Below are 57,671 nucleotides of genomic sequence, written 5' to 3'. Positions count from 1 at the left end.
ACATGAAGTCCTCATAAAAGTGAAAGCTGCTTCAATATGCGGCACGGATGTGCACATTTATAATTGGGATCAATGGGCACGTCAGAGAATCAAAACACCCTATGTTTTCGGCCATGAGTTCAGCGGTATTGTTGAAGCTGTAGGAGAGAATGCCGGCAGTATAAAAGTGGGGGAGTATGTGTCTGCGGAAACGCACATTGTCTGCGGAGAATGTGTCCCTTGCGTAACCGGAAAATCTCATGTTTGTACCAATACTGCTATTATCGGGGTGGACACGGCAGGCTGTTTTGCGGAATATGTAAAAGTTCCTGCTGATAACGTTTGGAAAAACCCCGCCGATATGGATCCGGCGATTGCTTCCATTCAAGAGCCTTTAGGAAATGCGGTTCATACAGTGCTTGAGAGCCAGCCAGCAGGAGGAACAACTGCAGTCATTGGATGTGGACCGATTGGCCTTATGGCTGTTGCGGTTGCAAAAGCAGCAGGTGCTTCTCAAGTAATAGCGATTGATAAAAATGAGTATCGGTTGAAGCTTGCCAAACAAATGGGAGCTGCATGTACTGTTTCTATTGAAAAAGAAGACCCGCTCAAAATTGTAAGCGCTTTAACAAGTGGGGAAGGAGCGGATCTCGTTTGTGAGATGTCCGGCCATCCCGCAGCTATAGCGCAGGGTCTGGCGATGGCCGCAAATGGAGGAAGATTTCATATTCTCAGCTTGCCGGAACACCCAGTTACAATTGATTTGACGAATAAAGTGGTATTTAAAGGACTAACAATCCAAGGAATCACCGGAAGAAAAATGTTTTCGACTTGGCGGCAGGTGTCTCAATTGCTCAAATCAAATGTACTCGATCTTTCACCTGTTATTACCCATCAGTTTCCGTTAGAGGAGTTTGAGAAAGGATTCGAACTGATGAGAAGCGGCCAGTGCGGAAAAGTGATTTTAATTCCATAAAAGGGGGATAAACATGACGAAGGAATTTGAGTTTTTAAAAGCAGAGCTTGATAGAATGAAAGAAAATCATACGTGGCAAGAGATAAAACAGCTTGAATCAATGCAGGGCCCTTCTGTCACAGTAAATCATAAAAATGTTATTCAACTTTCTTCCAATAATTACCTCGGATTTACTTCACACCCAAGACTCATCAAAGCCGCACAGGAGGCCGTCCAGCAATTTGGAGCCGGCACCGGATCAGTAAGAACGATTGCCGGTACATTTACAATGCATCAAGAGCTCGAGAAAAAGCTGGCAGCCTTTAAAAAAACGGAGGAGGCACTTGTATTCCAATCAGGCTTTACAACAAACCAAGGCGTACTTTCAAGTATTCTTTCAAAAGATGATATTGTTATCTCAGATGAATTAAACCATGCCTCTATTATTGACGGTATCAGACTGACAAAGGCGGATAAAAAGGTGTATCAGCACGTTGATATGAGTGACTTAGAGAGGGTGCTGAGAAAGTCAATGAATTATCGGATGCGTCTGATTGTGACTGACGGTGTATTTTCTATGGACGGCAATATAGCCCCTTTGCCTGATATTGTAGAGCTAGCTGAGAAATATGACGCATTTGTGATGGTGGATGACGCCCATGCATCAGGAGTGCTTGGCGAAAACGGCAGGGGAACGGTGAATCACTTCGGTCTGGATGGCAGAGTCCATATTCAAGTCGGAACGCTAAGCAAGGCAATCGGAGTGCTCGGCGGCTACACTGCCGGTTCAAAGGTGCTGATCGATTATTTGCGCCATAAAGGCCGTCCGTTTTTATTCAGCACGTCCCATCCGCCGGCTGTCACTGCAGCCTGTATGGAAGCGATTGATGTCTTGCTGGAAGAGCCGGAGCATATGGAGCGCTTATGGGAGAATACGGCCTATTTTAAATCTATGCTTGTAAAGATGGGTCTGACTCTCACACAGAGTGAAACGCCGATTCTGCCTATTTTAATAGGTGATGAAGGTGTGGCAAAGCAATTTTCTGATCAGCTCCTTTCTCGCGGCGTTTTTGCCCAAAGCATCGTTTTCCCGACTGTTGCAAAGGGGAAAGCCAGAATTCGCACAATGATTACCGCTGAGCACACCAAAGAAGAACTGGATCAGGCGCTTGACGTCATCGAAAAGACGGCTAAGGAGCTCCAGCTATTGTAAGGGGAAGAGTATACTCTTCCTCTTTTGATTCCTTATTGATTATTATTCTCAATAAGTGTACAATGATAGGTTGCCAGTTGTGCAGAGCTTCAATAACCTTTATACTGAAGGGTGGAAGTTTGGTTTGAAAGGAGAAATCATGACATGAATGAAAAACAAAAATTAGAGAGCGGACAAGTTCATCCATCGGACAAAAAATCCGAGAAGGATTACAGCAAGTACTTTGAAGCTGTTTATATTCCGCCTTCCTTAAAAGATGCGAAAAAACGAGGCAAGGAAGCCGTTACCTATCATAATGACTTTAAAATTTCTGAACAATTTAAAGGATTAGGAGACGGAAGAAAGTTCTATATCCGTACGTACGGCTGCCAAATGAATGAACATGATACAGAGGTTATGGCAGGGATCTTTATGGCGCTCGGTTACGAAGCGACAAACTCTGTTGACGATGCCAATGTCATTTTGTTAAACACATGCGCCATCCGTGAAAATGCCGAGAACAAGGTGTTTGGTGAACTGGGGCACTTAAAAGCGCTGAAAAAGAACAATCCTGACCTTATTTTAGGTGTCTGCGGCTGTATGTCTCAAGAGGAATCAGTCGTGAACCGGATATTAAAAAAACATCCGTTTGTCGATATGATTTTCGGAACGCATAACATCCATCGCCTGCCGGAGCTTTTGTCAGAAGCATACCTTTCAAAAGAAATGGTCGTAGAAGTTTGGTCCAAGGAAGGGGACGTTATTGAAAACCTTCCGAAAGTCCGGAACGGAAAAATTAAGGGCTGGGTCAATATCATGTACGGCTGTGACAAATTCTGTACGTATTGCATTGTGCCTTACACACGCGGAAAAGAAAGAAGCCGCCGCCCTGAAGAGATTGTTCAGGAAGTGAGAAGGCTCGCAAGCGAAGGCTACAAAGAAATTACATTATTAGGCCAAAACGTAAACGCGTACGGAAAAGACTTTGAAGATATCATGTACGGCCTCGGTGATTTGATGGACGAATTGAGAAAAATCGATATCCCGAGAATCCGTTTTACAACGAGTCATCCGCGTGACTTTGACGACCGTCTCATTGACGTGTTGGCAAAAGGCGGCAACCTGCTCGACCACATTCATCTTCCGGTTCAATCAGGAAGCTCAGAGGTTCTGAAGCTGATGGCCCGAAAATATGACAGAGAGCGATACATGGAGCTCGTTAGAAAAATCAAAGAGGCAATGCCAAACGCTTCTTTAACAACGGACATTATCGTCGGATTCCCGAACGAAACGGACGAACAGTTTGAAGAAACGCTTTCTCTATACCGCGAAGTGGAATTTGACAGCGCCTATACGTTTATTTACTCTCCGCGTGAGGGCACTCCGGCTGCTAAAATGAAAGACAATGTACCGATGCGCGTGAAAAAAGAACGTCTTCAGCGCCTGAACGCACTGGTGAATGAAATTTCTGCTAAAAAAATGAAGGAATATGAAGGCAAGGTTGTCGAAGTATTAGTTGAGGGTGAAAGCAAAAATAACCCTGATATTCTTGCCGGCTACACTGAAAAAAGCAAGCTTGTCAATTTCAAAGGGCCGAAGGAAGCCATCGGCAAAATTGTCCGCGTCAAAATCCAGCAAGCGAAAACATGGTCGCTTGACGGAGAAATGGTAGGAGAAGCAATCGAGGTGAAATAAGATGACGCTCTACTCAAAAAAAGACATCGTGCAACAGGCACGAAACCTTGCAAAAATGATCTCTGAAACTGAAGAGGTTGATTTTTTCAAACGGGCTGAAGCGCAAATTAATGAGAATGACAAAGTGTCTGCAATCGTTAATCAGATTAAAGCCCTGCAAAAACAGGCTGTCAATCTGAAGCATTATGAAAAGCATGAAGCGCTCAAACAAGCAGAAGCAAAAATTGACGCGCTGCAAGAAGAGCTTGAACAGATCCCTGTCATCCAGGAATTCAGGGACTCGCAGACGGAGGTAAATGACCTTCTGCAGCTCGTTGCACACACTATTTCCAATCAAGTCACAAATGAAATCATCACGTCAACCGGAGGCAACCTGCTGAAAGGGGAAACCGGTTCGAAGGTGAAACATTCAAATAACAGCTGTTCTTTCTAAACACGGTGCCTTTACAGGCCCGTGTTTTTTATATTCAAGCGAAAAAATGAACTAAATAATCTATGTACCAAATGTTCAATTTGTTTTTCTGTGCTCAGCCGCGATGAACTTTATCGCACTTAAAAGTAAAGTTTCTAGGCACGCCTGCATACAATGGAACAGAAACTTTGTATTTTTATATTTTATTTATAAAAATGCACACTAGACAAATGCCCAGCATAAGATAACACGAAGAAGAACAAGGAGGCATGCCGGAATGTCTGAATACAGGGAAATTATTACGAAGGCGGTAGTAGCGAAAGGCAGAAAATTCACCCAATGCACCAATACCATCTCCCCTGAGAAAAAACCGAGCAGCATTTTGGGCGGTTGGATCATTAACCACAAGTATGACGCTGAAAAAATCGGGAAAACAGTAGAAATTGAAGGGTATTATGATATAAACGTATGGTACTCTTACGCGGACAACACAAAAACAGAGGTTGTCACAGAACGGGTAAAATACGTAGATGTCATTAAACTCAGATACAGAGACAACAATTACTTAGATGATGAGCATGAAGTGATTGCCAAAGTCCTTCAGCAGCCAAATTGCCTTGAAGTGACCATTTCACCGAATGGAAATAAAATTGTTGTGCAGGCAGAAAGGGAATTCTTAGCGGAAGTGGTAGGGGAAACAAAGGTTGTTATTGAGGTTAATCCTGACTGGGAAGAAGATGACGAAGAAGATTGGGAAGATGAGCTTGATGAAGAGCTCGAAGACATCAATCCTGAATTTTTAGTGGGAGATCCTGAAGAATAAAAAAGAGACTAGGGGAGACGGTACCCCAAGTCTCTTTTTTATATTGATATATCATTCTTTTATCACTTTTTGTTTATGTTATAATGAAGTCTGGAAAATAGAAACGTTGATACATAGTGAGGGATTAAACGATGGCCGGTTATACGCCTATGATACAGCAATATTTAAAAATAAAGGCAGAGCATCAGGATGCCTTTTTATTTTTTCGCCTTGGTGATTTTTATGAAATGTTTTTTGAGGACGCCAAAAAAGCGTCACAAGAGCTGGAAATTACATTAACGAGCAGAGACGGCGGTGCGGCTGAAAAAATACCGATGTGCGGTGTGCCGTATCATTCCGCTTCTGCGTATATCGAGCAGCTGATTAAAAAAGGGTACAAAGTGGCTATCTGTGAACAGACGGAAGACCCGAAAGCCGCAAAGGGTGTTGTAAGAAGAGAAGTGGTACAGCTGATTACGCCCGGAACTGTAATGGACGGCAAAGGCATCCATGAATCAGAAAACAACTTTATCGCATCTGTTTCTGACTGCTCGAACGGATACGGGTTGGCACTGTCTGATTTAACAACGGGAGAAAATTTGGCTGTCTTGATTGAGCGGATCGAAGATGTCATATCAGAAATTTATTCAGTCGGCGCACGGGAAATCGTCGTTTCAGGAAGCATGGATGCCGATACAGTCGCACAGCTGAAAGAGCGGTGCGGTGCAACGATCTCAATTGAAGATGGAGAAACAGACGAACACGTAACGATCATTGAGCACTTAAATAATGAAGATGTCACAAAAACATTTTTGCGTTTATACACGTATCTGAAAAGAACCCAAAAGCGCAGTCTCGATCATCTTCAGTCCGTACAGGTGTATGAGTTAGAGGAAGCAATGAAAATTGATTTGTATTCAAAGCGCAATCTGGAGCTGACTGAAACGATCCGTTCAAAAAATAAAAAAGGCTCTCTTTTGTGGCTGCTGGATGAAACAAAAACGGCAATGGGAGGCAGGCTGCTGAAACAGTGGATTGACCGGCCGCTTATCAGAGTCAATCAAATTGAAGAGCGCCAGGAAATAGTGGAAACATTGATGTCCCATTTCTTCGAACGGGAAGACCTGCGTGAACGTTTAAAAGAAGTATATGACTTAGAGCGCCTTGCAGGCCGCGTCGCCTTCGGAAATGTCAATGCCCGGGATTTAATTCAGCTGAAGGAATCGTTAAAGCAAGTGCCTGGCATCAAACAGCTGGTTGCTTCACTGGCTCATGACAAAGCCAAGAAACGCGCGGAGCGGATTGATCCTTGCGGGGATGTACTTGAATTGCTGGAAGAAGCGCTGTACGCAAACCCTCCTTTATCGTTAAAAGAAGGGAACCTGATTAAAGACGGATACAATCAAAAGCTTGATGAATACCGTGATGCAAGCAGAAACGGGAAAGACTGGATTGCCCGCCTGGAACAGCAGGAGCGGGAATACACGGGCATTCGCTCTTTAAAGGTCGGCTTCAATAAAGTTTTCGGTTATTACATTGAAGTGACAAGAGCGAATTTGCACTTGCTTGAGGAAGGGCGCTATGAGCGGAAGCAGACGTTAACGAATGCAGAACGCTACATTACACCTGAATTAAAAGAAAAAGAAGCGCTCATTTTAGAAGCGGAAAATAACATCTGTGAGCTGGAGTACGAGCTGTTCACCGAGCTGCGTGAAAAAGTGAAACTGTATATTCCGCGGCTGCAGCAGCTTGCCAAGCAGATGAGCGAGCTTGACGCACTGCAATGCTTTGCGACAATCAGTGAAAATCGTCACTATACGAAACCGGAATTCTCTGAAGATGAAGTCGAAGTGGTAGAAGGCAGACACCCGGTTGTGGAAAAAGTCATGGACAGCCAGGAATATGTCCCGAACAATTGTATGATGGGCGATAACAGACAAATGCTTCTCATTACCGGTCCAAACATGTCAGGGAAGAGCACGTATATGAGACAAATCGCGCTCATTTCCATCATGGCGCAAATCGGCTGCTTTGTCCCCGCGAAGAAAGCGGTGCTTCCGATTTTTGATCAGATTTTCACGCGAATCGGCGCTGCAGATGATTTGATTTCCGGACAAAGTACTTTTATGGTGGAAATGCTAGAAGCTAAAAATGCGATTGTCAATGCGACGAAAAACAGCCTTATTCTGTTTGACGAAATCGGGCGGGGAACGTCCACTTATGACGGGATGGCGCTGGCACAAGCGATTATCGAATATGTTCACGATCATATCGGCGCCAAGACGCTATTCAGTACACACTATCACGAGCTGACCGTTCTTGAGGACAAGCTGCCGCAGCTGAAAAACGTTCATGTTCGCGCTGAAGAATATAACGGAACGGTTGTCTTTCTTCATCAAATAAAAGAAGGAGCAGCCGACAAAAGCTACGGTATCCATGTAGCCCAGCTTGCCGAGCTGCCGGAAGATCTCATTGCGCGAGCTCAAGATATTTTAAAGGATCTTGAGCATTCAGGGAACAAACCGGAAGTGCCGATGCAGAAATCTGTGGTGAAAGAAGAGCCGGCACAGTTGTCCTTTTTTGACGAAGCGAAAAAGCCGGCTGAAGCACCGAAGCTTTCAAAAAAAGAAAAGCAAGTGCTCGATTCCTTCAAATCACTTAATATACTGGATATGACACCTCTTGAAGCGATGAATGAAATGTACAAGTTGCAAAAGAAATTACATTAAAACGGGGTGATGAATGTGGCTAAAGTCATCCAGCTGTCAGATGAGCTTTCAAATAAAATAGCGGCGGGCGAGGTTGTGGAGAGGCCCGCCTCAGTCGTCAAAGAATTGGTGGAAAATGCGATCGACGCTGACAGCACAGTCATTGAAATCGATATTGAGGAAGCAGGTCTTGCATCCATTCGGGTATTGGATAACGGCGAAGGAATGGAAAATGAAGATTGCAAGCGTGCTTTCAGCCGCCATGCAACGAGCAAAATAAAAGATGAAAATGATTTATTCAGGGTTAGAACGCTTGGTTTTAGGGGAGAAGCACTGCCGAGTATCGCGTCAGTCTCTCATCTGGAGATGACGACAAGCACCGGTGAAGGAGCAGGGACGAAGCTCGTACTTCAAGGAGGAAATATGATTTCCGAATCGCGTTCCTCAAGCAGGAAGGGAACTGAAATTGTCGTATCCAATCTGTTTTTTAACACACCGGCCCGCTTGAAATATATGAAAACTGTTCATACAGAGCTTGGGAACATTACAGATGTGGTCAACCGTATAGCGCTTGCACACCCAGAGGTATCGATCCGCCTGCGCCATCATGGGAAAAACCTGCTTCAAACGAACGGAAACGGAGATGTGCGCCATGTCCTGGCAGCGATTTACGGTACGGCTGTCGCCAAAAAAATGCTTCCGCTGCACGTGAGCTCATTGGATTTTGAAGTCAAGGGATATATCGCCCTCCCAGAGATTACACGGGCGTCGAGAAACTATATGTCGTCTGTCATCAATGGCCGTTATATTAAAAATTTCCCGCTCGTCAAAGCGGTGCATGAAGGATATCATACGCTTCTGCCAATCGGGCGTCATCCAATTACCTTTATAGAAATTACGATGGACCCGATTTTAGTCGATGTCAACGTGCATCCATCGAAGCTTGAGGTTCGTCTCAGCAAGGAAACAGAGCTTCATGACTTAATTCGTGACGGAATTAAAGACGTATTTAAACAGGAGCAGCTGATTCCGAGTGCCCAGCTCCCGAAAAAATCGGCACCTGTTATCAAAAATGAGCAGCAGTTCATCACCTTTGATGAAAAGCCTGCGGAAAGAAAAGTTCCGGAAAAAGCGCCTGCGCCGTCTTATTCACCAATGAAGCTCAGTTCAGTCGTGAAAGACCCGGTTGATGCGGAGGAAGAATTGCCTTCTGTTCAATTTGATGATCCTCCTATCGTTGAACAGGAACAAAGCATTGAGGCGCCTAATGTTTCAGAAGGGCAGCCTGAAGCATTTGAGCAGGAACATCATCATGAAGAGAAGCCGCAGCGAGCGTCTGAGCGGGTTCCGATTATGTACCCGATCGGCCAGATGCATGGGACTTATATATTGGCACAAAACGAGAACGGCCTGTATATTATCGACCAGCACGCCGCCCAAGAGCGTATTAAGTACGAATATTTCCGTGATAAGGTGGGGGAGGTTGAGCCTGAGGTGCAGGATATGATCGTGCCGTTGACGTTCCACTATGCCACGAACGAGGCGCTGATTATTGAACAGCACAAACAAGAGCTCGAAAGCGTAGGTGTCTTTTTAGAGTCATTCGGCTCAAACAGCTACATCGTCCGCTGTCACCCGGCCTGGTTTCCAAAAGGTGAAGAAGCCGAGCTGATAGAAGAAATCATTCAGCAGGTGCTTGATTCCAAACAGATTGATATTAAAAAACTGCGCGAGGAAGCGGCGATTATGATGAGCTGCAAGGGCTCCATCAAAGCAAACCGCCACCTCAGAAATGACGAAATCAAAGTGCTTCTGGACGACCTCCGAAGCACATCAGACCCATTTACATGCCCGCACGGCCGTCCGATCATCATTCACCATTCCACTTATGAAATGGAAAAGATGTTCAAACGCGTGATGTAGCGGGGGTTGGCGAAGGAGAATATACCCTTTGCATATTTTGCCCATGCATTTTTTAAGCATTGAGACATTCTTTGAATGGATCAATGCTTTTTTATTGTGTTTTTTGGTGATATGAATATAAACATCTGCAGTCATATTGACTGAGTATGACCAAGGCGTTCACTTACATATTTAAGATCTGTATTACTTTCTAACAGCATGATTGCTTGAGTATGCCTTAGACCATGCGGAGTACTATGGTGTAAATCGGTTTTTTCTAGAACCGCGTCTATTACTTTATTAATGGCATAAGGCCAAAAATCTTTCCTTTTTGGGGTTGTAATAAAGAAAGGGAAGTCATTATATCTTTCCCCGTACATTTTTATTTTTTTCTTGCCAGTCTTTATGTTTTGTTAATTCGTTAACTAAAGTGTTATCAATAGCAATTGTTCTGACGCTTGCCTTAGTTTTAGTATGAGACGTCGGAACATTTAAAAGATAATGTGGAGGAAGTGCCTATAATTGTTTCTCAAGCCGATGATCTAAGAATGATAGGGAATGACGCAATTATAACAAAAACCAATAATTGCAGTTCTACCGGGGATAGGGGAGACAGCATGAAAAGCATAGAGTTATTCGAAGGAATAGGGGGACTTTTTTGAAAAAAGAGAGAGGGGAGTCCCCCTCATAATTGTTTACTCAACAGTAACGTAAACTGCACCTAATACAGAACCATCACTTTTAAAGAGAGTAATCTTAGCATTGCCCCTATGGTTAGCATAAATTATCCCTCTAGAACTTACAGATGCAACATACGAATTATCACTTGCAAAACTTGTGGCTAGCGGTTCTCTAATTTGATGTGGATCTCCCCCTAAATAGAGGGTAATAGAATAGTTTTGAATAGAAATTTTATCAGAGACAGAAACATGCTTGGCTTCTTGAATTTGTGTTGGAGAGCTATTTACTTCTTTAGCAGATGCTACGCCACCAACTGACAAAGCTAAAGCAGAAACCGATAAAGCAGAAACAACAGTTTTCTTAAAATTCATTTTTAAACACTCCTTTTTAAATTTTGTGTTGCAAAATAAGATTTCAACAAAAGTGATTATTTACCTTGTAAATAAATGTTAATTGTTTGTGAACGAATAATTATGATTTGAAAACTTCTAAACTTAATTGGATTATATTGGAAATGTAGTGAGTTTGTCCAAAAAAAGAGATAAGAGAAAAATCACATATCTCTGAAATAAATTTATAACCAACCTTGGTATTCGCCACTCTATTTGCCATCACTGTTCTGCTTGGCGTCTTTCAAATAGTATTTAATACCGCCAAATACTGTTACATTTAGAAGTTCTCCACCTGTATTAGCATTGATGTATATAGTTTTTAATACAGCCTGAGAAGTTGCAGTTTTATGACTTGTGCCATCTACAGTAGGACTTGCAGAAAAGCAGGAGCTGCGGAAACGAGTAAAGCAAGGGACAATGCGGAACCAGTTAACACTTTTTTCAATTCCATTTTAAACACTCCCTTTGGTTTTTAGTGCAACTGCATTACCGATATTAATAAAAAATACCAAGGTTATTTTTGTTAATATTTTGTGAACTTAATTTGAATATAGATATCAGCCCGAATGTCTGTTGCCCGAAATGAGGGTGCAACATGGGCGCTGAGGAGGAAATAGCATGATGGAAAAGGAGACTTTTCATTAATTATTTACACCACTGAAATATGGAATAAAATACAAGTGGTGAATTAACATGAGTTTCAAAGGCATAAAAACGTGTCGGATAAAAAATGAAAAAGAAAACTAAAATTATACTTTCCCTTTTAACAGCAATGATAATTATATTGATAGCAGTTCTCTCTCCTGTTGACTTTACAACTGCTTCTGAAAATGGAGCGATCAGACATGAAATTTTTAAACGAGGATAGCCCTACCGAAGCTTCTTTGCATTTCTCCAAAAACTTCTCTTCATACAAGTGCACGGCTTCCATCTTAAATTCTTTCGTATAGTGCTGAAAGTGCTGCCCTTTTCTCGCCATAAAAAATCCCCTCCAAGTATAGTGTAACAGCCACTTCTGCAAAGAGGGCTTTTAAAAAATTCTACTTAGAGGGGATAGTACTAAAGATAGGGCCTTTATTTTTGGTTCAAAACTTTATCAGATGGTTGGTACTTTAATTTTTTTATTAATTTATCATTCATTGATACTTCATTTCCGTCTACAACACCCGAAAAAGTTATTTTTTTGTTGGAAGGATCATAATGAAAAATGTAATAGTTGTCTTTATTATTTTCATTTTTTACATAAATTGTTTTAGTAAAACCTTTAGGTGCACTTAAAGAATGAAACATAGGGTATTCTTCAGACTCAATCTCTTTTGAGGAATACCGTAATCAGAAATATAATGATCAATTTGATCTTCGGCTGCTTTTCTGCTGTTAAAATGCACAAGTAAAGAAACTCCAGCAACAATAATAGCTAAAGCGATAAAAGAAAGTAAGATTTTTTTAACCATTTTATAAACTCCTATTTAATATTGATGTACTAACGAAAAAAGGTACTTAGTAGTGAACACCCCGTGTAAATTACATGAACGAAACAACAATACCATAATTTTGCTGATAAGCACTTTAAATTTTCTTTTATAAACTAAAAAGATAACAAAAGTAACTTTTTAAAGGTCATATAATAACCTGAACAAAATAATAAGCAGGCTTTTTAATGACGAAATGGGCAAGATCAGATAACCCATGTTTTTATAAAAAATCATGTTAATTCACTACCATTATCGTAAATGTTTAGTCTTAGAAAACATTGAAATATCAAGGTTTTTAGGGTTGTGTGTTTATTTTAAAATCTAAAATAACACCACTTATGAGATGGAAAAGATGTTCAAACGGCTTTTTTGTACTGATTTGGGGTAATAAATTATAAGAAACTGTTATAAACGTGTGAACAGTGTTAAAGCCTAATACTTAGACATAGCCTTCAGTACAACAAGTTTATTTACAAATAATTTAAATTAAAGTATATTTTTGGGTAAGGGGGGTGGAAACATGGCATGTGGTCCAAATATGATTATCGTTTTGGATGAACTTGAGGATCCGAATGTAAAAATAATTTTAGAATGCAGAATTTAAATTAACTCATTGTGTTTTGCTTCTTGTTCGTGTGAACAGGAAGTTTTTGAATGATGAAAGGAAAATACTTGTTTTTGTCCGCTTTTATAACTGGTAATGTCAAAATATAAGGAGTTATGGAATTCTATCATCTATCATCGATTCTATTATTCCACTCATCATTTTACATTTTCTTATGGACTATCTGCCAAATTAGATGATAAGAATGATATAAAAGCAAAAAACGCTTAAATTATCCTTTCACCTGCTTACTCATACAAACGGTTACCCTTGAAATTAGGCCAGAATATGAATCTCCTAATCTGCTCTTAATGAAAACAACAAACATTCAAGGATCCACAGATAGATCAGTCGGAAAACAGTATAACATATTTTTACATAAACTAAAAAAGCCCTTTTCCAGCGGAAAGGACCTTCTTTTTCATCAAGTTAACTCCTGAGATTCGCCGAAGCTTTCTCTTTTTTCGGCCAGATAAAATAGCTGGCGGTAAAGAGAAAATCAATGCCTATGACGACTGTCCATATTTTAAGTATGCCGCTTAATGCCTCGGTTCGGGCAGTATCATTGATGAAATAGATCATCCCCGCTAGTAATCCCGCCCCAATAAGATATGCCAGCACGTGTCTTATCCAGCCTTTAGCATAGTGTTTGGCGTGATTCATTCCATAGCGTTTCAGCGGCTTGGATCCTTGTTTTGCCACATAATATTGAAATCTTTCATCCGCCCATTGAATCATTTGTTTTCCAAAAGCGATCGATATACCGATATAAACAGCCGCAATCCCATGGGCTGCAGTCGCTGAGGCTCCTCTGTAAAGGTCTACAGCAGTTGCCGCTAATAAAATCAAATCAATAATTGGGGTTAAAGCAAAGAATAGCAGTCCTAATCTATGTTGTTTGAATAGGTAACGTACAGCAAGCCCTAAAACAATCACAACCCAAAACGCAATTTCACAGAAGACAATCATCCATGCGATAACGTTCAATTCATTCCCCTCTTTTCAATACAGTTGTATTATTTAAATCATATGTTATCATCTTTATTTTTATAATACAACTGTATTATAAAAATTGCTCTCTTCTTTTTTTCTTGTTACAATAAAGCTATGCCAAAACAAATTGACCATGAGAAAAGAAGAAAACAAATTGCAGAAGCGACGTGGCGGGTCATTTTAGAACGGGGGATGGAGGGAGCCTCAGCCAGAAACATTGCAAAGGAAGCAGGATTGTCATTAGGTGCACTTCGCCATTATTTCTCTACACAGGATGAACTGCTTGTTTTCGCAATGAAACTTGTTCAAGAAAAGGTGATGGCCCGTATTGAGCACATTGCAATGAAGGATGTGCCCCCTAAGGAAAAAGTGTTACATATTTTGCTTGAAATTGTCCCAACGAATGAAGAAACGATTAGAGAGATGGAGGTGTGGTTTGCTTTTACGGTTTACGCCAGACATAAAAAGGATAGGTTTGATGCGAATCATGACGGGATTTACAGGGGAATGCGGAATGTGATTGCCTATTTAGCTGAATTCGATTTACTGAAGCAGGATGCTGATAAAGACATTGAAGCTGAGAGACTTTACGCGCTGATTGACGGCTTGGCTTTACATGCGATGCTTGACCATGTGCGAGTAAATAAAGACCGGATCGAACGTGTCATTATGCAGCATATCGAATCAATTTGCGTGGAAGAAACTTATGAGACAGAAGAAAGAAATCCCTAAGACGCGTGCGAAAAAGCTATTTTCAAAAGAATAGCTTTTTTATATGCGGAAAGAACAAGAATCTCTGAAAAAAATGGAAAATAAGCATGCCGTTTGGTAAAGTGGAATGAAAGACGGACTCGGGCTGAACAGTTTACCGATCTTTCATTTAAGAACTTTACTTGATAGGGAATGATGTAAATGAATCTTACTTATAAAGTACATCCGATTAAAACAAGATATCAAGGCTGGACGAATTATTGCTATATCATTGAAGATATTGTAAGCAGATCTGCAATTGTTGTTGACCCCTCATGGGAACTGAGTAAAATAACAACTAAACTTTCCGAGCTTGAGACTGAATTAACAGCAATCATATTGACACATTCTCATTATGATCATGTAAACCTGGTCGAGCCGCTGACGAAGATGTTTAACGCTCAAGTTTATATGTCAAAAAAAGAAATTGATTATTATCAATTCCGGTGCAGCAATTTAATTGGCTTGCATGATCAACAGACGATCAGCATAGGAAACATGAGAGTGCAATGCCTTCTCACTCCGGGGCACACAGCCGGAGGAATGTGTTATTTGTTTTCCGAGAGTATTTTTACCGGAGATACGGTTTTTACAGAAGGATGCGGCATATGCGAGGGTGATGGCAGTTCTGCGGAAGAGATGTTCAGAAGCATTCAAAGGATTAAGTCGGAGGTTTCGACCTATGTACGAGTGTTTCCTGGCCACTCATTTGGCAAAACGCCCGGCCATACGATAGAGGATCTTTACCAGTATAATATTTACTTTCAAATTGATAATAAAGAACATTTTGTGAAATTTCGCACCCGTAAAAACCAAAAAGGTATTTTTGATTTTAAATAAGTCTTTTGAATCTATTGTCCTGTTTTCCTTCGAATATCTAAATGATCAGTAATGTTTAAAATGATTATATAGAAGGATTTGATTTGTTTTGAATAAGGCTCTGGAGAAAAGATAAAGCGCATTCTCCTCATATCCACGCCCTATAAGTGATACGGGTCATTTTTCTTATGTTCTGCTATAGCCTCTGATCCTTTATGCCCTAATTGAAAAAAATAGGAAAACAATCAAGTGAACTGTAGGAAAAATTAACTTGACGTTAATATTTACAGAGGTTACCATCAACATGAACATGCTACTATTTATCCGGTCATCACTATTTTTTATAAAATCATACAGAAGTGCATCATATTTACTAATCGGAAGGGTGGCTTTGAGAGAATGATCACATATGTTTTTCCGGGTCAGGGTTCGCAGAAACAGGGAATGGGCAGCGAACTATTCGATGAATTTAAAGAACTGATGGCTCAGGCAGATGAGATCCTAGGATATTCAATTAAACGTCTTTGCATAGAAAATCCTTATTCTAATTTAAACAAAACGCAATTTACACAGCCGGCTTTATATGTGGTAAACGCATTAAGCTACCTGAAAAAAATCCGTGAAGCGGGTGCTAAGCCCGACTTTGTCGCCGGGCACAGCTTGGGTGAGTACAATGCGTTATTTGCAGCGGAAGCCTTTGATTTTGAGACAGGTTTAAAGCTTGTCAGAAAAAGAGGCGAGCTGATGAGCATGGTGAGCAACGGCGGCATGGCAGCTGTTATGGGATTAAATGAAGAGCAGGTTGCAAGTGCTCTGAATCAATATGATTTACACAATGTTGATATCGCTAATGTGAACGCCCCATATCAAATTGTGATTTCAGGCAGAAAAGATGATATTGAAAAAGCCGCATCTCTTTTTGAAACGATGACTGAAGTTACAATGGTACTCCCCTTAAACGTAAGCGGCGCGTTTCATTCCAAATACATGAATAAAGCGAAAGAAGAATTCGAGCAATTTCTTCATACCTTTCATTTTTCGCCTCCGTCTATCCCGGTTATTTCTAATGTGTATGCCAAACCGTATACATATGAATTAATGAAGCAGACGCTGGCCGATCAAATCAACCATTCAGTGAAATGGACGGAGAGCATAAACTACTTAATGAAAAAAGGCCAACTAGAGTTTGAGGAAATAGGGCCTGGAAATATTTTAACAGGGTTAATTCACCGTATAAAGAAAGATGCGGAAGCAATGTCCCGCTGAAAATGATGATCCCTAAGATCATGCACCGCTAAAGGCAGGCTAGAAATAGATTTCCTTTTAGTCAAGGTATAAAGTTTTAGAGGTGCAATCGTTCGTTCGACACTGTTTCTAAATAAATAACTTTATATACTGTTACATAATGAGGCTGATATAACATGTCCTCACCATATTAGACATTTGAACTATGTCAGTCAGCCGGCAAATGGATGCCAAACCATCGTTCTCACATCTAGATGGTCTCTTTTTCACCGCACCCAATCATTCATAGAGCCGATGTTTTTTGCTGATCCTGTCAGCATGTTATACCAATTTAGAAATATCAACATACATCTACGACCACTTCATAATAGATCCGCATCCAGAGCACCAAAACAATCTTCCTAAAATTCCATTATGTCATTTCATTAAATAATCGGATTTCACTCGCTGCTGTGTATCTTTTACAGCATACATGGAAATGAGAAATCAAAATAGCCGTCATAAATATAAAAAAAAGTAGGTTATGCATATGAATGAACCGCTCGTTTTTATGTTTTCCGGACAAGGTTCCCAGTACTATCATATGGGGAAGGAATTATTTAAGGAAAATACCGTGTTTCGCCAGTCGATGCTTGAAATGGATGCCATTGCAGCACGGCGAATCGGCACATCCATTGTTGAAGAAATCTATCATCCCGCTAAACGTGTGTCAGATCCGTTTGACAGCATTCTTTTGTCCCACCCTGCAATCTTTATAATTGAATACTCCTTATACAAGGTTTTGGCAGATAGGGGAATCTACCCTGATTACGTATTGGGATCAAGTCTGGGAGAATTCGCAGCAGCAGCTGTTTCTGGTGTGTCAGACGCAGAGAATATACTGAATTGCATACTTGAACAGGCCATTTTAATCCAGAAATCCTGCGATAAAGGAAAAATGCTGGCCATTCTTGATCATCCGCAATTACTGAAAGACCATCCGCAGCTGTTTAGAGATAGTGAACTCATCTCTATTAATTATGATTCGCATTTCGTCATTTCTGGTGAAGAAGAAAACATAAAGCAGATCATGGAGGTTTTAAAAGAGAAGCAAATTCTTTGCCAGCAGCTGCCTGTGTCCTATGCCTTTCATTCTTCGCTTATTGATCCGGCAGAAAGTGTCTATGCAGAATTTTTAAGTTCAATCTCTTTTAAAAACCCGTCAATACCAATGGTTTCGAGTCTAACGGGGGGCTGTCTTCGCGAAATAGACAAGCATTTCTTTTGGGATGCGGTTAGAAAGCCAATGAGATTTCGCGAAGCGATTGGATATTTAGAAAGCCAGCATACATGCCGGTTTATCGATTTAGGGCCATCCGGCACCTTAGCTGCTTTTGTGAAACAGCTGATTCCGGGTGATTCAGCTGACCGCTGCTGCTCGATCATCACACCATTTCATCAGGAGCTGAAAAATCTGAATACGGTTGAGTGTTTCCGTACACCAGAAAGGAAGTTTACAAGATGATTACATATGTTTTTCCAGGACAAGGATCCCAGAAAAAGGGAATGGGACAAGGACTATTTGAACAATATCGGCATTTGACTGATCAAGCAGATCAAATTTTGGGCTATTCAATAGAAAAGCTCTGTACCGAAAAATCCTATTTTGATGTAAACCATACTGAATACACGCAGCCGGCTTTGTACGTCGTCAATGCACTCAGTTATTTGAAGAGACTGGAGGAAACCGGCAGAAAACCTGATTTTGCGACAGGACATAGCTTAGGAGAATACAATGCGTTGTTTGCAGCGGGGGCATTCGATTTTGGAACCGGATTAAAACTTGTCAAAAAAAGAGGCGAACTGATGGGACGAATTACAGGAGGCGGAATGGCTGCTGTGATCGGGCTGAATAAGGAACAAGTTACAGCCGTTTTAGAAGAGCACCGTCTCTATGACATTGATGTGGCAAATGAAAATACGCCTCGGCAGATTGTGATCTCCGGCCAAAAAAAAGAGATTGAAAAAGCCGGAACGGTTTTTGAAAACACCAAGGATGTAAAGCTATTTCACCCTTTAAACGTAAGCGGAGCTTTTCATTCCAGATATATGAATGAAGCAAAACAGGAATTTAAGCAATTTATTGACTCATTCCTTTTTGCGCCTTTATCTGTCCCTGTTATCTCCAATGTCTATGCAGAGCCCTATCAACAGGACAGGATAAAAGAGACCTTATCTGAACAAATGGTCAGCACAGTGAAATGGACGGACAGCATACGTTTTCTGATGGGAAGAGGAGAAATGGAGTTTGAAGAGATCGGGCCTGGAACTGTTTTAACCGGCCTCATCCAGCGGATTAAAAATGAAGCAGAACCGTTAACACATGCACCCGAAAAGAACCTTGCTTCCCGTCATACGTTCAGTGCGCATTCAAAGGAACAAGCAGAAGCGGCTGGACATCGACCTCAAGTTCAAGCTGGAATTACGGCAGAATCTTTAGGAAGTGCTGAGTTTAAACAGGATTATCAACTTACATATGCTTATCTTGCAGGAGGAATGTACCGCGGCATTGCTTCGAAAGAAATGGTAGTAAAGCTGTCAAAAGCAGGAATGATGGGGTTCTTTGGTACAGGCGGCCTGAGTCTGAATGAGGTTGAAGAGGCGATCCTCACTATTCAAGAAGAATTAGGGGAAGGACAAGCCTACGGCATCAATCTCGTCCATAATATGAAACATACTGAATCAGAAGAAAAAATGATTAACCTTTTATTGAAGCATCAAGTGAGAAATGTGGAAGCTTCAGCATTTTTAAGTGTCACTCCCGCATTAGTAAGGTATCGCGCAAAAGGAGTAAAACGAAACTCTAATGGCGAAGTCATTTGCTCAAATCGTCTCATTGCGAAAATATCGCGGCCGGAAGTTGCAGAATCATTTCTGAGTCCTGCGCCTGAGAATATGCTGCAAAAGCTTTTAGGAGAAAATAAAATCACAATGAATGAAGCTGAGTTGTTGCGTAACATTCCGATGGCTGATGATATTTGTGTGGAAGCTGATTCAGGCGGCCATACAGATGGAGGTGTGGCATACAGCCTGATGCCGGCGATGACGTCATTAAGAGATGAAATGATGAAAAAATATCAATATCCGAAAAAAATTAGAGTTGGTGCAGCTGGAGGAATTGGAACGCCTGATGCAGCGGTGGCAGCTTTTATGCTTGGTGCTGATTTTATTGTAACAGGCTCAATCAATCAATGTACGGTTGAGGCGGCGACAAGTGATAAAGTAAAGGACTTGCTTCAACAGATGAATGTACAAGATACAGCCTACGCGCCTGCGGGTGATATGTTTGAATCGGGCAGCAAAGTGCAAGTGCTGAAAAAAGGCGTGTTCTTTCCGGCGCGGGCAAGCAAGTTATATGAACTGTACCAGCGATACGGGTCAATACGTGAGCTGGATGCAAAGACGTTGACTCAGCTGGAGGAGAAATACTTCAAACGCAGTATAGAAGACATCTATAAAGATATGACATTGCATTATCCCGAGGCAGAAATTGAGAAGGCTGAACAAAATCCGAAGTATAAAATGGCTCTGATTTTCCGATGGTACTTCAGATACAGCTCCAACTTGGCAATCAGCGGAAGCGAACATTCGAAGGTCGATTATCAAATTCACTGCGGTCCGGCGCTGGGAGCCTTTAATCAATGGGCCAAAGGTTCTGAATTAGAAAACTGGCGCAATCGCCATGTGGATGAGATCGGAAAAACATTAATAACAGAAACGGCAGCATTGCTTCATGAAAGAATGCAATCAATGTATCAATCTTCGTTTTAAAAGACAGTATAAGATTGATAGTTTGAATATTACGAAAATACACCTATAAAAAGTACTCAAATGAATCCTTGAAGGAGAGAGCGCGTTATGGATAAACAGAGAATCTTTGAAGTGTTAGTCACCAATATTTGCGAGGTGCTTCCTGAATTAGACGGACACAGATTCGAGCCTGAAGATCAGTTAGTTGAGTTAGGAGCTGATTCTGTAGACAGAGCTGAAATTATCACAATGGTGCTAGAGGATTTATCATTAAAAATTCCCCGCATTGAGCTGTCTGGGGTGAAAAACATCGGCGAGTTGGCTGAGGTGCTTTATGACAAAGTGCAAACTGTCTGAGGTGGTGGTGACCGGTGTAGGCGTAACGGCTGCTATCGGTCAAGGGAAAGAGGCCTTTGCTTCTTCGCTGCTGTCCGGCAGGCATGCCTTTGATGTTATGAAGCGTTCGGGCAGACAAAAAGACAGCCGGTTTATTGGAGCTGAAATTGCGACATTGTCTTATCCCGACCGGCTTTCTAAAAAATTATTAAGAAAAGCGTCATTTTCCAGCCGTGCTGCATTGGTGACTCTCTCAGAGGCTTGGGAGGAAGCTGCATTAAACGAAGTCGATTCCGCACGTATCGGACTGGTAGTCGGTGGGTCAAATTTTCAGCAGAGAGAAACCTTACAGCTTTATGAAAGTTATCAAAATCGCTCTGGTTTTATTTCGCCTGCGTATGGCTTGTCTTTCATGGATAGCGACCTTTGCGGATTATGCACAGATCAGTTTGGCATTACAGGCTTAGCTTATACCGCGGGAGGAGCCTCGGCCAGCGGCCAGTTAGCAGTGATTCATGCGATTCAGCAAGTCTTGTCAGGCGAGGTAGATATTTGCATAGCGCTTGGTGCATTAATGGACCTTTCTTATATGGAATGCGAGGCGCTTAGGGCTTTAGGCGCTATGGGAACGGACAAATTTGCGGAGGTGCCTGAAAAAGCGTGCCGGCCCTTCGATCAGAACAGAGACGGGTTTATTTATGGAGAATCGTGCGGCGCATTGGTGATAGAACGAAAGGAGACCGCTGTCCGCCGAGGTGTCAAGCCTTATGCAGCGTTGTCTGGATGGTCAATCAAACTAGACGGGAACCGGAATCCCGATCCTTCTTTAGAAGGGGAGATTCATGTCATCCAGGAGGCGCTGGAGCGTGCCGGCCTTTCACCAGAAGACATTGATTATATTAATCCCCATGGCACAGGTTCTTTTATTGGAGATGAAATTGAATTAAAGGCGTTGCATGCGTGCGGGCTTTCCCACGCTTATATTAACGCAACAAAATCGATAATCGGGCACGGCCTCAGCGCCGCAGGCATTGTAGAGGTGATTTCTGTTTTGCTGCAAATGAGAAAATCTGCCCTGCATCCGAGCCGGAATTTGGATCATCCAATTGATGATACTTTTCATTGGGTAAATGAGAAATCGATTTCATACCGCATCAAAAATGCGCTGAGCTTAAGCATGGGATTTGGCGGAATGAACACCGCGGTTTGTATACAAAACATTGAGAAATGTGGAGGCGAATCATAAATGGTTTCAGCCGGAATAGAAGCGATGAATGTCTTTGGCGGAACGGCATACCTTGATGTCATGGAACTTGCCAAATATAGACACTTAGATACTGCCAGATTTGAAAACTTATTAATGAAAGAAAAAGCGGTAGCGCTGCCTTATGAAGATCCTGTGACCTTTGGAGTCAATGCAGCTAAGCCGATTATTGATGCTTTATCCGAAGCCGAGAAGGACCGTATTGAATTGCTGATCACTTGTTCTGAATCCGGGATCGACTTTGGGAAATCGTTAAGTACATATATCCATGAATATTTAGGCCTGAACCGCAATTGCCGTTTGTTTGAGATTAAACAGGCATGTTATTCAGGAACTGCAGGATTTCAGATGGCGGTCAATTTTATATTATCCCAGACGTCTCCGGGTGCCAAAGCACTGGTTATCGCCAGTGATATTTCACGTTTCTTAATCGCCGAGGGCGGAGACGCTTTAAGTGAAGACTGGTCTTATGCTGAACCGAGCGCCGGAGCGGGAGCGGTGGCCATTTTAGTAGGCGAAAATCCCGAGGTGTTTCAAATAGATCCCGGAGCAAATGGCTATTACGGCTATGAAGTGATGGATACGTGCCGTCCTATTCCCGATAGTGAAGCGGGAGATTCTGACCTGTCTTTAATGTCATATCTGGATTGCTGCGAACAAACCTTTCTGGAATACCAAAAACGTGTACCCGGTGCAAGTTATCAGGACACGTTTCAATACCTTTCTTACCATACACCTTTTGGCGGGATGGTGAAAGGTGCGCACCGAACAATGATGCGTAAGGTGGCGAAGGCGAAAACAGCTGATATTGAATCGGATTTTTCAAATCGTGTAAAGCCAGGTTTAAACTATTGCCAACGGGTTGGAAATATTATGGGAGCTGCCTTGTTTCTGGCGTTGGCCAGCACGATAGACCAAGGGCGGTTTGATTCGCCTAAACGAATCGGCTGTTTTTCCTACGGATCAGGCTGCTGTTCTGAATTTTACAGCGGTATTACAACTCCGCAAGGCCAGGAACGCCAGCGCTCATTTGGCATTGAGAAGCATTTAGATCGCCGATATCAGCTCTCAATGGAAGAGTATGAGCTGCTGTTTAAGGGGAACGGGATGGTGCGGTTCGGAACGCGCAATGTAAAGCTGGATGTTGAGATGATACCGGGCATCATGCAGTTTACTCAAGAGAAGCCGCGCTTATTTTTAGAAGAAATTTCTGAGTTTCATCGGAAGTACAGGTGGATCTCGTGACCTATCAAACGATAAAGGTCCGCATTCAAGAGTCGGTTTGCTATATCACCTTTCACCGTCCTGAAGCGAATAATACGATTAATGACACACTCATAGAAGAATGTTTACAAGTGTTAAACCAATGTGAAACATCATCGGTTACGGTTGTTGTGTTAGAAGGGCTTCCCGAAGTATTTTGCTTCGGGGCGGATTTTCAAGAAATGTATCAGGAAATGAAAAGCGGCAGGAAACAGGCAAGCTCCCAAGAGCCTCTCTATGATTTGTGGCTGAAATTGCAGACAGGCCCTTATGTCACGATTTCGCATGTCAGGGGAAAAGTGAATGCCGGCGGCCTTGGTTTCGTATCTGCCACAGATATTGCCATAGCTGATGAAACGGCGTCATTCAGTCTCTCTGAGCTGTTATTCGGTCTGTACCCGGCTTGTGTTTTACCGTTTCTGATCCGCCGGATCGGCTGGCAAAAAGCACATTATATGACGCTAATGACAAAGCCGATTTCCGTACAGGAAGCCAGTGAATGGGGGTTAATAGATGCCTTTGATGTCCAAAGTGAGGTGCTGCTGAGAAAGCACTTATTGCGTTTGCGGAGGCTGAATAAAAAGGGGATCACCCGCTATAAACAGTTTATCAGCTCACTTGATCATCAAGTCAGCCGTTCGAAATCCATCGCTTTAACTGCAAATCAAGACATGTTTTCTGATCCTCAAAACCAGATGGGAATCATCAGGTATGTTGAAACAGGGCAATTCCCATGGGAGGAACAGTAATCATTTGAAAAGATGACAATCAGAACCGTTAGGAGGACATCATGACGCATTCTGTTGTAGAGCTCATCGAAGTTGAGCCCGCTATTATTCAGGTAAAAATGCATGACCGCACTCATAAAAACGCGTTTTCACAAGAACTTACAGACGGTTTAATTCAAGCGTTTGAATTCATTCGGAAGAAACCCAATTATAAAGCAGTCATTTTGACAGGGTATGATAACTATTTTGCTTCAGGAGGAACGCAAGAAGGGCTGCTTCGAATTCAGGAGGGGTTGACCAAGTTCACGGATGACAATCTTTATTCGCTGGCGCTGGATTGCGAGATTCCAGTCATCGCGGCAATGCAGGGACACGGAATTGGAGGCGGCTTTGTCATGGGGCTTTTTGCTGACATTGTCATTCTGGCCAGAGAGAGTGTGTATACGGCTAATTTTATGAAATACGGATTTACGCCTGGAATGGGCGCTACCTTTATCGTTCCTAAAAAACTGGGGTTCAGCCTGGCTCAGGAAATACTAATGAATGCGGGCAGCTACCGCGGAGCTGATCTCGAAAAAAGAGGGGTTCCCTTTAAAGTCCTGCCTCGTGCGGAAGTATTAGATTATGCGGTGGAACTGGCGCATGATTTCGCGGAAAAGCCGAGAAACTCATTGATTACATTAAAAGACCATTTGGTTGCCCCGCTTCGTGAGCAGCTGCCTCACGTCATAGAACAGGAATTGATGATGCACGAGAAAACATTTCATCATGAGGAAGTCAAAATGAGAATCAAAGGTTTGTATGGAAATTAACCAGAAATCCACATGAAAATTTGCAGATTAAATGGAGGCAGCGCGATGAGAAATAATGATAATACACGCATTTTAGCTAATCCTTCTGTCAGCTACGGTGAGCCTTTACATCTATCTGAAGAGCAGCCGGCAACAATACCTGAAGTTTTATACAGAACTGCTGCTGAGCTCGGGGATACAAAGGGAATCATTTATTTGCAGCCGGATGGAAAAGAAGTGTATCAATCATATGGACGATTGTGGAATGATGCACTGCGTATCGTAAAGGGGCTCCGGCAATCAGGCCTGAAAGCAAAACAAAACGTGATTTTGCAGCTTGGCGACAATTCTCAGCTTCTCCCTGCGTTCTGGGGGTGTGTTTTAGCAGGAATTGTTCCGGCTCCGTTAGCCGTTCCGCCAACGTACGCTGAATCGAGCAGCGGGACTCAAAAGCTGAAAGACGCATGGACGCTTCTTGACAAGCCGGCGGTGATTACAGACCGGGACATGCACCAGGAAATGATCGATTGGGCAAGTGAACAAGGCCTTGAAGGATTCCGTGCAATTGCTGCGGAAGATCTGCTCAGTGCCGAGGCAGAGACGGACTGGCATCAATCCAGTCCTGAAGACTTAGCGCTTTTATTGCTGACTTCAGGCAGTACGGGAACGCCAAAAGCGGTTATGCTTAATCATCGAAATATTATGAGCATGGTAAAAGGGATTATTCAAATGCAAGGCTTCACCAGAGAAGATGTCACGTTTAACTGGATGCCGTTTGATCATGTCGGAGGCATCGGAATGCTGCATTTGCGGGATGTCTATCTAGGCTGCCAAGAAATTAACGTCTCAAGTGAAACGATCTTAATGGAGCCGCTGAAATGGCTGGATTGGATTGATCATTACCGTGCTTCTGTTACGTGGGCACCGAATTTTGCGTTCGGTCTTGTCACTGATTTTGCAGAAGAAATGAAAAACAGGAAATGGGATCTGTCCTCAATGCGTTACATGCTCAATGGCGGTGAAGCAATGGTCGCCAAGGTAGGGCGCAGAATGCTTGAGCTTTTAGAACCCCATGGACTGCCTGCTGATGCGATCCGGCCTGCATGGGGAATGTCCGAAACGTCATCCGGCGTTATTTTCTCTCATGAATTTACCCGGGCTGCAACAAGTGACGATGATCATTTTGTCGAAATCGGTTCTCCAATCCCTGGATTCTCTATGAGAATAGTGAATGACCATAATGATTTGGTTGAGGAAGGCGAGATTGGCCGTTTTCAAGTTTCGGGTCTTTCCGTTACAAGCGGTTATTACCGGCGCCCGGATTTAAATGAGAGTGTGTTTACGGAAGATGGATGGTTTGAAACCGGAGACCTTGGCTATTTGCGAAATGGGCGCTTAACCATTACAGGACGCACCAAAGATGCAATTATCATTAATGGCATTAATTATTACAGTCATGCGATTGAGTCTGCTGTTGAAGAATTAGCGGAAATCGAAACTTCTTATACTGCTGCCTGCGCAGTCCGCGTGAATCAGAATTCAACGGATCAGCTGGCTATCTTCTTTGTTACTTCCGCAAAAATGAATGATGAGCAGATGTCTCAGCTTCTTAGAAACATACAATCCCATGTCTTACAGGCGATCGGCGTCACCCCGGAATATTTGCTGCCGGTACAAAAAGAAGAGATTCCGAAAACGGCTATCGGAAAGATCCAGCGCACCCAGCTGAAAACGTCATTTGAAAATGGAGATTTCGATTACTTGCTTCATAACCCCAACCGGATGAACGGGGCGGTCCAAGACGAGGACATGCAGCAAGCAGATCATGTGAGAAGAATAAGGGAAGAGATACAGGAGCATCTGCTCAGCTGTTTGGCTGAGGAACTGCACGTTTCCCGCGATTGGGCGGAGCCAAATGCTAATATCCAGAGCCTTGGAGTGAATTCTATCAAGATGATGAAGCTCATTCGCTCGGTCGAGAAAAAATACCGTATCAAACTCACAGCCAGAGAGATACATCAGTATCCTACGATTGAACGCTTGGCTGGCTATCTATCTAAACAAGAAGATATCAGCAGCATCTCTGATGACACAGCGGGTACTGACACATCTAAAACGGAACCGGAAAAGAGTCAGGCAGCTTTTCAGCCTCTGTCTGAGGTGCAAAAAGGATTGTGGACATTGCAAAAAATGTCACCTGAAAAAAGTGCCTATCATGTACCTCTCTGTTTTCGATTTTCGTCAGGGCTTCACCTTGAAACATTACAAGAGGCTTTCGGCTTTGTATTCCAACAGCATCCGATCTTAAAGCATGTCATCCGAGAGAAAGACGGAGTGCCATTTCTTACACATGATCCAGCGCTTTCACTTGAAATCAAGACAGAAGACATCTCAGGAATGAAAGAGTCTGACATTCCTTCTTTTCTTAGAAAAAAAGGAAAGGAACCATATGTAAAGGAAAACAGCCCGTTAGTGCGTGTCATGAGTTTTTCCAGATCTGAACAAGAGCAGTTTTTACTAGTTGTCATTCACCATTTGATTTTTGACGGGGTTTCGTCTGTAACATTTATACGCAGTCTGTTTGACAGCTATAAGCTTCTTTTAGAAGGACAGCAGCCGGAAATAACTGTTTCTCCTGCCATTTATCACGATTTTGCGGCCTGGGAGCAGAACATGCTTGCCGGAAAAGACGGCGCGAAGCATCGTTCATACTGGCAGAAACAGCTATCGGGAACTTTGCCGAGCCTTCAGCTGCCTAAGGTCAGCACAAGTTCAGCCGATTCTGAGTTTGAAGAGGATACATATACCCGGCAGCTGTCCAGCGGTTTCATGAATCGGGTCAGGACGTTTGCGAAAGAGCATTCTGTGAATGTTTCGACGGTATTCTTAAGCTGCTATATGATGCTGTTGGGCCGCTATACCGGACAAAAGGAACAGATTGTCGGCATGCCGGCGATGGTGAGACCGGAAGAAAGATTTGATGCTTCCATTGGGCATTTTCTTAATATGCTCCCGATTCGCAGTGAGCTGAACCCGGCAGATATTTTTTCTGAATTTGTGGCTAAATTGCAATTTACCATGTTGGATGGGCTTGATCATGCAGATTATCCGTTTCCGAAAATGGTGAGGGATTTGAATATTCCTCGCAGCGAAGCGGGCTCACCGGTGTTTCAAACTGCTTTTTTCTATCAGAATTTTCTTCAATCCGGAAGCTATCAAAACTTGCTGAGCCGCTATGCTGACTTCTTTTCTGTCGATTTCGTTGAGCGTATTCATCAAGAGGGTGAATACGAATTAGTATTTGAACTTTGGGAAACTGAAGAAATAATGGAGCTGAACATTAAATACAATACTGGGCTATTTGATGCGGCATCTGTATCCGCGATGTTCGATCAATTTGTTTATGTAACAGAACAGGCAGTGTTGAATCCTTCTCAGCCTTTAAAAGAGTATTCTTTATTGCCTGAAGCAGAGGAGCAGATAATTCTTAAAACATGGAACGACACTGGAAAAACGTATCCATATACATGTTTTCATGAATTATTTGAGCAGCAGGCGAAAAAGACGCCTGATAGAGCGGCTGTCAGCTATGAAAATCAAACATTGACCTATCGGGAGCTTGATGAAAGAAGCACACAGCTGGCCATTTATTTGCAGGCGCATGGAGTGGGTCCGGACCGCTTGACAGGAATCTATGTGGATCGGTCGCTGGACATGTTGGTGGGATTATTGGCGATTCTGAAGGCTGGAGGAGCATATGTGCCGCTTGACCCGTCCTATCCGGCTGAGCGACTGGAGTACATGCTGGAGGACAGTGAAGTCTCCATCACGCTGACGACATCAGAATTAGTAAACACGTTGAGTTGGAGCGGTGTCAAGACTGCTCTGTTAGATCAAGACTGGGATGAGATCGCTCAAACAGCCTCTGATCGAAAAGTGCTTACACGCACTGTCACGCCCGAAAACTTGGCATATGTCATTTATACATCCGGCAGCACAGGAAAGCCAAAAGGTGTCATGATACCGCATAAAGCTATGACCAATTTTCTCGTTTCGATGGGAGAAACACCAGGTCTTTCACCAGAGGATAACATGCTCGCTGTCACAACCTACTGTTTTGATATCGCGGCTCTGGAGTTATATTTGCCTTTGATAAAGGGCGCACACTGCCATATTTGCCAAACGGAGCATACGAAAGACGTTGAAAAACTGAAACAGGACATCCAAACAATCAAACCGACAGTGATGCAGGCAACGCCGGCTACATGGAAGATGCTCTTTTATTCAGGCTGGGAAAACGAAGAGAGGGTGAAAATTCTATGCGGAGGCGAAGCTTTGCCTGAGACATTAAAACGATATTTCTTACATACGGGCAGTGAAGCTTGGAATATGTTCGGGCCAACCGAAACAACCATCTGGTCAGCGGTTCAGCGTATTAATGAAGAATGCTCTCATGCCACGATAGGAAGGCCAATCGCCAATACACAAATCTATATTACGGATTCTCAGCTTGCACCAGTACCGGCTGGCGTTCCCGGAGAGCTTTGCATTGCAGGGGATGGCGTGGCGAAAGGCTATTACAAAAAGCCAGAATTAACGAATACGAGATTCATTGACAGCCCTTTTGAATCTGGATCGAAGCTTTATAGAACGGGGGACATGGCGCGCTGGCTTCCGGGAGGACGAATTGAATATATAGGCCGTATCGATAATCAGGTGAAAATACGCGGATTCCGTATTGAACTTGGCGATATTGAAAGCAGGCTCAGTGAGCATCCCGGCATTCAGGAATGCGTCGTGGTCGCGACTGAAGAGAATGGAATGGATAAGCTTGCCGCCTATTATACAGCTAAACACGCAAATACTTCTCTTGCAGGAAGAGAGCTGCGTCATTATGTGAAAGACGCTTTGCCTGCCTATATGGTGCCTTCTTCTTTTATTCAGCTTGACCATATGCCGTTAACACCGAACGGAAAGATAGACAGAAACAGACTTAAGAATAGCGGACTAACCGCGAAGCATTCAAAAGAAAGAGAGATCTCTCCTAAGAACATTCAGGATGCTGTATTGGCCATTTGGCAGGATGTATTGAAAATGACTGACATTGAACGGGAAGACGGATTTTTCGATGTGGGCGGTGATTCGCTTCTCGCGGTTACTGTGGCTGACCGCATCAAACATGAATTATCCTGTGAATTTTCTGTCACAGACCTGTTTGAGTACTCAACAATCAAAAATATCAGCCAATACATCACTGAACAGCGAATGGCGGATACAAGTATCTCTGTGCCGACAGAACCGGCAGCTTATATAGATCAGTCCTTCAAGGGGAACGATCTGCCAGATTATTATGAGGATAGTGTAGCGGTTATTGGCATATCGTGTGAATTTCCAGGGGCGAAAAATCATGATGAGTTTTGGGAGAACCTCAGAGACGGCAAGGAAAGCATTACGTTTTTCAGTAAAGAAGAGCTTCAGCGCTTTGGCATTTCAGAGGAGATGGCGGAAAATGCCGACTATGTCCCAGCTAAATCTTCTATTGATGGCAAAGACAAGTTTGACCCAAGCTTCTTTCAAATCTCTCCTAAAGACGCTGAATTTATGGATCCACAGTTTCGAATGCTGCTGACTCACTCATGGAAAGCAATAGAAGATGCCGGTTATGCTGCGAAACAGATTCCGCAAACCAGTGTTTTTATGTCGGCAAGCAACAATTCTTATCGCGCGCTGCTACCGCCAGATACAACAGAGAGTCTGGAAACGCCGGACGGTTATGTCTCGTGGGTGCTTGCGCAGAGCGGGACGATTCCGACAATGATTTCTCATAAGCTCGGGCTGAAAGGGCCAAGCTATTTTGTCCATGCTAACTGCTCATCGTCCCTGATTGGATTGCATTCTGCCTATAAAAGCCTGCTGTCGGGTGAATCTGCTTATGCTTTAGTTGGCGGTGCTACGCTCCATACCGAGTCAAATATCGGATATATGCATCAGCCGGGACTGAACTTTTCGAGCGACGGACATATTAAAGCTTTTGACGCATCAGCTGACGGAATGATAGGCGGTGAGGGTGTTGCCGTAGTATTGCTGAAAAAAGCGGCTGATGCTGTAAAAGACGGAGATCATATCTATGCTTTGCTAAGAGGCATAGGTGTAAATAACGACGGCGCTGACAAAGTCGGTTTTTATGCTCCAAGCGTCAAAGGCCAGGCTGATGTGGTGCAAAAGGTCATGAATCAAACGAAGATACAGCCTGAAACCATCAGCTATGTGGAAGCGCACGGAACCGGAACGAAGCTTGGAGATCCAATCGAGCTGGCGGCTTTAACGAACGTTTACCGGAAGTATACAAATAAAACGCAATTTTGCGGCATTGGGTCGGTCAAAACCAATATCGGACATTTAGATACAGCTGCCGGTCTGGCGGGCTGCATTAAGGTCGTGATGAGTCTTTATCATCAGGAGCTGGCACCGAGCATCAATTATAAGGAGCCGAATCCAAATACAGATTTATCCAACTCTCCTTTTTACGTCGTCGATCAAAAGAAAACGTTAAGCCGTGATATCAAAACGCACAGGGCTGCACTTAGCTCGTTCGGGCTAGGCGGGACAAACACTCACGCCATTTTTGAACAATACAAAAAGAATTCTGATAAGAGAAAGATAGACGGGACCTGTATCATACCGATCTCGGCAAAAAATAAAGAGAGACTGCAGGAGTATGTACAAGATATTATGGCCTATTTGGATAGAAAAGGGCTTGAGAACGAACAGCTGCCTGATTTTGCGTATACCCTTCAGGTCGGGCGGGAAGCGATGGAGTATCGCGTTGCCTTTACTGCCGATCATGTGAATGAGTTAAAACAGAAGCTCACAGATTTTATCAGTGGAAAAACAGTGATTGAAGGCTGTTTTCAAGGAAGTCAGCAGAATTCCAGGGAAGTTTCATGGCTGACGGAGGACGAGGACAGCGCCGAACTGATCCGTAAGTGGATGGCCAAAGGAAAAGTGAACAAGCTTGCGGAAATTTGGAGCAAGGGAGCATATATGGATTGGATGCAGCTTTACAAAGATGAGCGTCCATACAGAATGAGTCTGCCGACATATCCATTTGCAAAGGAACGATACTGGCCGTCTCAGACTGACCGCAAGCCGCCGAGTCATATATCCGGAAATCAGACAGAGACCGGTTCCATTCATCCGATGCTCCATCAGAATACATCTGATTTTTCTGAACAGAAATTCAGTTCGGTTTTCACTGGTGAGGAATTCTTTCTGAGAGACCATGTGGTAAGAGGAAAGCCGGTGCTCCCTGGTGTTGCGTACCTAGAAATGGCCCTCGCGGCTATCAAGCAGGCGGCAGGAAGCGATAATGGCCAAGGGGTCAGAATCAGATTGAATCATACAGTCTGGGTTCAGCCTGTTGTGGTTGACAAACATTCGGCTCGAGTGGATATCGGTCTCTTTCCTGAAGCAGATGGGAAAATCACTTTTGACATTTACAGTACACAGGAAGACGGGGCCGACCCGGTTATTCATAGTCAAGGCAGTGCGGAGCTGGTATCTGCCGCCAAAACGCCGGTCGCAGATCTCGCTGAAATATCACGCCGCTGCGGCAAAGGAAAGATGTCAGCTGATCAATTTTACGAAGAAGGCAGAAGCAGGGGGATGTTCCATGGTCCGGCCTTCCAAGGGATTAAGAATGTGAATATAGGAAACAAAGAGGTTTTGGCGCAGCTGCAGCTTCCAGAAATCGTTTCTGGAACGAAGGAACAGTTTGTGTTGCATCCAAGTATCATGGACTCCGCCTTGCAGACGGCAACAATATGCATCATGCAGGAATTGACGGATCAGAAGCTGATTTTGCCATTTGCGCTTGAAGAGCTTGAGGTGATCAATGGATGTTCGTCTTCTATATGGGCTTATGCTCGTTTAAGTGACAGCCATCACTCCGGGGATATTGTTCAGAAAGCGGATATCGATGTCATTGACGAAAGCGGAGACGTATGTGTCAGGATCAAAGGGTTCTCCACGAGAGTATTGGAAGGGGAGGTTCACTCATCAAAGTCTTCACCGCGGCATGAACGCTTAATGCTCGAGCCGGTATGGAGAGAACAGAATGGCGGATTTGTGGACGAAGACCTTTCATTCGCAGAGCATATCGTTGTTCTCTTTGAAACTGAACGAAGTGTCATAGACAGCCTTACATCAAACATGAAGGATGCCCGTGTCATAACTCTGAATGAAGCTGAAGGGCATATTGCAGAACGTTATCAGTTATACGCGCAGAACGTGTTTGAGCTCGTGCAAAGAAAGATCCGTGAGCATTCTGCAGGCCGTGTCATCATTCAAGCCATCGTTCCGCTGAATAAAGAGAAACAATTGTTTGCTGGTGTTTCCGGTCTGCTTAAAACAGCTGAATTAGAATTCAGCAAACTTACAGCTCAGGTCATCGAGGTTGAGAAGCCTGAAGAGATGAATGATCTTCATTTCAAGCTGAAAGACGACTGTCGGAGGCCTGCTGATAAACAGATTCGATATGAGGCTGGAAACCGTTTTGTGAAAGGCTGGCGGGAAATGGCTCTGCCTTCCGCTGATGAGCATCATATGCCGTGGAGAGACGAGGGCGTTTATCTCATCACAGGCGGAGCAGGAAGCTTAGGCCTTCTGTTTGCAAAGGAAATTGCCGATCGAGCCGTTCGATGCACCATTGTGCTGACGGGACGCTCTGTTTTAAGTGAGCGTAAGAAAAATGAACTGGAGACTCTGCGAAGCATGGGGGCGGAGGTTGTCTATCGAGAGACTGATGTCAGTGATCAGAGAGCGGTTCGGCGTCTCATGAAGGAAATCAAAGAAAAGTATGGCACACTCAACGGAATCATTCACGGTGCAGGCAGCATTAAAGATCACTTCATCGTTCAAAAATCGAATGAAGAGTTTCAAGAAGTGTTGCAGCCAAAAGTAAGCGGTTTGTTCCATGTAGACGAATGCAGCAAGGACTTTCCATTGGACTTTTTCATTTTATTCTCATCTGTTTCCGGAAGTCTAGGAAACGCTGGACAAGCTGATTATGCGGCAGCCAATACGTTTATGGATGCATTTGCTGCATACCGGCGTTCCCTTGCGGTATCAAAGGAGCGATTCGGCTCAACCATTTCCTTTAACTGGCCGTTATGGGAAGAAGGCGGTATGCAAGTCGGCGCTGAAGTTGAACAGAGAATGCTGAAAACCATGGGAATGGTCCCGATGCCAACAGATAGCGCCTTGAAAGCCTTTTATCAAGGAATAGCATCTGATAAGCCGCAAGTTTTTGTGATGGAAGGACAGCTTCAGAAAATGAAGCAAAAACTGCTTTCTACAGGAACGACAGCCAAACGGAAGGGGCAGAAAAACGCAGATCAGGCTCACGGTCAAATTCAAAAATTAGAAGCGTCTTTGATTCAAATGGTTGGAGCGATTTTAAAAGTAAACAACGACGATATCGATGTCAATACAGAGCTGAGTGAGTACGGATTCGATTCGGTTACATTTACGGTCTTTACAAATCAGATCAACGAAGCATACCAATTGGAACTAACGCCGACCATTTTCTTTGAATATGGAAGCATCCAAAGTCTGACTGAATATGTAATGACATCGTATCCGGGAGAATTGGATCAAGATGCTGCTGTTAATGACACAGATGAAACGTCAAGCTCATTGCACCGTTTAAATAGCCTGAGAGCATCATTAGGCAACATGGTCAGTGCGATCTTAAAAGTAGATAGTGAAGATATTGATGTCAATACAGAGCTGAGCGAATACGGATTTGATTCGGTTACATTTACGGTCTTTACAAACAAGATCAACGAAACCTATCACTTGGAACTAACGCCGACCGTTTTCTTTGAATATGGAAGCATCCAAAGCCTAGCTGAATATTTGATAGATGAATTTGAGGAGACTTTTGTTCAGGAGAGCGCAGAATCAGAGGGGCAAGAAGAGTTACAGACAATATCCTCTGAAGTTCCGAAAAGTACAACGCGCAGAAAGCACCGCTTCAAACAGCCCGTTATTGCAAAAGAAGAAACAAGCAAGCAGACTGCCGATTTTGAGCCGATTGCAATTGTCGGCATCAGCGGCCGATTCCCTGGCGCTATGGATATAGATGAATTTTGGAGAAACCTTGAGGAAGGCAAAGACAGCATCACAGAGGTTCCAAAAGATCGATGGGATTGGCGGGAGCATTATGGAAATCCTGACACTGAAGCCAATAAAACCGACATCAAATGGGGCGGGTTTATTGATGGTGTAGCAGAGTTTGATCCGTTATTTTTTGGTATTTCGCCGCGGGAAGCCAATTATGTAGATCCTCAGCAGCGTCTCTTGATGACGTTTGTATGGAAGACGCTGGAAGATGCAGGATGCTCGCCACAAAGCCTTTCGGGTACAGGGACGGGAATCTTTATCGGTACTGGAAACACAGGTTACAAAGACCTATTCCATAGAGCGAATCTTCCAATTGAAGGCCATGCGGCTACAGGTCATATGATTCCTTCTGTTGGCCCGAATAGAATGAGTTATTTTCTGAATATCCATGGTCCGAGTGAACCTATTGAAACCGCTTGTTCCAGTTCTCTTGTAGCCATTCACCGTGCTGTGACGGCGATGCAAAGCGGCGATTGTGAGATGGCGATCGCAGGAGGCGTGAACACGATCCTAACCGAGGAGGCGCACATTAGCTACAGCAAGGCTGGCATGCTCAGCAAAGACGGCAGATGTAAAACCTTCTCCGCCGATGCCAATGGTTATGTCAGAGGCGAAGGTGTCGGAATGATCATGCTGAAAAAGCTTGCAGACGCGGAGCGCGACGGGAATCACATTTACGGCGTTATTCGGGGGACGGCGGAAAATCACGGCGGAAGAGCCAATACCCTGACATCACCTAATCCGAAAGCGCAAACTGATCTGTTAGTGCGTGCGTATCGCCAAGCAGGCATAGATCCAAGCACGGTCACATATATCGAAGCCCATGGAACGGGGACTGAATTGGGGGATCCGATTGAAATAAACGGGCTGAAAGCCGCGTTTAAGGAACTATCCAATAAGAGAGGCGGCAGCCAGTCGGCCATTCCAGAGAACCGTTGCGGCATCGGCTCAGTTAAAAGCAATATCGGTCATTTAGAGCTTGCCGCAGGTATTTCTGGCCTGATCAAAGTGCTGCTGCAAATGAAGCATAAAACGTTAGTGAAAAGCCTGCATTGCGAGACGCTTAATCCTTATCTTCAGCTGGCTGACAGTCCGTTTTACATTGTTCAGGAAAAACAGGAATGGAAGGCTGTCACAGATCGTGACGGAAACGAGCTTCCGCGCCGTGCCGGAATCAGTTCATTTGGGATTGGCGGAGTAAACGCACATATTGTGATTGAAGAATATATTCCAGAAGCCAATTCAAAACAAATGGCATCAGAACAGCCAAACATGATTGTGCTGTCGGCTAAAAATAAAAATAGGCTAATGAATCGTGCTTCGCAATTGCTGGAGGCGATTCGCAAGAAAAAATATACAGATCAGGATTTGCACAGCATCGCTTATACCCTGCAAGTCGGGCGAGAAGAAATGGATGAGCGTCTGGCGTGTATTGCGGGGACAATACAGGAACTTGAAGAAAAACTGCAAGCGTTTGTTGATGGTAAGGAAGAAACTGGTGAATTCTTCCGGGGGCAGTCTAATCGCAATAAAGAAACCCAGGCCATTTTTACAGCAGATGAGGATATGGCAATGGCACTTGATGCTTGGATCAGAAAAAGAAAATACGCCAAACTTGCGGATTTATGGGTCAAAGGCGTAGTGATCCAGTGGAATACATTATATGGCGAAACTAAACCGCGCCTGATCAGTCTTCCTTCATATCCATTTGCGAAGGATCACTATTGGCTACCGGCAAAGGAACATTCAGAACTTGTTGATACTAGTGAAAAGCGCACCGCATGTTTTTTGACAAAAGAATGGAGTTTGAGTCCGAATGGTTCAAAAGTGCCGGGGACACGAACGGTTGCCATCCTGAGCAATCAAGAGACAGCAGATTTGGCAACTGAAGTGTCTAAGTATTTTCCGAATCACCTTTTATTAGATGTGAGCCGGACTGACTGTTATCAGTCAGACATCGATTGGAAAGAGTTTGACGGTCTAGTGGATGTCATCGGCTGCGGTGAACATGATGAAGACCGGCTGGATTGGATTGAATGGATGCAAAGGCTTATTGAATTCGGGCATAAAGAGGGACTCAGGCTGCTTTGTGTGACGAAGGGACTGGAATCGTTCCAAAACACATCCGTCCGGATGGCAGGCGCCTCGCGGGCTGGTTTGTATCGGATGCTTCAAAGCGAGTACAGCCACCTTACATCAAGACATATGGATGCAGAGGGGGTTATTGACCATCATCGCCTCGCGAAGCAGATCGCAGATGAGTTTTATACGGACTGCCATGATGCGGAGGTTTGCTACAGAGACGGTTTGCGGTACCAGGCCTTTCTAAAAGCGCATCCTGAAACAGGTAAGGGAGCCGATCAAAGCATGGCCTTCCCGAAAGAGCATGTACTTTTCATTACAGGCGGGACGCGAGGCATCGGGCTATTATGCGCACGGCATTTTGTGAAGCGCTATGGCGTGAAAAAGCTGGTGCTGACTGGACGAGAGCAGCTTCCTCCGCGAGAGGAGTGGGCTCGTTTGGAGACAGCAAACACATCCGCGGCACAAAAAATCAATGCAGTCCGGGAACTGGAAGCACAGGGTGTGCAAGTGCAAATGCTGTCGCTTCCTTTATCTGATGAGGCTCTTGTTGAGCAAACGCTGCAACATATCAGGAAAACCTTAGGACCGATTGGCGGTGTTATTCATTGCGCAGGTCTGACAGATATGGATACTTTGGCCTTCATCCGTAAAACGGCCGATGATATTCAGCGGGTGCTGGAGCCTAAAGTGGCTGGGCTGACAACACTATATCGCCACGTGTGTAACGAGCCATTACAGTTTTTTGTACTATTTTCTTCTGTTTCAGCCATTATTCCGCAGCTTTCGGCGGGACAAGCAGACTATGCTATGGCAAATAGCTATATGGATTATTTTGCAGAAGCACATCAGAAAAATACGCCGATCATCAGTGTTCAGTGGCCGAATTGGAGAGAAACCGGTATGGGTGAAGTAACAAATCATACATATCGAGAAAGCGGTTTGTTGAGCATTACGAATTCAGAAGGATTGCGTTTTTTGGATCAAATCTTATCTAAAACGCTCGAACCAGTTGTTCTCCCTGCGGTGGCGAATCAAATCAATTGGGAGCCGGAGCTGCTGATGAAGCGGAGAAAACAGCATGAGGACGGTTTACGCGAATTGACTTTACAGAGCCCGCTGGTCAAAGACATCGATGGGACCGCTGAAATTTTCAAAAATGATGGACTATTATCTGAAACACAGTCCTGGCTGGTTGATTTGTTTACCGAAGAGCTGAGAATTGAACGTGAAGATTTCGAGATTGATGTCTTATTTCAAGATTATGGGGTGGACTCAATCATTTTGGCACAGGTGCTTCAGCGTATAAACCGCAAACTAGAAGCAGCGCTCGATCCATCTATTCTATATGAATACCCGACAATTCAAAGGTTCGCAGATTGGCTGATTGGCTCTTATTCCGAAATGCTGTCCGCTCTATTCGGAGGCGGGATATCGGATACATCAGCACCTTTGGAGAACAAAACGGAGGCAGGCGTATCTGCCACTGCGAAGGAGCGTGCTCCTGCCGCCCAGATACAGGCGCCGGCGACTCTTTCACCGGACTCTCACGCTGAAGATATTGCCGTTGTCGGGCTGTCTTGTCGCTTGCCGTCTGCAGATACGCTGGAAACCTATTGGTCATTATTATCTGAGGGACGTTCGTCAATCGGTCCGGTTCCGGCAGAACGCTGGGGCTGTAAAACGCCATATTATGCTGGCGTGATTGATGGCGTCAGCCATTTTGACCCTGATTTCTTTCTGCTTCATGAAGAAGACGTAAGGGCGATGGACCCGCAAGCATTACTCGTATTGGAAGAGTGTCTGAAGCTCTTGTATCACGCCGGATATACTCCAGAGGAAATAAAGGGGAAGCCAGTCGGCGTTTATATTGGAGGAAGAAGCCAGCACAAACCTGATGAAGAGAGTCTTCACCATGCGAAGAATCCGATCGTGACAGTCGGCCAAAATTATTTAGCGGCTAATATTTCACAATTTTTCGATGTCCGCGGCCCGAGCGTTGTAGTAGATACAGCCTGTTCATCAGCTTTGGTCGGCATGAATATGTCCATTCAAGCTCTGCGCAGCGGTGATATTCAATCTGCTTTAGTCGGCGGTGTCAGTTTGTTAAGCTCAGATGCCTCTCACAGGCTGTTTGACCGGCGCGGCATTTTAAGCAAGCAATCATCCTTCCATGTGTTTGATGAGCGTGCTGACGGAGTTGTGTTAGGTGAAGGCGTCGGAATGGTCATGTTAAAAACAGTAAAACAGGCGCTGGAAGACGGAGATACCATATATGCTGTCGTGAAAGCGGCCTCGGTCAATAATGATGGAAGAACGGCAGGGCCGGCAACACCTAATCTGGAGGCGCAAAAGGAAGTCATGAAAGACGCGCTTGCCAAAAGCGGGAAAAAACCAGAGGACATCAGCTATCTTGAAGCAAACGGGTCAGGTTCAATGGTAACCGATCTGCTTGAACTGAAAGCGATCCAATCGGTGTACCGTTCCGGTCACTCATTGCCTCTTTCTCTTGGCTCAATAAAGCCGAACATCGGGCATCCGCTATGTGCAGAAGGGATCGCCAGCTTTATTAAGGTTGTACTGATGCTGAAAGAGCGACGCTTCGTCCCATTTTTATCAGGTGAAAAAGAGATGGCGCATTTCGATCAACAGAAAGCGAATATCACGTTCACCCGAACGTTGGAAAACTGGACAGATTTGCGGCCTGCTGCAGCCATTAACTGCTTTGCCGATGGGGGGACGAATGCTCATGTCATCGTAGAGGCGTGGGAAAGAGATGAAAAACGCGCCATCAAGCGCAGTCCGATATCGCCTCCCCAATTAAAGAAACGCGCGTTTTCGCATGGCGAGTCAAAGCCGGAAGCGGAGACCTTAAAAATGGATACGGCAAACATATGGGATACTTATGAGGTGGAGGTCTAACGTGAAAAAAATAACGAAACAACTCACATTATCGTTAAAAAATCCGTTTATATATCACCATGTGGTTTACGGACAACATGTCCTTCCGGGATTGGCCTATATCGATATGATCTACCAGATATTCAGAGAACACGGCTACACCTGCTCAGAGCTTCAGCTGCGGAATTTATCCATCTATCAGCCGCTGACGGTGGGACAGGGTGCGGTAATCGCTCTCGATATCCAATGTGCGGAGACAAAAGAAGGAAAGTGGCAAATCACAGCCAAAGGCATTGAAAAAAGCGAAGGGAATGAAGCTTCAGAAGAAAAGCTCTATATGAAGGCTGATATGCATACCCACTCTCCTGCTGTTTTTGAAGAAACTCTGGATTTCAACCAGATCCAAGCAGCTGCGCAGAACGTTGTTCAGCTTAATGATGTATATGAACAATGCAGACGTCAGGAATTGGTGCACACTGAATATATGAAAGCGAAAGGCTGCATCCATGAAGAGGAAGACGGCGTCCTTCTCGATCTTTCTCTCGGCTCGGAAGCCATGCAGCATGCAGAAAGCTTTATGTTTCATCCGACTCTCATAGACGGGAGCGGGGTGGGTGCCAACAATCTGCTCACATCTTTGCTTAAAGGGGAACAGAGGCTGTATTTGCCTCTGTTCTATGAATCCTTTTCCGCTTCAGCACTTTTGCAGACACATTGCATGACCAGAATTAAGCGTTCCTCTGTCCGTCAGGAAAAAGAGCTGATTTATGTAACACTTGAATTTTTCAATGCTTCCGGTGAAAAAGTAGCTGAACTGAAAAACTTCACAAGCAAACTAGTGCGTGGAGCAGAGCTGATTAGCGGAAAGCATCAGGATGTACAGGAGAAACAAGAGACAGGAAAGGACGCAGCCGAGCATACTCAAGCTGCAGATACGGTATCTTCATCCGGCAGTATGGATTCCTATGGCGGGGCTGAACAGTTTGTAAGCCAATTAATCGCAGACAAAATAAATAAACCGATCGAACAAATTGAAAAGCATGTCGGCTATTACCAAATGGGATTGAATTCATCAGGCTTGCTTGAAGTGGTAGAAACGATCAGTGACAAGATCGGTGAGAACCTTTCGCCGACTCTTCTGTTTGAGCATACGACCATTGCGGAGTTGTCAGCGTTTCTTACCGAGGATTATGGTGAGCATTTTAGTGCCGCTGGTTCCCTTGATCAAATTGAAAGAGAACACGTCTCCAATAGCATAATCGGCGATACAACTGCCGAAGGACGGAGGACAAGCGGACGGACAGACTCTTCTCGTGTTGCATCTTTTGAGCAATCGGACGACATTGCGATTATCGGCATGGCGGGCAGGTATCCGAAGGCGAACAATATTCATGAATTTTGGAACAATCTGAAAGAGGGTAAGGATTGCATTAGCGAAATTCCTGAGTCGCGCTGGGATTGGCGGCGATTTGAAGGAATCACATCTCCTTCAGGTAAGGACATTTCCAAATGGGGCGGATTTATTGACGACCCAGACTGCTTCGATCCTCAATTTTTCAGAATCACGCCGAGAGAGGCAGAGACAATGGACCCTCAGGAGCGGCTGTTTTTAGAAACCTGCTGGGAAACGATTGAGGATGCAGGCTACACGCCCAAGACTTTGGCCAAACCTAGAGGACGAAACAAAAGGCAGCATGTAGGTGTTTTTGCGGGCGTCATGCACAAGGATTATACATTAGTCGGCGCTGAAGAAGCATCAGCGGAAAATGTGTTTCCTCTCTCGCTTAACTATGCGCAAATTGCCAACAGAGTGTCTTACTTTTGTAATTTCCACGGTCCGAGTATGGCGGTTGATACGGTATGCTCCTCATCTCTGACCGCTGTACATCTGGCGCTGGAAAGCATTCGTCACGGTGAATGCGATGTCGCGTTAGCAGGCGGAGTAAACCTGTCCCTGCATCCTAATAAATATATGACATACGGGGTCTGGGATATGTTTTCCACTGACGGGCACTGCCGTACATTTGGCAAAGATGGAGACGGTTATGTACCGGCTGAAGGAATCGGTGCAGTTTTATTAAAGCCTTTGCACCAGGCGGAGGAAGACGGAGATCGCATTTATGCCGTCATTAAAGGAAGTGCAGTGAATCATGTGGGCACTGTAAGCGGCATTTCAGTGCCGAGTCCCGTTTCTCAAGCTGACCTTATTGAGGCATGCTTGGAGAAAACGGGAATTGATCCGAGGACGATTAGTTATGTGGAAGCGCATGGAACCGGTACGTCTTTAGGAGATCCGATCGAAGTTCAGGGGTTGGTGAAAGCATTCCGCCAATATACAGAGGATCGGCAGTTCTGTTCGATCGGTTCTGTTAAGTCAAACATCGGGCATGCTGAATCCGCCGCAGGGATCAGCGGTTTAAGCAAGGTTGCCCTTCAGCTTCACCATCAGACTCTCGTGCCTTCTTTGCATTCAGAAGAACTAAATCCGTACGTGGATTTTGAAAAGTCTCCATTTTATGTACAGCATGAAACAGCAAAGTGGAAGCTACCTGTTATTAGGGAAAATGAGAAAAACACCCCTTATCCGCGCCGGGCGGGTATCAGTTCCTTTGGGGCGACCGGTTCAAACGCACATATTATCCTTGAGGAATATATTCCTCAAACAGCGGAGCATGGCGTTTCATTGCCGTCAGCTTCTGGCATGCCCGCTGTTATCCCGCTTTCTGCCCGTAATCAAGAACGTCTTCGTGTATATGCAAAACGTCTCTTAGATTTTCTTCATGATGGGATTCAGATTAGAGATTTGGCTTATACATTGCAGGTGGGACGTGAACCGATGGAAGAGCGGGTTGCTTTTGCAGCAGCCGACATTCAAGAATTGACCGGACAATTGAAGGCTTTTGCAGAAGGGCGCGAAACGATTCAGCATTGCTGGATGGGGCGAATGTCAAGAGGAAGTGATTTATCGCTTTCCGCCGAAACGGTACATAAATCGCTGGAACTAAGAAATCTCGATCTGATTGCGGAGCAGTGGGCAAACGGAGCTGCGATTGACTGGACCCTTCTTTACGAAGGAAAGAAACCAAAGCGGATCAGCTTGCCGACATACCCATTTGAGAAGGTGAGTTTTTGGGTGCCTAAAGCAGAGACAGTGACTCGTCTATCAAAAGGGGAAGGGCATGTCCTTCATCCTCTTCTGCATCAAAATGTGTCTGACATGTCGGGAGTACGCTTCCGTTCAACGTTCACAGGACGTGAATTTTTCTTTAAGGATCATGTCATTAAGGGCGAGCGGGTTTTACCCGGTGCAGCTTTATTGGAAATGGTTCGGGCGGCTGTCGAAAAGGCAGCTGGAGATCAGTTCCCGACAGGATTCCGGCTTCGGAATATTGTCTGGGTTCGGCCGTTTGCCTTCACAGAACAGCAGAAGGACATACACATACGTTTATATCCTGAGAAAAATGGTGAGGTTGCATTCGAAATCTGCCAGGAGCCTGAAAGCGCAGAGAAGGCGCCGGTTGTATACGGACAAGGGAATGCAGTGCTTTGTGAGGTTGATGAACCTCCTGTAATAAACATTGAAGAACTGAAGGCAAACGATAATGAGCAGATTCTGTCACCTTCTGATTGCTACGAGGCTTATGCAGAAATGGGCATTCATTATGGTGACAGCCACAGAGCGATTGATAGCATATATGCCGGCAAAAACGGAGTTCTTGCGAAATTGACGATGCCGCTTGTGATCTCCGGTACGCAAGACCATTATGTCCTGCATCCGAGCATGATAGATTCGGCATTTCAAGCATCTATCGGTTTGAGGCTGGGACACATTACGAGTTTAGCAGGCAGAAAGGCAATGCTGCCTTTTGCCATACAGGATGTCCAAATCTTCAAAGGCTGCGAGATATCTATGTGGGCGCGGATCACATACAGCGAGGGCAGTGCAGCTGGGGATCGCATGCAGAAGCTTGATATCGATTTGTGCAATGAAGAGGGGCAGGTTTGCGTGCGAATGAAGGGCTATTCTGCAAGAGTGTTAGAAGCAGATGCAGAAGATCCTTCTGAGACAATTGACACGCTGCTGTTTGAACACGTTTGGGAAGAAAATGCTCCTGCCGAGGAGCAGGGATTAATAGTATCCGAGACACATAAAGTCGTTATCTGTGATTTTGGAGAACAACTGGAAAGCATCCGAAATGATCTTGACTGTACAGTATTGCAGCATTATACAGAGGCAATTGATGAACGGTTTGAAGTGTATGCCGTACAGTTATTTGAAGAAATCAAGCAGCTGCTGCACTCGAAAACCGGGGGACATACATTCATTCAAGTGGCGGTGCCTGTGTTGAACGAGCCGCAGCTATTAAGCGGCTTAACCGGACTGCTCAAAACGGCTGAACTGGAAAACCCCAGACTGACTGGACAGCTGATTGAATTAGATACCGAGATGTCTAGTAGTGACCTACTCGAAATATTGGAGGAAAACAGACGCTGTCCGCGTGACACGCATATTCGCTATTGGCGAGGGAAACGGTTTGTAAGCAAATGGAAAGAGGCTGCTGGCGAGCACTTAAGTGACATGCCATGGAAAGATAAAGGTGTTTATCTGATTACAGGCGGTGCAGGCGGCCTTGGCTTCATCTTTGCAAATGAAATCGCAAACCAAACGAATGATGCTGTTGTGATCCTGACAGGACGCTCTCCGCTCAATGAAAGGAAGCAGTCGCAGCTTCAAGTCTTACAGAAAGTGGGTATTCAAGCGGTTTACAGACAAGCGGATCTGACAGAGAAACGAGCTGTTGATGCCTTAATAGAAGAGATTCAAAAAGCTTACGGCGGCTTGGACGGCATCATCCATAGCGCCGGTATGATAAAAGATAATTTCATTATTAAGAAAAAGAAAGAAGAAATTCAAACCGTGCTCGCTCCAAAGGTAACTGGTCTGATTCATCTTGACGAAGCAACGAAAGATATTCCGCTCGACTTCTTTATCCTTTTTTCCTCAGGTGCGGGAGCAGTGGGAAGTGCGGGACAGGCTGATTATGCAATGGCGAATGCATTTATGAATGCATTCAGCGAATATCGAAATGGCCAAGCAGCGCTCCGCAAACGTTACGGAAAAACGTTTTCGGTGTGCTGGCCGCTGTGGAAAGACGGGGGCATGCGTATTGATGCTGAAACTGCAAGGATGCTGACAAAAGAAACAGGCATGGTGGCCATGGAAACAGGTCATGGGATTCAGGCATTATACCATGGCTGGGCGTCAGAAAAGCCGCAAGTATTAGTGGCTTCCGGTGTTGCTAATCGGATTCGTGCATTTTTGTATGAAACGGGACATGGTCAAGGTGAATCCCAAAATACGAAAAAAAGAAATGGCAGTCAGGATACGGGAAGAGCAGACATTGTCTTTGGAGCCGATGAAGAGACATTGAGAGAAAAAGCAGAGAACTATATGAAACAAGTGCTTTCTTCGGTTATCAAGCTGCCGGCCGGCCAAATTGATGCTGAAGCTCCTCTCGAGGATTATGGGATCGATTCTATAATGATCATGCATGTAACCGGTCAATTAGAAAAAGTATTTGGATCTTTGTCCAAGACATTGTTCTTTGAATATCAGGATATTCTGTCATTAACCCGGTATTTTATTGATTCCCACCAAGAAAAGCTTCTGGACATCTTGGAAATTGAAACAGACAAACCTTCCGCTGCGGAAAATAGAAAAACAGTTTCAGAGCCTGAAAAGAGAGAAATTTCAGTTGCCCCAAGAAAGTCCGGATTCTTTCCTTTGCAAGAAAAAGGGCAGAAGCAGTCAAAAGAAAAGGAAACAGAGGAAATTGCAATCATTGGTATCTCTGGGCGCTATCCTCAGGCAGACAACATCAATGAATTGTGGGAAAACCTGAGGGACGGGCGAGACTGTATTACGGAAATTCCTGAAGACCGCTGGGATCATAGTCTCTATTATGACGAAGATAAGGATAAGCCTGGAAAAACCTACAGCAAGTGGGGCGGCTTCATGAAGGATGTAGACAAGTTTGACCCACAGTTTTTCCATATTTCGCCGCGTGAGGCAAAATTAATGGACCCTCAAGAGCGTTTATTTTTGCAGTGTGTGTATGAAACGATGGAAGACGCAGGATATACAAGGGAGCATCTCGGCCGTAAGCGTGATTCGGAGCTTGGCGGAAGCGTCGGTGTTTACGTAGGTGTCATGTACGAAGAATACCAGCTGTATGGAGCGCAAGAGCAGGTGCGGGGCAGGTCTCTGGCTTTAACAGGAAATCCATCATCCATCGCAAACCGGGTATCTTATTATTTTGATTTTCATGGGCCAAGTATCGCTTTGGATACCATGTGTTCTTCTTCTTTAACTGCTATTCATTTGGCCTGTCAAAGCTTGCAGCGCGGAGAGTGTGAGGCGGCATTCGCGGGCGGCGTGAATGTTTCAATCCACCCAAATAAATATTTGATGCTTGGGCAGAACAAATTTATGTCCAGCAAAGGCCGATGTGAAAGCTTCGGACAGGGCGGAGACGGCTATGTGCCGGGAGAAGGCGTTGGAGCAGTGCTTCTTAAGCCATTGTCTAAAGCTCTTGAAGATGGCGATCACATTTATGGAATCATTAAGGGGACAGCTATTAACCACGGAGGAAAAACCAACGGTTACTCAGTTCCAAACCCGAATGCCCAAGCTGATGTGATCAAAAAGGCGTTTGTGGAAGCGGAGGTTGACCCGCGGGCAGTCAGTTATATAGAAGCGCACGGCACGGGAACCTCACTCGGAGATCCGATTGAAATGACTGGGCTGTCCAAAGTGTTTACGCAACAAACGGATGACAAACAATTTTGTGCAATAGGCTCGGCCAAATCAAATATCGGGCACTGTGAGAGTGCGGCAGGTATCGCAGGGTTAACGAAGGTATTGCTCCAAATGAAATACAGGCAGCTTGCACCTTCCCTGCATTCAAACGTGCTGAATCCGAATATTGATTTCCTTAACTCACCGTTTAAAGTACAGCAAGAGCTAGAAGAATGGAAGAGGCCGATCGTTTCTGTCAATGGAAAAGACATTGAATATCCGAGAATCGCAGGCATCTCTTCATTTGGCGCCGGGGGAGTAAACGCCCATATTTTAATAGAAGAGTATGTTCCGAAGTCTGAGCAGGAACGTTCGCCAGCGGGGAAACAGCCGGCTGTCATTGTGCTCTCAGCAAAAAATGAGGAAAAACTTCAGAAACGGGCGGAGCGATTGCTGCATGCCATTCGTGAACAAAGATATGCTGAAGCAGATTTGCACCGAATCGCCTATACGCTGCAAGTCGGTCGTGAAGCGATGAATGAGCGTCTGGCGTTCGTTGCTGAAACGATGCAGGAGTTTGAAGAAAAGCTGACTGAATGTATTTCCGGTACAGAAGATCGTGAATATATCTTTCGAGGACAAGTGAAACGCAACAAAGAAACCATTGCCGCTTTTGCCGCTGATGAAGATATGTCAAAAACAATTGAGGCATGGATGAAAAAAGGAAAGTACACGAAGGTGTTAGACCTTTGGGTAAGAGGCTTACGTATCGACTGGAACACGCTCTACCAGGATCAAAAACCTCGGCGCATCAGTTTACCCGCCTATCCTTTTGCAAGAGATCGCTATTGGGTAGAAGTTAATGCAACAAAGGCTGAGGAAAAAAGAACGGTGGAACCACCCGTTCCAGTACAGTCCGTCATTCAAAAGCCGTCTATAGACAGGGAAGCCAGCGGCAAGCCTGCCAATATCACGTTACAGCCTTTAACAGCCAATCAGGATCGTTTGCAGCGAGCAGCATCTCCGCTTCCATTAGATATAGAAACAGAGATGATCTCGGCGGAAGAATTGTGCAATGAACTGACGGCGAGCTTAGCGGAAGTGCTGTACATGGATCAAAGCGAGGTTGATCCAGACGAAGCATTCATTGATATCGGAATGGATTCGATTACCGGGCTCGAATGGATAAAAGCCATAAATAAACAGTATGGCACATTACTAAATGTCACCAAGGTTTATGATTATCCGACAACACGTGATTTCGCTGTTTACTTAACACATGAGTTAAGCACACGAGCTGGAAAGAAAACAGCAGAAAGCGATGCTCCGAAGCAACCGGAGACGTATGTGCCGATGAAACAGAAAACAGCAGCACCTGCTGCTAAACCGGATAATATCACCCTGCAGCGGTTAGAGCACCATCAGCCGTTGCAGGAGGAACCTGCAGCAACCATTCGATATGCAGCAGCTGAAATATCCGCATCAAGCCAATATAACGGGGCAATTGAAACGTTGCATGAAGAATTTAGAGAAAGCATCGCAGACGTGTTATTTATGGAGCCGCACGAGGTGGATATTGATGAAGCATTCATTGATATCGGAATGGACTCGATTACCGGGCTCGAATGGATAAAAGCGGTGAATAAGCAATATGGCACCTCTTTTTCAGTCACTAAAGTGTATGATTATCCAACGATACGTGGTTTTGCCGAGATGCTAAAGTCTGAGCTTGGAACGCATCTTAATAGAAAACAAGAAATGAAAGATCAACATAAGGTCTCTGAAGCTGTTAAACAGCCGGCAGAGCGTCCGCTTCAGTCCGTTCAATACCCAATAAAGAAAGAACCTGAGAAGAAACCGGCTCCTATTCATCAAGATCACCGGGAGGATGCAATAGCGATTGTCGGGATGTCGGGAAGGTACCCGGGCGCCAGGAATGTAAGAGAGTATTGGGATAACCTGGTTCATGCGAGAAATGCGATTCGGGATATTCCAACATCACGGTGGGATATTGACAAATTCTATGATCCTGCCCTGAACAAAAAAGGGAGAGTCTATTGTAAATCAATGGGGATGCTTGATGATATTGAACATTTTGATCCGTTGTTTTTTAATATTCCGCCATCAGAAGCTGAACTGATGGACCCGCAGCATCGAATATTTTTGCAGGAAGGCTATAAAGCCTTTGAGGACGCTGGATATAGCGCCCGAACATTAAATGAGAAAAAATGCGGCGTTTATCTCGGCATTATGAGCAATGAATATGGGGTCATGCTGAATCAGCAGGCAAGGGCAAATGCCACCGGTAACAGCTTTGCGATCGCCGCGGCGCGTATTCCGTATTTTCTTAATTTAAAAGGGCCTGCTATTCCTATTGACACCGCATGTTCATCTTCATTGGTCGGCACACATTTAGCGCGACAGGCACTCATAAACAAAGAAATTGATATGGCGCTGGTTGGCGGTGTCAGCTTATACCTGACGCCGGAATCTTACATCAGTATGTGTGAGGCCGGCATGCTTTCACCTGATGGGCAATGTAAAGCATTTGATAATGGTGCGAATGGTTTCGTGCCCGGCGAGGGTGCGGGTGCGCTGGTACTAAAAAGGCTGAAAGATGCAGAAGCGGACCGTGACCATATTTATGGCATCATCATTGGCTCAGGTATTAATCAAGACGGGAAAACAAACGGAATCACGGCACCGAGTGCGAAAAGCCAAATGGATCTGGAAAGAGACATATATGAAACATACGGCATACATCCTGAGAGTATCAGTTATGTAGAAATGCACGGCACCGGAACAAAACAAGGTGATCCAATTGAATTAGAGGCTCTGTCCACCGTATTTAAAGAAAAAACAGACAAAAAGCAGTTTTGCGCAATCGGTTCCGTCAAAAGCAATATTGGACATACATCTGCGGCGGCAGGAGTAGCCGGTGTTCAAAAGGTGTTGTTGTGTATGAACCAGAAAACGCTGGTGCCGACATTGAACTTCACGACACCGAATGAGCATTTTCAATTTGAACATTCGCCTTTATATGTAAATACAGAGCTGAAGCCTTGGGAATCGGCCGATGGAAAACCGAGAAGAGCCTGTGTCAGCTCTTTCGGATATAGCGGGACGAATGCCCACATTGTGATAGAAGAATATCAGCCTGAAAAGAGGGATGATCGATTAATAAAGCAGCATCATTCAACACTCTTTGTACTCTCAGCGAAAAAAGAGCAGCAATTGAAGGCCTATGCAAAAGAAATGAAAGATTTCGCGAATTCAAATGAAGAAATCAATCTGGAGGATATGGCATATACACTTCAGACGGGCCGGGAAGCGATGGATTATCGGCTGGCGTTTTTGGCGGATTCCAAAGAAGCGGTTATCAAAGCTTTAGGTGATTATGTAGCGGATGTGCCAAACAGCAGCATATTTTCCGCTCACGTGAAAACGAAGAAAAGCGAAATCAAGCTGTTTGAAACAGATCACGATGCCAAAGCATTGCTGCAAACATGGATAGAGAAGAAAAGGCTTGATAAAGTAGCGGAATTATGGGTGAAAGGATTACAGGTCGATTGGAATGGGTTTTATGGAGATCACAAGCCTCGCCGAATCAGTCTGCCTGCTTATCCGTTTGCAGAAGAGTATTACTGGCTGCCAAATGAAGAAGACAAGCCTGAAAACAGCGGTTTGGCAGTGCCTTACTCCGAGCCAAATACTAAGCATTGCTTTCTGCACAAGCAGTGGCAGCACTGTCAGATTGAACCGGCAGAACGTACGAATCAAACCGTTGCCATATTAGCAAACGAGGAGACAATGGCATTAGCGGAAGAGCTTTCGAAGTATTTCTCGAATTACCGTATATTTGACAGTCAAGAGCTCGATCATGTATCTTCTGCTGACTTTGAACATATCTCTGGAGCAGTCGATCTGATCGGTTGCGGAACGAGCCATGAGCAATCTATAAGCTGGATAAACTGGCTTCAAAAGCTAATCGAACAAGGACGCACAAGCAAGCATCATTTGACGATCTTGGGTGTAACGAAGGGGCTGGAGTCTTTCGAAAATAAAGCTGTTCGTTTATCCGGTGCTTCACGAGCCGGTTTATACCGCATGCTTCAAAGCGAGTACAGCCATCTTACATCAAGACATGCAGATATGGAGTCTACAACTTCCCATGGGGAGCTGGCCAGACTGGTTGCAGACGAGTTTTATGCTAATAGCACAGAATCTGAAGTCTGTTATCGAAACGGCCAGCGGTACCGCGCATATTTGGCAGAGCAATCAGCAGATACAGCAGGTCTTTATCATAAACAAGTATCGTTTTCAGCAGACAAAGTCCTGCTTATTACAGGCGGGACAAGAGGTCTCGGTTCGTTGTGTGCCCGGCATTTTGTGAAAACATACGGCGTTAAGCGCCTGGTCCTCATCGGCCGAGAAGAGCTGCCTCCGCGTGACCAGTGGAATTCAGTAAAAAATGTCTCGCTCGCGGAGAAAATAAACGCCATTCAAGAGCTAGAAGCCATGGGTGCGGAAGTTCAAGTGCTGTCTCTGGACCTGACCGATTCGTTTGCCGTTGAACAGAGCCTGAAGACCATACACGAAACAATGGGACCGATTGGCGGCGTTATCCATTGTGCCGGGAAGGTGAACAATCATAATCCGGCATTTATCAGAAAATCACTAGAAGAAATCGAACAGGTGCTTGAACCGAAAGTCGAAGGCCTGCAAACGTTGTTTGATCTGCTGAAAGACGAATCATTGGCGTTTTTTGCCTTGTTTTCATCTGTTTCAGCGGCCATCCCTATTCTTGCAGCTGGACAAGCAGATTACGCGATGGCGAATGCTTTTATGGATTATTTTGCAGAGGCCCATAAAGATAAATGTCCAATTTTCAGCATTCAGTGGCCTAACTGGAAGGAGACCGGTTTAGGTGAGGTTCGAAGCAAAGCTTTAGAACAGACTGGATTGGTGAGCTTGACAAACGGTGAGGGATTACAGCTGCTGGATCAGATTCTATCAGATACACGGCATGCTGTCGTACTGCCGGCGATCCCGGATACAAACGTATGGCAGCCGGACAAACTTATACAGCCGTCAATGCCTGTTGAAGCTCTCTCACTTCCTGAGACGAAAGAGCAAGACAGCACTCACAACCTGTTCGGTGAAACAGTCGAATGGCTCGTAACTCTTTTTTCAGATGAACTGAAGATAGCAGCTGAAGACTTTGAAACGGATGAGCCTTTCCAAGAATACGGAATCGACTCGATTATATTGGCTCAACTAGTACAGCAGATGAATCAAACATTAAATGGAGATATTGATCCATCGATTTTGTTTGAATACCCGACAATCGAATCCTTTGCAAACTGGCTCATATCAAAACATGACGTATCAGCTGTTTTAAACCGAAACGTTTCTGAGAAACAGACACCTGTAAAGGCGCGATCGTCAATGAAACAGGCACCCATGCCAGAACAGCAGCCGCAACAGACCAGTCATGAGAAAACGGCGGGTCTTGCAGAAGATATCGCCATCATCGGACTTACTTGCAGATTCCCTGAAGCGGAAACACTTGAGGCATACTGGGATTTAATTCGGGATGGACGGGCTGCGATTAAACCTGTACCGCCTGAACGATTCGGGCACTCCAGCTCGAATTACGCGGGCCTCATTGATAATATGAACCAATTCGATCATGATTTCTTCATGATGTCCGAGAACGATGTCAGAGCGATGGATCCTCAAGCTTTGGCCGTATTGGAGGAAAGCCTGAAGCTGTGGTATCACGCCGGCTATACGGAAAAAGAAGTGAAAGGCATGAAGGCTGGTGTTTATATTGGAGGCCGCAGCCAGCACAAGCCTGATCCGTCCAGCCTTTCAAAAGCAAGAAATCCGATTGTGGCTGGCGGACAAAACTATTTAGCAGCTAACATCTCACAATTTTTTGATTTAAGGGGACCGAGTATTGTGCTGGATACTGCTTGTTCCTCTGCACTGGTCGGACTGAATATGGCCATTCAAGCTCTGCGGAGCGGAGATATTGAGGCAGCGGTTGTAGGCGGCGTCAGTTTGCTTGATGCTGATGCGCATCATATGTTTCAGGAGCGCGGACTTTTATCTGACAAACCGTCATTCCATATTTTTGATAAGCGGGCAGACGGTGTCATTTTAGGAGAAGGCGTGGGTATGGTTCTCGTCAAAACCGTCAGCCAAGCACTCGAAGACGGAGATTCCATATATGCAGTCATTAAAGCCGCTGCTATTAACAATGACGGAAGAACGGCAGGCCCATCTTCACCGAATCTCGAGGCACAAAAGGATGTCATGCAGACAGCGCTTGGAAAAAGCGGCAAAAAGCCTGAAGAGATCAGTTATCTCGAAGCGAATGGCTCGGGATCAGCGGTGACAGATTTACTTGAACTGAAGGCGATTCAAGCCATTTACCGTTCCGGTTCAAAGGCGCCATTAGGGCTGGGATCAGTGAAACCTAACATCGGCCACCCTTTATGTGCAGAAGGAATAGCGAGCCTGATTAAAGTGGCGTTAATGCTGAACCATAGACAATTGGTTCCCTTCCTCTCAGGTGACGAAAGCATGGCGCATTTTGATATAGAAGAGACCGATTTGTATTTTTGTAAATCGCAAGCCGAGTGGAAGGAGACAACACCGGCTGCGGCAATCAATTGTTTTGCCGATGGCGGCACGAATGCCCATTTGATTGTGGAAGCCTGGAAAGAATCGGGAGAGCGTTTAATCAGAAGAAAACCTTTGCCTCTGCCGGAATTAAGCCGGCAGCCCGTTTTAACAGAACCATCAGCTCAAACCGCGCAGAAAAAAGTGCTTTCAGACACAGGGGCTCCCAAAGAAATGTTTTGGAAAACTTTCAAATAAGAGAGGAGTGGGAAAATGATAACTGAACAACTGCACATTTCATTAAATAATCCTATCATGTCCAACCACAAGGTATACGGACAAGCGTTATTACCCGGCCTTGCTTATATAGATTTGATCTACCAAGTATTCCAAGAACATGGTTACGCATATCAAGAGCTTGAATTAAAAAACCTGACTATTTTTTACCCTTTGATCGCAGACGAATTGTATGACATTGCTCTCACAATTCACGTGTCTGAAAGCAAGAAAGGGACATGGTCCATCATCATCGACGGACAAAAACAGCGTGGTGAGTCGCTTTCGGACAAAAGACAATATGTGACGGCTGACATGCATCGTAAAGAGCGGACTTCTTTTGAAGATTCAATAGACCATAATCAGTGGAAACGTACAGCTGAAAGGATTTTGAATTTAGATGAACTGTATGAACAATGCCGCTCTCAAGAATTAGTGCATACTGGCATGATGAAGGCGGAAGGGCAGATTTATAAAACCAAAGAGGGTGCTTTGATTGATCTATCTGTCGGACAGGAAGCGCTGGGCCATTCTGAAGCTTTTCTGTTTCATCCGACTCTCATTGATGGCAGCGGTATAGGTTCAAGCTGCCTTCTCTCAGATCAAACGATGTATCTGCCACTGTGTTATGAATCTTTCTCAGCTTCAGAACGATTGCAGAAAGTGTGTACAGCACGGATCCTCTCTTCATCTGTGCGCCAGAAGAAAGAACTCACTTATATGACGATTGAATATTTTAATTCCTCCGGACAAAAAGTGGCCGAGCTGAAACAGTTTGCAGGCAAGTCTGTACGTGATGCGGCAGTCCTTCATTCTGGAAAAGAAATTCATGCTGTCTCTCAGAATCCTGATCGGGACTATACGGCAATTGAAACGTATTTGCGTCAATTGCTTGCTCAACAGCTTGAAAGGCCGGCAGAACAAATGGATATCCACGCCGGATACTATGAGCTTGGGCTGGATTCACCATCCTTGCTAAAAGTGGTTCAGGAGATTGGGGATGAGATCGGAGCGGATCTTTCGCCAACGCTGCTGTTTGAATATACGACGATTGCAGAACTAGCTGTGTATCTTGCTGATCATTATTCAATGGGAGAGGCGGACGATACAGTTCGCCAGTCTCCTAAACCAATGCAGGATTCTTCAGACGCCGCTCCCTCTTTACCAGAGATCGGCGGGGATATTGCCATTATCGGAATGGCAGGCCGTTACCCTAAGGCAAAAAACATACAGGAATTTTGGGAAAATCTTAAGGCGGGTACCGACTGCATCACGGAGATCCCAAACTCGCGCTGGGAATGGAAGGATAACAATGGTCTGGATTCACCTTCGGGCAAGCCATTGTCAAAATGGGGCGGGTTTATCGAGGATGCTGATTGTTTTGATCCTCAATTTTTCAGGATTTCACCCCGTGAAGCGGAAACGATGGACCCTCAGGAACGCTTATTTTTAGAGACGTGCTGGGAAGCCATTGAAGATGCGGGGTATACACCAGTAACCATTGCTTCACCGCAGGGAGAAAATAAAAGACAGCATGTCGGCGTGTTTGCAGGTGTTATGCATAAGGACTACTCCCTTATAGGAGCGGAGGCACTATCAGAACATCATCCATTTCCTTTATCGCTGAATTATGCGCAAATTGCCAATAGGGTCTCTTACTATTGTAATTTCCACGGTCCAAGCATGGCGGTCGACACGGTCTGCTCTTCTTCATTAACTGCTGTTCATCTGGCAATAGAGAGCATCCGGAATGGAGAATGTGAGGCCGCGCTTGCCGGAGGCGTCAATTTGTCACTGCATCCGGCTAAATATATCAGCTACGGCAGTGTCGGGATGCACTCAAGTGACGGCTATTGCCATACATTCGGAAAAGGCGGGGACGGCTACGTATCTGGAGAAGGCGTCGGAACAGTATTGTTAAAGCCGCTCCGAAAAGCTGAACAGGACGGTGACCGGATCTATGCTGTCATCAAAGGCAGTACCATTAATCATGTGGGAAAAGTAAGCGGAATTACAGTTCCGAGCCCGGTAGCTCAGGCTGATGTTATCGAAGCGTGCTTAGAGAAAACAGGAATTGATCCGCGCACCATTAGCTATATTGAAGCCCATGGCACTGGCACCTCATTAGGAGATCCGATTGAAATACAAGGGTTGGTGAAGGCTTTCAGCCGAAATACGCAGGAGAAGCAATTCTGTTCAATTGGTTCTGTGAAATCAAATATTGGCCATGCTGAATCTGCAGCCGGCGTCAGCGGTTTAACGAAGACTGTCCTGCAGCTGCACCATAAAACACTGGTGCCGTCACTACACTCAGAAGAGCTGAATCCATATTTGCAGCTGGATGAAACCCCGTTTTTTGTCCAGCATGATACAAAGGAATGGCAGCAGCCTTCTTTTACAGAAAACGGGTTGAACGTCACATATCCCCGCCGCGCCGGTTTAAGTTCGTTTGGCGCTTCAGGATCAAATGCTCATCTTATTTTGGAGGAATATATTCCGACAGAGAGCCGTTCAGAGCCGATTTTAACGAAAAATGAAGAAATGATTATTCCTCTGTCCGCGAGAAACAAAGACCGTTTGCACGCTTACGCTCTTAAACTCCATGATTTTCTGAGCGAAGACGTCAATCTTGTAGCGTTAGCTTATACATTACAGACAGGCCGGGTGGAAATGGAGGAGCGGGCAGCCTTTATCGTGAAGGACATAAAGGATTTATCTGCTAAACTTCAGGCGTTTGCAAATGGTGAAATAGAGATCGACGGCTGCTGGTCTGGGCAAACCAGGGAGGATCAGGAGGCCGCCGGACCAACATCAACAAACAGCGAATTGAAGAAAATAGCTGAATCATGGGTTCAAGGAAAACGGGTGATCTGGAACGAGCTATATGGCGATCGCAAACCGCTTAAAATCAGTGTTCCGACCTATCCGTTTGCAAAGGAGCGCTACTGGATACCAGCTCCTGAAACAAAAACCAGCATAGTAGATCATACCTTACATCCGCTGGTGCACCGCAATACGTCAGACTTTACGGAGCAGCGCTTCAGCTCTGTTTTTACAGGTCAAGAATTTTTCCTATCTGATCATGTTGTGCAGGGACAGAAAATCCTGCCGGGCGTTGCCTACCTAGAAATGGCAAGGGAAGCGGCGGAAAAAGCTGCGGGCGATCTGGAAGGTGAACAAAGAATTGTGTCGCTTAAAGACATCGTCTGGATCCGCCCGATCACGATAGGAAGTGAACCAAAAGAAATACATATTGGCCTTTATCCTGAGGATAACGGGGACATTTCCTTTGACATTTACAGCAGCTCTGAAACGAAAGAAGAAACCCCGATGATACACAGTCAAGGCCGTGCAGTCATTTCAGCTGAAGCGGACACTCCTGTTTTAGATCTTGCATCCATACAAACAGAATGCAGTCTGGATACAGTGACGTCAGAACAATGCTATACGGCGTTTCGAAAGATTGGGCTTGACTACGGCGAGGGCTATCAAGGGATTGAAAAAGTGCTTGTCGGACATGATCAATTGCTTGCAAAAATCTCGTTACCCGCTTTTCTAAAAGACGGCAAGCAGCATTTTACGCTCCACCCGAGTTTGATGGATTCCGCCTTCCATGCCACAGTCGGTTTTATCGTCAGCTCAGTCAATGCTGACTCGCAGGCCAGCCAGCTGTCTCTCCCGTTTGCTTTGCAGGGGCTGGATGTTTTCAGCCCATGTCCTCAGGAGATATGGTCTTATATTCGTTATAGTTCAGACAGTAAAGCGGGCGACAAAGTCAGAAAGTATGATATTGATTTATGCGATAAGAACGGGAACGTTTGTGTACGAATGAAGGGTGCCTCGATGCGGGCGCTTGATGGAGAACAGCAGACCATGCCTCATGCAGCGGATTCTCCGCTGACAGGGCATAAGATGATGATCCCTGTCTGGGAACCGGTTTCTCTAAATGGTGAGGACAATGCTTTGTTTGTTGCTAATCGTGCTGTTTTATGCGGTGGTACTGAAGATGAACGGACGTTAATA

The 57,671-nt window shown here is 44.7% G+C and carries 25 protein-coding genes and 3 pseudogenes (2 of these 28 running past the window's edge); 22 read left to right on the top strand and 6 right to left on the bottom strand.

Annotated elements, in window-relative coordinates; all coding sequences use genetic code 11:
• The 7 genes from tdh to mutL form a co-directional block, all read left to right on the top strand.
• Positions 1-955: the 3' portion of an L-threonine 3-dehydrogenase gene (gene tdh, locus ACMX2I_RS12740; RefSeq protein ID WP_414957136.1), read on the top strand. Its footprint begins 89 nt before the window's first position; 955 of the gene's 1,044 nt are visible here — the last part of the coding sequence; its start codon lies off the left edge, out of view; its stop codon occupies positions 953-955.
• A gap of 13 nt (positions 956-968) precedes the next feature.
• Positions 969-2,147 carry a glycine C-acetyltransferase gene (locus tag ACMX2I_RS12735; protein WP_414957135.1) on the top strand — a complete coding sequence of 393 codons (1,179 nt, stop codon included), beginning with the start codon at positions 969-971 and terminating at the stop codon, positions 2,145-2,147.
• A 144-nt stretch (positions 2,148-2,291) separates the two neighbouring features.
• A complete protein-coding gene (gene miaB / locus ACMX2I_RS12730; RefSeq protein ID WP_414957134.1) occupies positions 2,292-3,821 on the top strand; it encodes a tRNA (N6-isopentenyl adenosine(37)-C2)-methylthiotransferase MiaB in 1,530 nt (509 codons plus the stop codon).
• 1 nt (position 3,822) lies between these two features.
• Positions 3,823-4,254 carry a regulatory iron-sulfur-containing complex subunit RicA gene (gene ricA, locus ACMX2I_RS12725; protein ID WP_148961783.1) on the top strand — a complete coding sequence of 144 codons (432 nt, stop codon included), beginning with the start codon at positions 3,823-3,825 and terminating at the stop codon, positions 4,252-4,254.
• Between the two features lie 256 nt (positions 4,255-4,510).
• Positions 4,511-5,056, top strand: coding sequence for an outer spore coat protein CotE (gene cotE, locus ACMX2I_RS12720; protein ID WP_087991664.1), 546 nt, complete (start codon positions 4,511-4,513; stop codon positions 5,054-5,056).
• Positions 5,057-5,187: 131 nt separating this feature from the next.
• Complete coding sequence (gene mutS / locus ACMX2I_RS12715) at positions 5,188-7,764, top strand: DNA mismatch repair protein MutS (RefSeq protein WP_414957133.1); 2,577 nt, start codon at positions 5,188-5,190, stop codon at positions 7,762-7,764.
• A 15-nt stretch (positions 7,765-7,779) separates the two neighbouring features.
• Positions 7,780-9,666, top strand: a complete 1,887-nt coding sequence (mutL, locus tag ACMX2I_RS12710; RefSeq protein WP_414957132.1) for a DNA mismatch repair endonuclease MutL — start codon at positions 7,780-7,782, stop codon at positions 9,664-9,666.
• A gap of 131 nt (positions 9,667-9,797) precedes the next feature.
• Here the strand turns inward: mutL and ACMX2I_RS12705 are convergent, their stop codons facing one another.
• From ACMX2I_RS12705 to ACMX2I_RS12695, 3 genes and pseudogenes are all read right to left on the bottom strand, one after another.
• A complete protein-coding gene (locus ACMX2I_RS12705) occupies positions 9,798-10,025 on the bottom strand; it encodes a tyrosine-type recombinase/integrase (protein WP_414957131.1) in 228 nt (75 codons plus the stop codon).
• A 315-nt stretch (positions 10,026-10,340) separates the two neighbouring features.
• Positions 10,341-10,697, bottom strand: a complete 357-nt coding sequence (locus tag ACMX2I_RS12700; protein ID WP_333560405.1) for an Ig-like domain-containing protein — start codon at positions 10,695-10,697, stop codon at positions 10,341-10,343.
• A gap of 230 nt (positions 10,698-10,927) precedes the next feature.
• Positions 10,928-11,169: pseudogene (locus ACMX2I_RS12695) on the bottom strand (LCI family antimicrobial peptide).
• A 279-nt stretch (positions 11,170-11,448) separates the two neighbouring features.
• Here ACMX2I_RS12695 and ACMX2I_RS12690 point away from each other — a divergent pair.
• A pseudogene (locus ACMX2I_RS12690) lies at positions 11,449-11,583 on the top strand (hypothetical protein); the annotation flags it as partial.
• A gap of 209 nt (positions 11,584-11,792) precedes the next feature.
• Here the strand turns inward: ACMX2I_RS12690 and ACMX2I_RS12685 are convergent.
• From ACMX2I_RS12685 to ACMX2I_RS12675, 3 genes are all read right to left on the bottom strand, one after another.
• Positions 11,793-12,008 (bottom strand): hypothetical protein, encoded by a 216-nt coding sequence (locus ACMX2I_RS12685; protein WP_414957130.1) that lies wholly within the window; start codon positions 12,006-12,008, stop codon positions 11,793-11,795.
• The gene (locus ACMX2I_RS12680) at positions 11,993-12,172 is read right to left on the bottom strand and encodes a hypothetical protein (protein ID WP_414957129.1); all 180 of its coding nucleotides are present in this window, start codon (positions 12,170-12,172) and stop codon (positions 11,993-11,995) included. Before ACMX2I_RS12680 ends, ACMX2I_RS12685 begins: the two co-directional genes overlap by 16 nt.
• 1,054 nt (positions 12,173-13,226) lie before the next feature.
• The gene (locus ACMX2I_RS12675; RefSeq protein ID WP_414957128.1) at positions 13,227-13,784 is read right to left on the bottom strand and encodes a hypothetical protein; all 558 of its coding nucleotides are present in this window, start codon (positions 13,782-13,784) and stop codon (positions 13,227-13,229) included.
• 120 nt (positions 13,785-13,904) lie between these two features.
• On the opposite strand from ACMX2I_RS12675, the gene ACMX2I_RS12670 reads away from it, so the two are divergent.
• The 14 genes and pseudogenes from ACMX2I_RS12670 to ACMX2I_RS12605 form a co-directional block, all read left to right on the top strand.
• Positions 13,905-14,522, top strand: a complete 618-nt coding sequence (locus ACMX2I_RS12670) for a TetR/AcrR family transcriptional regulator (protein WP_289347306.1) — start codon at positions 13,905-13,907, stop codon at positions 14,520-14,522.
• Between the two features lie 180 nt (positions 14,523-14,702).
• The gene (locus ACMX2I_RS12665) at positions 14,703-15,380 is read left to right on the top strand and encodes an MBL fold metallo-hydrolase (protein ID WP_087991457.1); all 678 of its coding nucleotides are present in this window, start codon (positions 14,703-14,705) and stop codon (positions 15,378-15,380) included.
• 111 nt (positions 15,381-15,491) lie between these two features.
• A pseudogene (locus ACMX2I_RS12660) lies at positions 15,492-15,762 on the top strand (hypothetical protein).
• On the top strand, positions 15,759-16,625 hold the full coding sequence (gene fabD, locus ACMX2I_RS12655; protein ID WP_414957127.1) for an ACP S-malonyltransferase: 867 nt from the start codon (positions 15,759-15,761) through the stop codon (positions 16,623-16,625). The pseudogene ACMX2I_RS12660 and the gene fabD (ACMX2I_RS12655) overlap by 4 nt, the downstream one beginning before the upstream one ends.
• A gap of 508 nt (positions 16,626-17,133) precedes the next feature.
• Positions 17,134-18,108: an acyltransferase domain-containing protein gene (locus ACMX2I_RS12650; protein WP_414957126.1), complete on the top strand. Its 975-nt coding sequence runs from the start codon at positions 17,134-17,136 to the stop codon at positions 18,106-18,108.
• Positions 18,105-20,414: an ACP S-malonyltransferase gene (gene fabD, locus ACMX2I_RS12645; RefSeq protein WP_414957125.1), complete on the top strand. Its 2,310-nt coding sequence runs from the start codon at positions 18,105-18,107 to the stop codon at positions 20,412-20,414. Before ACMX2I_RS12650 ends, fabD (ACMX2I_RS12645) begins: the two co-directional genes overlap by 4 nt.
• Positions 20,415-20,501: 87 nt before the next feature.
• The gene (locus tag ACMX2I_RS12640; protein WP_087991461.1) at positions 20,502-20,750 is read left to right on the top strand and encodes an acyl carrier protein; all 249 of its coding nucleotides are present in this window, start codon (positions 20,502-20,504) and stop codon (positions 20,748-20,750) included.
• The gene (locus ACMX2I_RS12635; protein WP_414957124.1) at positions 20,728-21,975 is read left to right on the top strand and encodes a beta-ketoacyl synthase N-terminal-like domain-containing protein; all 1,248 of its coding nucleotides are present in this window, start codon (positions 20,728-20,730) and stop codon (positions 21,973-21,975) included. Before ACMX2I_RS12640 ends, ACMX2I_RS12635 begins: the two co-directional genes overlap by 23 nt.
• Positions 21,976-23,238, top strand: a complete 1,263-nt coding sequence (pksG, locus tag ACMX2I_RS12630; protein ID WP_414957123.1) for a polyketide biosynthesis 3-hydroxy-3-methylglutaryl-ACP synthase PksG — start codon at positions 21,976-21,978, stop codon at positions 23,236-23,238.
• A complete protein-coding gene (locus ACMX2I_RS12625; RefSeq protein WP_394714958.1) occupies positions 23,226-24,005 on the top strand; it encodes an enoyl-CoA hydratase/isomerase in 780 nt (259 codons plus the stop codon). The genes pksG and ACMX2I_RS12625 overlap by 13 nt, the downstream gene beginning before the upstream one ends.
• Before the next feature lie 41 nt (positions 24,006-24,046).
• Positions 24,047-24,796, top strand: coding sequence for a polyketide synthase (locus tag ACMX2I_RS12620; RefSeq protein ID WP_414957122.1), 750 nt, complete (start codon positions 24,047-24,049; stop codon positions 24,794-24,796).
• 45 nt (positions 24,797-24,841) lie between these two features.
• Positions 24,842-39,964 (top strand): amino acid adenylation domain-containing protein, encoded by a 15,123-nt coding sequence (locus ACMX2I_RS12615; protein ID WP_414957121.1) that lies wholly within the window; start codon positions 24,842-24,844, stop codon positions 39,962-39,964.
• On the top strand, positions 39,948-53,630 hold the full coding sequence (locus tag ACMX2I_RS12610) for an SDR family NAD(P)-dependent oxidoreductase (protein WP_414957120.1): 13,683 nt from the start codon (positions 39,948-39,950) through the stop codon (positions 53,628-53,630). Before ACMX2I_RS12615 ends, ACMX2I_RS12610 begins: the two co-directional genes overlap by 17 nt.
• Before the next feature lie 15 nt (positions 53,631-53,645).
• Positions 53,646-57,671: the beginning of an SDR family NAD(P)-dependent oxidoreductase gene (locus tag ACMX2I_RS12605; protein ID WP_414957119.1), read on the top strand. It continues 8,721 nt past the right edge of the window; 4,026 of the gene's 12,747 nt are visible here — the first part of the coding sequence; the start codon lies at positions 53,646-53,648; its stop codon lies beyond the right edge, outside the window.

The sequence above is a fragment of the Bacillus sp. SW14 genome (assembly GCF_047608225.1).
In the GTDB taxonomy this organism is placed as follows: Bacteria; Bacillota; Bacilli; order Bacillales; family Bacillaceae; genus Bacillus; species Bacillus subtilis_G.
Note: the sequence above shows the minus strand (reverse complement) of the source record. Positions and strands in the feature narration are given on the sequence as shown.

What these genes read in the sequence shown, in the direction of transcription:
- fabD (WP_414957127.1), top strand. Translation starts at nt 15,759, where the DNA reads ATGATCACATATGTTTTTCCGGGTCAGGGTTCGCAGAAACAGGGAATG.
- ACMX2I_RS12670 (WP_289347306.1), top strand. Translation starts at nt 13,905, where the DNA reads ATGCCAAAACAAATTGACCATGAGAAAAGAAGAAAACAAATTGCAGAA.
- ACMX2I_RS12615 (WP_414957121.1), top strand. Translation starts at nt 24,842, where the DNA reads ATGAGAAATAATGATAATACACGCATTTTAGCTAATCCTTCTGTCAGC.
- cotE (WP_087991664.1), top strand. Translation starts at nt 4,511, where the DNA reads ATGTCTGAATACAGGGAAATTATTACGAAGGCGGTAGTAGCGAAAGGC.
- mutS (WP_414957133.1), top strand. Translation starts at nt 5,188, where the DNA reads ATGGCCGGTTATACGCCTATGATACAGCAATATTTAAAAATAAAGGCA.
- ACMX2I_RS12705 (WP_414957131.1), bottom strand. Translation starts at nt 10,025, where the DNA reads ATGTACGGGGAAAGATATAATGACTTCCCTTTCTTTATTACAACCCCA.
- ACMX2I_RS12635 (WP_414957124.1), top strand. Translation starts at nt 20,728, where the DNA reads ATGACAAAGTGCAAACTGTCTGAGGTGGTGGTGACCGGTGTAGGCGTA.
- ACMX2I_RS12700 (WP_333560405.1), bottom strand. Translation starts at nt 10,697, where the DNA reads ATGAATTTTAAGAAAACTGTTGTTTCTGCTTTATCGGTTTCTGCTTTA.
- ACMX2I_RS12620 (WP_414957122.1), top strand. Translation starts at nt 24,047, where the DNA reads ATGACGCATTCTGTTGTAGAGCTCATCGAAGTTGAGCCCGCTATTATT.
- ACMX2I_RS12610 (WP_414957120.1), top strand. Translation starts at nt 39,948, where the DNA reads ATGAGGTGGAGGTCTAACGTGAAAAAAATAACGAAACAACTCACATTA.
- fabD (WP_414957125.1), top strand. Translation starts at nt 18,105, where the DNA reads ATGATTACATATGTTTTTCCAGGACAAGGATCCCAGAAAAAGGGAATG.
- ACMX2I_RS12665 (WP_087991457.1), top strand. Translation starts at nt 14,703, where the DNA reads ATGAATCTTACTTATAAAGTACATCCGATTAAAACAAGATATCAAGGC.
- ACMX2I_RS12650 (WP_414957126.1), top strand. Translation starts at nt 17,134, where the DNA reads ATGAATGAACCGCTCGTTTTTATGTTTTCCGGACAAGGTTCCCAGTAC.
- ACMX2I_RS12685 (WP_414957130.1), bottom strand. Translation starts at nt 12,008, where the DNA reads ATGTTTCATTCTTTAAGTGCACCTAAAGGTTTTACTAAAACAATTTAT.
- ACMX2I_RS12735 (WP_414957135.1), top strand. Translation starts at nt 969, where the DNA reads ATGACGAAGGAATTTGAGTTTTTAAAAGCAGAGCTTGATAGAATGAAA.
- ACMX2I_RS12680 (WP_414957129.1), bottom strand. Translation starts at nt 12,172, where the DNA reads ATGGTTAAAAAAATCTTACTTTCTTTTATCGCTTTAGCTATTATTGTT.
- miaB (WP_414957134.1), top strand. Translation starts at nt 2,292, where the DNA reads ATGAATGAAAAACAAAAATTAGAGAGCGGACAAGTTCATCCATCGGAC.
- ricA (WP_148961783.1), top strand. Translation starts at nt 3,823, where the DNA reads ATGACGCTCTACTCAAAAAAAGACATCGTGCAACAGGCACGAAACCTT.
- pksG (WP_414957123.1), top strand. Translation starts at nt 21,976, where the DNA reads ATGGTTTCAGCCGGAATAGAAGCGATGAATGTCTTTGGCGGAACGGCA.
- ACMX2I_RS12640 (WP_087991461.1), top strand. Translation starts at nt 20,502, where the DNA reads ATGGATAAACAGAGAATCTTTGAAGTGTTAGTCACCAATATTTGCGAG.